Source organism: Nioella sp. MMSF_3534, from assembly GCF_030732985.1.
Lineage (GTDB): Bacteria > Pseudomonadota > Alphaproteobacteria > Rhodobacterales > Rhodobacteraceae > Nioella.
Genome location: NZ_JASHJX010000044.1, coordinates 1 through 40,547 on the forward strand (window position 1 = coordinate 1; position 40,547 = coordinate 40,547).

The 40,547-nt window shown below is 63.9% G+C and carries 32 protein-coding genes; 14 read left to right on the forward strand and 18 right to left on the reverse strand.

Features of this window, described 5'->3' with window-relative positions:
- Window positions 1-137: 137 nt before the first annotated feature.
- Entirely contained in the window at window positions 138-581 is a 444-nt protein-coding gene (locus tag RBB16_RS16505) for an Lrp/AsnC family transcriptional regulator (protein WP_306047196.1), read from the reverse strand.
- 122 nt (window positions 582-703) lie between these two features.
- Here RBB16_RS16505 and RBB16_RS16510 point away from each other — a divergent pair, with 122 nt between their 5' ends.
- The 3 genes from RBB16_RS16510 (at window position 704) to RBB16_RS16520 (ending at window position 5,706) form a co-directional block, all read left to right on the forward strand.
- Window positions 704-4,105 carry an indolepyruvate ferredoxin oxidoreductase family protein gene (locus RBB16_RS16510; protein WP_306047197.1) on the forward strand — a complete coding sequence of 1,134 codons (3,402 nt, stop codon included), beginning with the start codon at window positions 704-706 and terminating at the stop codon, window positions 4,103-4,105.
- A gap of 54 nt (window positions 4,106-4,159) precedes the next feature.
- Window positions 4,160-5,257: an FAD-dependent oxidoreductase gene (locus RBB16_RS16515; protein ID WP_306047198.1), complete on the forward strand. Its 1,098-nt coding sequence runs from the start codon at window positions 4,160-4,162 to the stop codon at window positions 5,255-5,257.
- A 110-nt stretch (window positions 5,258-5,367) separates the two neighbouring features.
- Window positions 5,368-5,706, forward strand: coding sequence for a RidA family protein (locus RBB16_RS16520; protein WP_071690090.1), 339 nt, complete (start codon window positions 5,368-5,370; stop codon window positions 5,704-5,706).
- A 111-nt stretch (window positions 5,707-5,817) separates the two neighbouring features.
- On the opposite strand, the gene RBB16_RS16525 is transcribed toward RBB16_RS16520, so the two are convergent.
- The 3 genes from RBB16_RS16525 to katG form a co-directional block, all read right to left on the reverse strand.
- Complete coding sequence (locus RBB16_RS16525; RefSeq protein WP_306047199.1) at window positions 5,818-9,039, reverse strand: translocation/assembly module TamB domain-containing protein; 3,222 nt, start codon at window positions 9,037-9,039, stop codon at window positions 5,818-5,820.
- Window positions 9,036-10,814: an autotransporter assembly complex family protein gene (locus RBB16_RS16530; RefSeq protein WP_306047200.1), complete on the reverse strand. Its 1,779-nt coding sequence runs from the start codon at window positions 10,812-10,814 to the stop codon at window positions 9,036-9,038. The genes RBB16_RS16525 and RBB16_RS16530 overlap by 4 nt, the downstream gene beginning before the upstream one ends.
- Window positions 10,815-10,960: 146 nt before the next feature.
- Window positions 10,961-13,126, reverse strand: a complete 2,166-nt coding sequence (katG, locus tag RBB16_RS16535) for a catalase/peroxidase HPI (RefSeq protein WP_306047201.1) — start codon at window positions 13,124-13,126, stop codon at window positions 10,961-10,963.
- Window positions 13,127-13,332: 206 nt separating this feature from the next.
- Between katG and RBB16_RS16540 the strand changes: the two genes are divergently transcribed.
- Both RBB16_RS16540 and RBB16_RS16545 read left to right on the forward strand, forming a co-directional pair.
- Entirely contained in the window at window positions 13,333-14,259 is a 927-nt protein-coding gene (locus RBB16_RS16540; RefSeq protein ID WP_306047202.1) for a hydrogen peroxide-inducible genes activator, read from the forward strand.
- Between the two features lie 83 nt (window positions 14,260-14,342).
- Entirely contained in the window at window positions 14,343-14,699 is a 357-nt protein-coding gene (locus RBB16_RS16545; protein WP_306047203.1) for a hypothetical protein, read from the forward strand.
- A gap of 12 nt (window positions 14,700-14,711) precedes the next feature.
- On the opposite strand, the gene RBB16_RS16550 is transcribed toward RBB16_RS16545, so the two are convergent.
- Together RBB16_RS16550 and RBB16_RS16555 are read right to left on the reverse strand one after the other, a co-directional pair.
- On the reverse strand, window positions 14,712-15,365 hold the full coding sequence (locus RBB16_RS16550; protein ID WP_306047204.1) for a L,D-transpeptidase: 654 nt from the start codon (window positions 15,363-15,365) through the stop codon (window positions 14,712-14,714).
- 130 nt (window positions 15,366-15,495) lie between these two features.
- Window positions 15,496-17,931 carry an FAD-dependent oxidoreductase gene (locus RBB16_RS16555; protein WP_306047205.1) on the reverse strand — a complete coding sequence of 812 codons (2,436 nt, stop codon included), beginning with the start codon at window positions 17,929-17,931 and terminating at the stop codon, window positions 15,496-15,498.
- A 181-nt stretch (window positions 17,932-18,112) separates the two neighbouring features.
- On the opposite strand from RBB16_RS16555, the gene RBB16_RS16560 reads away from it, so the two are divergent.
- Window positions 18,113-19,636, forward strand: coding sequence for a trimethylamine methyltransferase family protein (locus RBB16_RS16560; protein WP_306047206.1), 1,524 nt, complete (start codon window positions 18,113-18,115; stop codon window positions 19,634-19,636).
- Window position 19,637: 1 nt separating this feature from the next.
- Here RBB16_RS16560 and RBB16_RS16565 read toward each other — a convergent pair whose 3' ends face one another.
- Window positions 19,638-20,606 carry a LysR family transcriptional regulator gene (locus RBB16_RS16565; protein WP_306047207.1) on the reverse strand — a complete coding sequence of 323 codons (969 nt, stop codon included), beginning with the start codon at window positions 20,604-20,606 and terminating at the stop codon, window positions 19,638-19,640.
- 252 nt (window positions 20,607-20,858) lie between these two features.
- On the opposite strand from RBB16_RS16565, the gene RBB16_RS16570 reads away from it, so the two are divergent.
- On the forward strand, window positions 20,859-21,248 hold the full coding sequence (locus RBB16_RS16570; RefSeq protein WP_306047208.1) for a carboxymuconolactone decarboxylase family protein: 390 nt from the start codon (window positions 20,859-20,861) through the stop codon (window positions 21,246-21,248).
- On the opposite strand, the gene RBB16_RS16575 is transcribed toward RBB16_RS16570, so the two are convergent.
- The 4 genes from RBB16_RS16575 to RBB16_RS16590 are packed head-to-tail and all read right to left on the reverse strand — an operon-like array spanning window position 21,245 to window position 26,231.
- Window positions 21,245-22,168 (reverse strand): 2-dehydropantoate 2-reductase, encoded by a 924-nt coding sequence (locus RBB16_RS16575; RefSeq protein WP_306047209.1) that lies wholly within the window; start codon window positions 22,166-22,168, stop codon window positions 21,245-21,247. The two genes, RBB16_RS16570 and RBB16_RS16575, sit on opposite strands and share 4 nt — an antisense overlap.
- Window positions 22,169-22,170: 2 nt before the next feature.
- On the reverse strand, window positions 22,171-22,590 hold the full coding sequence (locus RBB16_RS16580; RefSeq protein ID WP_306047210.1) for a thioesterase family protein: 420 nt from the start codon (window positions 22,588-22,590) through the stop codon (window positions 22,171-22,173).
- A 21-nt stretch (window positions 22,591-22,611) separates the two neighbouring features.
- The gene (locus RBB16_RS16585; RefSeq protein WP_306047211.1) at window positions 22,612-24,087 is read right to left on the reverse strand and encodes an indolepyruvate oxidoreductase subunit beta family protein; all 1,476 of its coding nucleotides are present in this window, start codon (window positions 24,085-24,087) and stop codon (window positions 22,612-22,614) included.
- Window positions 24,084-26,231, reverse strand: a complete 2,148-nt coding sequence (locus RBB16_RS16590; protein WP_306047212.1) for an indolepyruvate ferredoxin oxidoreductase subunit alpha — start codon at window positions 26,229-26,231, stop codon at window positions 24,084-24,086. Before RBB16_RS16590 ends, RBB16_RS16585 begins: the two co-directional genes overlap by 4 nt.
- A gap of 80 nt (window positions 26,232-26,311) precedes the next feature.
- On the opposite strand from RBB16_RS16590, the gene RBB16_RS16595 reads away from it, so the two are divergent.
- Both RBB16_RS16595 and RBB16_RS16600 read left to right on the forward strand, forming a co-directional pair.
- Entirely contained in the window at window positions 26,312-27,220 is a 909-nt protein-coding gene (locus tag RBB16_RS16595) for a LysR family transcriptional regulator (protein ID WP_306047213.1), read from the forward strand.
- A 79-nt stretch (window positions 27,221-27,299) separates the two neighbouring features.
- Complete coding sequence (locus RBB16_RS16600) at window positions 27,300-28,136, forward strand: MaoC family dehydratase N-terminal domain-containing protein (protein ID WP_306047214.1); 837 nt, start codon at window positions 27,300-27,302, stop codon at window positions 28,134-28,136.
- Between the two features lie 44 nt (window positions 28,137-28,180).
- Here the strand turns inward: RBB16_RS16600 and RBB16_RS16605 are convergent, their stop codons facing one another.
- From RBB16_RS16605 to RBB16_RS16625, 5 genes are all read right to left on the reverse strand, one after another.
- Window positions 28,181-28,993 (reverse strand): enoyl-CoA hydratase, encoded by an 813-nt coding sequence (locus RBB16_RS16605; RefSeq protein WP_306047215.1) that lies wholly within the window; start codon window positions 28,991-28,993, stop codon window positions 28,181-28,183.
- A 21-nt stretch (window positions 28,994-29,014) separates the two neighbouring features.
- Complete coding sequence (locus tag RBB16_RS16610) at window positions 29,015-29,464, reverse strand: OsmC family protein (RefSeq protein WP_306047216.1); 450 nt, start codon at window positions 29,462-29,464, stop codon at window positions 29,015-29,017.
- 25 nt (window positions 29,465-29,489) lie between these two features.
- On the reverse strand, window positions 29,490-30,632 hold the full coding sequence (locus tag RBB16_RS16615) for a glycine cleavage T C-terminal barrel domain-containing protein (RefSeq protein ID WP_306047217.1): 1,143 nt from the start codon (window positions 30,630-30,632) through the stop codon (window positions 29,490-29,492).
- 157 nt (window positions 30,633-30,789) lie between these two features.
- On the reverse strand, window positions 30,790-31,281 hold the full coding sequence (locus tag RBB16_RS16620; protein WP_306047218.1) for an Lrp/AsnC family transcriptional regulator: 492 nt from the start codon (window positions 31,279-31,281) through the stop codon (window positions 30,790-30,792).
- 149 nt (window positions 31,282-31,430) lie between these two features.
- The gene (locus RBB16_RS16625; protein ID WP_071690070.1) at window positions 31,431-31,916 is read right to left on the reverse strand and encodes a MarR family winged helix-turn-helix transcriptional regulator; all 486 of its coding nucleotides are present in this window, start codon (window positions 31,914-31,916) and stop codon (window positions 31,431-31,433) included.
- Window positions 31,917-32,128: 212 nt separating this feature from the next.
- Between RBB16_RS16625 and ectA the strand changes: the two genes are divergently transcribed.
- From ectA to RBB16_RS16645, 4 genes are read left to right on the forward strand one after another with little or no spacing between them, the layout of a single operon-like run.
- Complete coding sequence (gene ectA, locus RBB16_RS16630; RefSeq protein WP_306047219.1) at window positions 32,129-32,659, forward strand: diaminobutyrate acetyltransferase; 531 nt, start codon at window positions 32,129-32,131, stop codon at window positions 32,657-32,659.
- Window positions 32,660-32,713: 54 nt separating this feature from the next.
- Window positions 32,714-34,003 carry a diaminobutyrate--2-oxoglutarate transaminase gene (gene ectB, locus RBB16_RS16635; protein ID WP_306047220.1) on the forward strand — a complete coding sequence of 430 codons (1,290 nt, stop codon included), beginning with the start codon at window positions 32,714-32,716 and terminating at the stop codon, window positions 34,001-34,003.
- A 3-nt stretch (window positions 34,004-34,006) separates the two neighbouring features.
- Complete coding sequence (locus tag RBB16_RS16640) at window positions 34,007-34,408, forward strand: ectoine synthase (protein WP_071690067.1); 402 nt, start codon at window positions 34,007-34,009, stop codon at window positions 34,406-34,408.
- 3 nt (window positions 34,409-34,411) lie between these two features.
- Window positions 34,412-35,839: an aspartate kinase gene (locus RBB16_RS16645; RefSeq protein WP_306047221.1), complete on the forward strand. Its 1,428-nt coding sequence runs from the start codon at window positions 34,412-34,414 to the stop codon at window positions 35,837-35,839.
- A 16-nt stretch (window positions 35,840-35,855) separates the two neighbouring features.
- Here RBB16_RS16645 and RBB16_RS16650 read toward each other — a convergent pair whose 3' ends face one another.
- The gene (locus tag RBB16_RS16650; RefSeq protein WP_306047222.1) at window positions 35,856-36,947 is read right to left on the reverse strand and encodes an aromatic ring-hydroxylating dioxygenase subunit alpha; all 1,092 of its coding nucleotides are present in this window, start codon (window positions 36,945-36,947) and stop codon (window positions 35,856-35,858) included.
- A 93-nt stretch (window positions 36,948-37,040) separates the two neighbouring features.
- Window positions 37,041-37,952 (reverse strand): MurR/RpiR family transcriptional regulator, encoded by a 912-nt coding sequence (locus RBB16_RS16655; RefSeq protein WP_306047223.1) that lies wholly within the window; start codon window positions 37,950-37,952, stop codon window positions 37,041-37,043.
- 71 nt (window positions 37,953-38,023) lie between these two features.
- Between RBB16_RS16655 and RBB16_RS16660 the strand changes: the two genes are divergently transcribed.
- Window positions 38,024-40,480, forward strand: coding sequence for an FAD-dependent oxidoreductase (locus RBB16_RS16660; RefSeq protein WP_306047224.1), 2,457 nt, complete (start codon window positions 38,024-38,026; stop codon window positions 40,478-40,480).
- The last annotated feature ends 67 nt before the right edge of the window (window positions 40,481-40,547 follow it).

The window sequence follows — 40,547 nt, forward strand, 5'->3', positions numbered from 1 at the left end:
CAAAAGTCGATAACACCCCGATCCAACCCATAACAAACGATAACACCAAAATACGTGTGAAAATCACGCTTACAGGGCGCGTGTCGTTCGGGGATTCGTGTGTGACGCCCGATCGGACGGCGGGTGATTCCCCGTGCTCACCCCTTCACGGATCGCAGAATCACATTGGTCTGCGCGGAGGCCACCGCCGGGATGCGGAACAGAAACTGTTCGAGAAAGCGGTTATAGGCGTCGATATCCGGGCATGTGACATGCAGATGGTAATCCGCCTGGCCCGTCGTGGCATGGCAGGCGCGCACCTCGTCGCGGTGTTTCACGGCGCGGATGAAGGCGCTCAGCTGTTCCGGGTCGTGGCGGGTCAGCTGCACATGGACGATGGCCTTGAACCCGAGCCCGCGCTTCGCATCATTGATGCGCACCCCGTATCCTTCGATCACACCCGCTTCTTCCAGCGCCCGCACCCGTCGCCAGCAGGACGAGGCAGACAGTCCCACTTTCTCGGCCAGATCGGCATTCGAGATGCGGCTGTCCTTTTGCAGGGCACTGAGAATCTGTTCGTCGATACCGTCCAGTTCTGACATGGTATTTCCCTTTATGTTCATATCTGGCTCAGTATTTCAAAATATAGGCAATCATCCAATATAATTGATCAATCTCGCCACTTCGACCGGGATATCCTGCCGCCACAGGACAGGAGCCCAGAATGACCGTACAGCCCCCGCATTTCGCCACCTATCCTCTGGATGACCGCTATGCCCGGACCGAGGGCCGCGTATTCCTGACCGGGACGCAGGCGCTGGTTCGGGTGATGCTGGACCAGGCGCGGCGCGACCGGACGGCGGGGCTGAAGACCGCCGGGTTCGTCTCGGGCTATCGCGGATCGCCGCTTGGCGGGCTGGATCAGGAGATGTGGCGGCAGAAGACGCGGCTTGCCGAAAACCGGATCGACGTCCTGCCCGCCGTCAATGAAGACCTCGGCGCGACGGCGGTCTTGGGCGCGCAACAGGCCTCGCTCGATCCGAATTGCGAGGTCGAGGGCGTGTTTTCCATGTGGTACGGCAAGGGGCCGGGGGTCGACCGGTCGGGCGACGCGCTGAAGCATGGCAACGCCTATGGCTCTGCCCCCAAGGGCGGCGTTCTGGTGGTGGCGGGGGATGATCATGGGTGTGTGTCGTCCTCCATGCCGCATCAGTCGGATGTGGCGTTCATGGCCTGGTTCATGCCGACTCTGAACCCTGCCAGCATCGGGGAATACCTCAGCTTCGGGGCCTATGGTCTTGCCCTGTCACGGTTTTCCGGCGCTTGGGTCGGGTTCAAGGCAATCTCGGAAACGGTTGAGGCGGGCCAATCGGTTGAGATCCCGGCAGAGCGCGCATTCGTCCAGCCCGTTTTCACACCCCCGCCGGGTGGCCTGCATGTGCGCGCGTCCGACATGCCAAGCCCCGAGATCGAAACCCGGATCGGGGCCAAACTGGGCGCGGTCGAGGCCTTCGTGGAGGCCAATCCGATTGACCGGCGGATCTATGACATTCCCGATGCGCGCTACGGGATCGTGACCACCGGCAAGGGGCATCTCGACTTGATGGAGGCGCTGCGGCTGCTCGGGCTGGATGAGACCGCCTGCCGCCGGCTCGGCATCGACATCTACAAGGTCGGCATGGTCTGGCCGCTGGCGCGCCGCGATGCGCTGGCTTTCGTGTCCGGGAAGGAAGAAGTGCTGGTCATCGAGGAAAAGCGCGGCATTATCGAAAGCCAGTTCAAGGAGTATTTCTATGACTGGCCCGGTCACAAACCGCAGCGCATGGTGGGCAAACATCGGGCGGCGGGCGATCCGCTGATCCCCTGGACGGGCGAGCTGAGCCCATTGTTGCTGGTGCCCGTGGTAGCCGAACGCCTGCACCCGTTCTTCCCGGATGAGAACCTGCCCGAGAAGGCCCGGGCGCTGACGGAGACCCCGGCCCCGGTTCTGAGCGTTCCGGGCGCAACGCGGACGCCCTATTTCTGTTCCGGGTGTCCCCACAACAGCTCCACCAAACTGCCCGAAGGCAGCGTCGCCAACTCCGGCATTGGCTGTCACGTCATGGCGGGCTGGATGGACCGCAATACGCTCGGCTATGCGCAGATGGATGGCGAGGGGGTGCCGTGGTCGGTCGCCTCCCGGTTTACCGGCGGCGGTCACCGGTTTCAGAATCTGGGCGAGGGGACATGGTATCATTCCGGGTCCCTTGCCATCCGGCAGGCGGTCGCGGCGGGGGCGGATATCACTTACAAGATCCTCTATAATGATGCCGTGGCCATGACTGGCGGGCAGCCGGTGGACGGCCCCGTCAGCCCCGCCGCGGTGGCTCAGGCCTGCCGGGCCGAAGGGGTGGACCGGATCGCGGTGGTGTCGGACGATATCGGCAAATTCCGGCGCAGCGACTTCCCCGCGCATACCAGCTTTCACGACCGGGCGGATCTGATGCCCGTGCAGCGGGAATTGCGGCAGGTGAAGGGCGTCTCGGTTCTTCTATATGAACAGGCCTGTGCGACTGAAAAGCGCCGCCGCCGCAAGCGGGGCAAGGCTGAGGACCCCAAGCGCTTTGCCTATATCAACCCGCTTGTCTGTGAGGGCTGCGGCGATTGCTCGGTTGAATCGAACTGCCTGTCGATCGAGCCGCGTGAAACGGAGTTCGGGCGCAAGCGCAGGGTGAACCTGTCCAGCTGCAACAAGGATTTCTCTTGCCTTGGTGGATTCTGCCCCAGTTTTGTAACGGTGGAAGGCGGTGCACGGCGCAAACCCGCGCCGGTGGCGTTGGAGCTTGAGGCGTTGAAGGCCGGGCTTCCGGTGCCAGACGCGCCCGACCTGTTCCGTCCCTTCGATCTGCTGGTCGCGGGCGTTGGCGGCACCGGCGTCGTGACCGTGGGCGCGCTGATCACCATGGCCGCCCATCTGGAAGGCAAGGGGGCCAGCGTGCTGGACTTCACCGGCTTCGCGCAGAAATTCGGCACGGTTCTGGGCTATGTGCGGATCGGAGCCAGCCCCGAATCCATAAACCAGATGCGCATTGAACGCGGATCGGCGGATGCGGTCATCGGCTGTGACGCGGTTGTGTGTTCGTCACCCAAGGCGTCTGTCCACTACCGGCAGGGCACGCGCGTGGTCCTGAACCGGGCCGAGATGCCAACCGGTGATCTGGTGCTGCACCGGGACGCGCAGTTGAAGATAGCCGAACGCGAGGCGCTGATCCGGGCCACCGTTGGCGCGGATGTGATGGCCTTCGGCGCCAATCAGGCGGCGGAAAAACTGATGGGGGACAGTGTCTTCGCCAATATCATGCTGCTTGGCGCGGCCTATCAGCAAGGGCTGGTGCCGGTCAGTGAGCTTGCCTTGAAACAGGCCATCCTGCTCAACGGCGTGGCGGTCGACAGGAACGCAATGGCCTTCGATCTGGGGCGGGTGATGGCAGTGCGGCCGGAGGTGCTGGAACCCTATCTGGGTGGCACAGCGCCGCGGGCCAAGACACTGGACGAGGTGATTGCCGCCCGCGCCGACTTCCTCACCGCCTATCAGAACGCCGCCTATGCCCGCCGCTTCACCGACCGGATCGCCGCCTTTCGCAAGGCCGTGCCCGAGGCCGGGGAGGAGGTTGTCGTGGCGGCTGCGAAATCGCTGTTCAAGCTGATGGCCATAAAGGATGAATACGAGGTCGCGCGGTTGTTCACCCAAACCGGTTTCGATCAGGAACTGGCCGAGCAGTTCGAGGGCGATTTCCGCGTTGTCCATCACCTTGCTCCGCCACTCCTGTCGTTTCGCCGGGATGATCGGGGGCGCCCCGTCAAGCGCGGGTTCGGTCCCTTGGTGCGGCCGGTGTTCAAAGGTCTGGCCAAGCTGAGACGGGTGCGGGGCACCTGGGCCGATCCCTTCCGCTTCAGTGCGGATCGGCGCCTGGACAGGGATTTGCTAACGTGGTTCGAACGCGTCCTGACGCATGTGGAAAGTCACCATGACCCTGAGACGGCGCTTGATCTGCTGTCCGCCCCGATGGAGATCCGCGGCTATGGCCCGGTGCGGGAGGACGCGGCCATAAAGGTGCGCGCCGGGATGCCCGAGGGCCTGCGCTGACTTGACTTCACCGGTCTGCCTGACGCTCATGGGGGGCAGAAGAAGGGGCGCGGGATGCAGGCGGAGTATGCGATCATCGGCGGCGGGGTCGTCGGGCTGTCCGTGGCCTGGGGGTTGCAACGGCGCGGCTTGCGGGTGGTCGTACTGGACGGCAGCGACGGGGATTTCCGCGCCAGCCGGGGCAATTTCGGGCTGATCTGGGTACAGGGCAAGGGCATGTATGCGCCGCGCTATGCGGAGTGGACGAGAGGCTCTGCGGCGCTGTGGGCCGCCTTCGCGTCAGAGTTGGGCGAGTGCACGGGGCGCGATCTCTGGCTCAGGCAGGATGGCGGCTACGAGGTGTTTTTCGATGATGCCGAAATGGCCCGGACCGCTGCCGCCTATGAGGGCCTGAAAGCGCGGCTTGGGGGCGACTACCCCTACGAGATCCTGGGGGGCAATGCGCTGCGCCGTGAAGAACCTGCGATCGGTCCCAGGGCGGTTGGCGCGATTCTGCATGGCGAGGATGGCCATACCAGCCCGCTGCTTCTGCTGCGCGCGCTGGCAGATGATTTCCGTCGCCTTGGCGGGCGGGTGCTGACCGGCAGGCAGGTGATTGCGGTGGACCGGCCCGACGGGTTCCGCATGACCTGCGCGGATGGCGAAACGGTGGAGGCGGGCAAGATCGTGCTGGCAGCGGGGCTTGGGGCCGCAACGCTTGGGCCGATGCTGGGGTTTCGGGCCCCCGTCCGGCCACAGCGGGGGCAGATCCTGATCACCGAGAAATTGCCGAAACTGCTTCGCCGTCCCACGGTCGATCTGCGCCAGGTGGAGGCGGGCGGGGTTCAGATTGGGGCCACGAACGAGGAGGTGGGCTTTGACGATCATTCGACGCAGCCGGCCATGGCCCGGCTGGCGGCGCGGGCGGTCGAGACGGTCCCGGCACTGGCAAAGGCCCAGATTGTGCGGTCCTGGGCGGCACTTCGGGTCATGACCCCGGACGGGCTGCCGATCTATCAGGAAAGCGCCGCAATGCCCGGTGCCTTTCTGGTCACCTGCCATAGCGGCATTACCCTTGCTGCGGCCCATGCGCTGCGCCTGCCGGACTGGTTGGAAGCCAAGCGCGGCGCGCCGGACCTTGCCGCGTTCTCCGAGGATCGCTTTTCGCGCTAGCGCTGCTTGTCGCGCGTCTGGGGCATGGCTATGCAGGCAGAACGCGTCGGCCCGCCATGGTGGCGGTGCCAACACCCAACACCCAACACCCAGCATCAAGGACACTCCCCATGATCGAACGTTTCGAAACCGGCACCCGCATGAGCCAGTTCGTCAAGCATAACGGCACCGTCTATCTGGCCGGTCAGGTCGGCGAGGGTGCCACGGTGGCCGATCAGACCCGCGATTGCCTGGCGCAGGTGGAGCGGCTGCTGGCCGAGGCAGGGTCCGGCACCGACAAGATGCTGCAAGCCATCATCTGGCTGGCGGATATGGCAGATTTCGCCGAGATGAACGAGGTCTGGGATGCGTGGGTTCCCGCGGGTCACGCCCCGGTGCGCGCCTGTGGCGAGGCCAAGCTTGCGGCGCCGAAATACCTGGTGGAAGTCATCGTTGTGGCGGCCTGCTGAAGCGCTGCGAGGCCTCCTGCCCTGATCGGGTGAAAAGGCGCTTCGAAGCGCCTTGTGACGGGCCTTCGAAGGCCCGTTTCCACCGCCCTGCGGCCGATCGCATTCCAGACCTCAGTAATCGCGCTCGAAGAACACGCCGATGCTGCTGTCGCCATCGGTGGCAAAGGCGCCACGTGCCGTGATGTTCGGGGTGAGATCGAGGTTCAGGGAAACCTCGGCCTCGCCATTCGCGCCGATCTCTGCGTCGGTATAGAGATTGTCCGAGATATAGCGCCCGACGCGCAGGCTGGCATTGCCCTCGGAATCGGTCGAAAGGTCCAGATCGTCCACGCCGAGGCTGTCACGCAGGCCCCCGATGATCCCCTGTCCGCCCGCCACCCCCGACACCGCATCGACCAGTTGCAGCGCCTGTACCGGCGACAGGCTGGTCGCGCTGCGGCCAAAGAAGAGCCGGGCGAGGATCTCGTCCTGCGGCAGATCGGGGACGGAGCTGATGGTCAGTTCGGGGGCCGAGGCCGGACCCTCGATGGTGATCAGTGCCGTGATCTCACCGGTCTGGGTGCCTGCGACCACGCGCAGGTAAGGGTCGAAACCGCCCTGGAGGCTGGCCGTCGCCTCGGAGATATCGAAGCGCTGACCAAGGAAGGACAGTCGCCCGCGGATCAGCTCGAACTGGCCCGATGGCGCGACGGCGGCGCTGGTGCCGCCAAGGCGGATGCTGCCGCCAAGTTCCGCGTCCAGACCGGACCCGCGCAGGAAGATCCGTGCGGGGGCGTTGATGGTCAGGTCCAGCGACACCGGCGCGCTGCTGCCGCCATTGCCCGATGCGATCAGACCGGCCCGGTCGCGGGTGGCATATTGCGCGCCGGACGCCCCGATATGGGCGATCTCGGGGATCGGTTCGGAGGCGCCGAAGCTGAGATCGTCCAGCAGAACATTGGTCTCACCCAGGGTGATCAGGCCAGAGACATGGGGGCCCGCGGCCAAGGCGCCATCGACGGTGATCGTGCCGGTGTCGATCGCGGTCTGGAACAGGTCTTCCTCGGTCACCTGAACGGCGGACAGTGTCACCTCGACCCGGCCGGGAAGGCCGGGGGCCGTCAGGTCCAGCGCCCCGTCGAATGTCATTCGTCCGCCCGGCTGAATGCCGCTGCTGCCCGACAGGTTCAGCCGGCTGCCTGCGATGCTTGCGGTCAGGTCCAGCCCCTCCAGCACCATGCCGAGAGAGGGAAGCGACACGCGCGCGCCGCCGGTGGACAGGGTGCCGGCAAGAGAGGAGAGCGCCGGGGCACCGTTGACCGTCAGGTCGAACCGCGCGGTGCCGCGCACGGAACGCGGGGTGATGAACGGATCGGCCAGCGCCAGCGGCAGGCTGCCCGACAGGGCAAGCTCCACCGCGCCACCGGGCAGGCCGATCCGGCCGGTCACGTCGCTTGCCAGCCCGCCTTGCCCGCTGGCCTCGCCAGACAGGGTCCAGGGCATCGTGTCATTGGCGCGCGTCAGGGTCAGGCTGGCGTCCACGGGGCCGGATATGGCCGAGGTCAGCAGCCCCGCATTGGCCAGCCGTGCGGTCGCCGCGAGCGTGCTGCTGCCCGATGAGAGCCGTCCCTCTGCACTGGCGGACAGGGCCGATCCGGTCAGTTCGAACCGGTCCAGATGCAGCCCCTCACCATCGCGGCGCATTGCGGTTTCGATCCGGGTTTCCCCCGCGATCAGGGCGGGCGGTATCGCGTCGCCCGCGCGCAAATCCTGTGCGGTCAAATCGGCGGTTGCGTCGAATGCACCCGATAACAGGTCTGCCTCTGCCAGCAGCGTCATCTGCGCGGACCCTTCCAGATCCTGCCCCGCAAGCCCCGCGAAGGCAGACAGATCGGGCATTGCTGCGCGCAGGTCCAGTTCGGCCAGAAGGGCGCTCTCCCCGGTGCGGAACCGGGCCGCCCCGAGCAGCGTGGCGGTGTCGCCGGTCATGGCGATCCGGGTCAGGTCCAGCGGCTCCCCCGTCTGCCAGTCGGCGCGCAGGGACAGGCGCGCGGCGCGGCCCATGGCGGCTTGCAGGTCGGGCTCGGAATGCGACAGCCCTTCCAAAGCAGCCAGCAGATCGGCGGTGACGGCGAAGTCCCCCGCATCTGGCGGGGTGATGCTGCCAGACAGGGTCAGCTCGGCGCGGTCAACGCCGATGTCACCGGCGCGCAGGTCGGAAATCGCGGCCTCGCCGGTCCAGCCATTACCGGCAGCGCGGTCATAGCCGAGCGTCAGGTTTGCCTCGGTCAGGGTGACGGGCGGACCGGCAATCGGCAGGCGCACGGGGCCGCCGCTGGCATCCGAGATGAGACCGGCCACCTGAAATCGCAGGGGCGTGTTGTCGGCGGCGAGTGCGGCAGAGCCTTCCAGCGACAGCGAATGACTGGTCAGGGCAAAGCTTTCCAGCACGGTGCCGCCAGCCGTGGGGCGGGTCAGAACCGCCTCCAGCCCTGTGCGCGATCCGAAGAAGGCCTGATATTCGGGCAGCACCAGATGCGCCAGATCACCGGTCAGTGCGGCGCTGATCTGCGCGGTTCCGTCCTCTGACCGGGCGGATATCAGCGTTCCGCTGACCCTTGGTTCACCGTCGGTGGCCAGGGTCAGGTCAATCGCCAGATCGTCCAGCGGCCCGGCCCCGGCAATGTCCATCGCGACCGAGGGGGCGTCGGGGATGCCCAGAAGCGTGACCGCGATGCCTCCGGGGTCTTCCGCCAGCTCCAGCGACAGGTCCAGTTGCCGGGTCTGGTTCTGAAAGCCCGCCCGGAGGGCAAAGCGCCCCTCTGGTCCGTCCAGCCGGGCAAGCGTCAGCTCCGCCGCGCCGGTGCCTTCGGCAAGGCTGGCCGCGCCGGAAAGGGTCGCGGTGACGGGGAACCCCACAAGCGATGCGCCAAGCTCTATCCTGTCAATGGCAAGCGCCCCGAGGGCAATGGACACCGGCAGGTCCGGCAGCTCGAATGGCGTTGCTTCCGGTGCGGCGGGGTCGGTCTCGCCCGTGGGCAGACGGTCCAGCACGATGCGCGCGGCGGCCAGCCGGTCCACTTCCAGCGCGCCCCGCAGAAGGGCCGAGCGGGTCCATGTCAGCTCTGCGTCCTCGATGGTCAGCCAGACGCCGTCCGCATCCGAGATCGTCAGCAGATCCAGCGTTGCGGTAGAGCTGAGTGCACCCTGAAAGCCTTCGATCCGCACCTGACGGGCATTGCCATCGGACAGCGCCCCCTCGATCAGCTGCACCAGCCGCCCGCGGTCATCCTCTTGCGCGTGGAGCGGCAAGGCGATCAGCAGCGCCAGCGATATGATCAGCGCCCGGATCAAAACGCCTGTCCGATGCCGATGTAGAAATACAGGTCTTCACCCACTCCATCGCCGCTCACCGGTGTCGCCAGATCCAGCCGGATCGGCCCCACCGGGGTGTCATAGCGCACCCCGATCCCGGCGCCCGAATGCCAACTGCCGCCCGCGTCCCAGTACGGGCCGGAGGAGACATAGCCGGTATCTGCGAACAGCACCGCGCCGAAATTGCCGAACAGATCCTGCCTGATTTCCAGCGATGAGCCGAAGAAACTGCGCCCGCCGGTCAGCACGCCGCCCTGCATCGCACCGAGCGACTGGTAACCTTGGCCGCGCACGGTATCGGCCCCGCCGGAAAAGAACAGCCAGTCGGGGGGAAGGGTATTGATCGCACCGCCATCCAGTGTGCCCAGTTGCAGGCGCGCGGCCAGACGGGTGCCGCTGGTCTGCCCAAACGCCCAATAAGCCCGCGCATCGGCCGTGAACCGCGCGCCGCCCGACCCTTCGGCCATGGCAAAGGGGGTCAGGGTTGCGTCGACATACCAGCCGCTGCGCGCGTCGAAAGCGTTGTCGCGGCTGTCCCATGTCAGGCCCACGGGCAGCGACAGCATGGTCACATCGCGGGCCGAAAAGGCGTCGGTGATCTGCCCATAGCTGAGTTCCGCGAAAACCGACCCGCTGAGGGTATCGGAAAACCGGTGTTCCAGCCCGGCCTCCAGGTCGATCCTGTCGAGCGTGTAGGTCACCTCGTCGAGATGTTCCACGCTCACGCCGAAGCTGAGCCTTGTGTCGGGGGTCAATACAGCCGGAATGGAGTAAACGGACGAGGCAAGCGCGTCGAAGCCGCCGTTTTCGCCGCCAAGCCCGCTGATTTCTCCATCCAGCCGCAGCCGCTCGGCCCCGCCAAAGAGGTTGCGATGCAGCCAGTAGGTGGACAGCGTCACGCCCTCGGTCGAGGACAGTTCCGCGCCGAAGCCAAGCCTGCGCAGGGGGGCCTCGACCAGATCGGCCTCGATGGGCAGGCTGTTGTCGGGGGCAAGATTGCCTTCCGTTAGGGCCACAGAGGTAAAGGCCCCGGTGTCGCGCAGCCGCCCGGCCACGCGGTCCAGCGTTTCGGGGTCGAAGCGATTGCCAGTGGGAAGCCCTGCGATGCGGGCGATGGCCTCTGGCCGCATCCGTTCCTGCCCTTGCGGGATCAGTTGGCCAAAGAGCGCGACGGGGCCGGGATCGAGCGTGATCTGCGCGTCAAGTTCCGCCTGTGCGTGGCGCGCGGTGATCTGTTGGCTCGCGATGGCGGCGGTTGCATGCCCTTCGGCCCGCCAGCCATTGATGCCCGCCTCGGCGGCCTGCCGTAGAACGCGGGTGCCTGCGGTTGCGCCGGGGGCGAACCCCTCAGGCAGGTCCGTGCCGGGGGCCAGTGGCCCGATTTCGGTCCGGCCAAGGCGGAAGGCGGCGCCGGGGGTGACGGTGATCACCACGTCCTGAATGGGGGCAGGGGCGCGGAACGGGGAAATGTCGGCGGCCTCGCGCCGGTCAAGTCGAATGGAAATCTCGGGTCCGAAATAACCGCGTTCATAAAGCGCCGCGAGCAGACGGGAATAGTCGGACCGGGCGCTGGCAATCACGTCCTGCGCGGGCAGCGCGGCAGGGTCTTCGATGGCCATCAGGCGCGAGGCGGCGGTCAGATCGTCCTGCAATGCGCTGTCCGCGCCGATCACCTGAAGCGATACATCCGCGCGGGCCGGACCGGTCATGGTCAGGGCGGCAGCGGATAGCAGGAGAATCGGCAGGCAGCGCATGTCTGTTAACTTATAGGGCCGCCCGGCAAAGCTGAATGGAAACAACGCGGGCCGTGCGCCTGACGGGCAACATTTCGCCCGCGCCCATGAAAAAGGCCGCGCGTCGCGGGAAACGACGCGCGGCCCATTCGTGTCAGCCGGTCAGATCAGGCCAGATCGTAGCGATCCGCGGTCATGACCTTGGTCCAGGCGGCAACGAAGTCGTTCACGAACTTCTCTTTGTTGTCGTCCTGTGCATAGACTTCGGCATAGGCGCGCAGGATCGAGTTCGAGCCGAAGACCAGGTCCACACGGGTGGCGGTGAACTTGGTGTCGCCCGAGGCACGGTCCTGGATTTCATAGGTGCCATTGCCCGACGGAACCCATTTGAAGCCCATATCGGTCAGGTTGACGAAGAAATCCGTGCTGAGTGCGCCGACAGTGTCGGTGAAGACACCGTGGGCAGAGCCGCCATGGTTGGTGCCCATGACCCGCATGCCGCCAATCAGCGCCGTCATCTCATGGGCGCTGAGCCCCATCAGCTGCGCGCGGTCGAGCAGCAGCTCTTCCGGCGTCACCGCATAGTCCTTCTTCACCCAGTTGCGGAAGCCATCGGCCAGCGGTTCCAGAACGTCGAAGGACGCGGCATCGGTCATTTCGTCCGTTGCATCGCCCCGACCCGGCGCGAAGGGCACCGAGACGTCAACGCCAGCGGCCTTGGCGGCCTGTTCCACACCGACATTGCCGGCCAGAACGATGACATCCGCAACGCTTGCGCCATGCTTGGCCGCAATCGGTTCCAGCGCGGCCAGAACGCTTGCCAGACGGGCAGGCTCGTTGCCTTCCCAATCCTTCTGCGGGGCCAGGCGAATGCGCGCACCATTTGCGCCGCCGCGATAGTCGGACTGGCGGAAGGTGCGGGCGCTGTCCCATGCGGTGGCGACCATGTCGGCCACGGACAGACCAGCCGCCGCGATATCGGCCTTCACGGCATCCACGTCGTAGCCGGTGTTGCCAGCGGGAACCGGGTCTTGCCAGATCAGCTCTTCCGCCGGGGCGTCGGGGCCGACATAGCGGGTTTTGGGGCCAAGATCCCGGTGGGTCAGCTTGAACCAGGCGCGGGCGAAGCAATCGTCGAAATAGGCCGGGTCGGCCATGAATTTCTGGCAGATCGCGTTATAGGCCGGGTCGACCTTCATCGCCATATCCGCGTCAGTCATGACCAGGATACCCTTGTTCGACGGGTCGGTTGGATCGGCGGGCAGATGCTCTTCCTTGACGTTGACCGGCTTCCACTGGTTGGCCCCGGCGGGCGATTTGGTCAGTTCCCAGTCATAGCCGAACAGCAGCTCCAGATAGCCCATGTCCCACTTGGTGGGGTGGGTCGTCCATGCGCCTTCCACGCCCGAGGTCACCGCATTGGTGGCCTTGCCGCCCATGTTGGGGTTGATCCAGCCAAAGCCCTGGTTCTCGATCGGCGCACCTTCCGGCTCGGCCCCCAAAGCGCCTGCATCGCCGTTGCCATGGGCCTTGCCGACAGTGTGGCCACCAACGGTCAGAGCCGCGGTTTCCTCATCATTCATGGCCATCCGGGCGAAGGTTTCACGCACCTGCGCGGCGGTCTTCATCGGGTCGGGCTGACCGTTCACGCCCTCGGGGTTCACATAGATCAGGCCCATGTGCACGGCAGCCAGCGGGTTTTCCAGCGTCGAGGGATCGTCGAGGTTTTCGTAGCGGTTCTCGCTCGGTGCCAGCCATTCCTTTTCCGCACCCCAGTAAACGTCTTTTTCCGGGTGCCAGATGTCTTCGCGCCCATAGGCAAAGCCGAAGGTCTTCAGGCCCATGTCCTCATAGGCCATGGTGCCCGCCAGCAGGATCAGGTCGGCCCAGGAGATCTTGTTGCCGTATTTCTTCTTGACCGGCCACAGCAGGCGGCGGGCCTTGTCGAGGTTGCCGTTGTCGGGCCAGCTGTTCAGGGGCGCGAAGCGGATATTGCCGCAGCCGCCGCCGCCGCGCCCGTCGGCCAGACGATAGGAGCCAGCGGAGTGCCACGCCAGACGGATCATCAACCCGCCATAATGGCCCCAGTCTGCCGGCCACCAGTCCTGGCTGTCGTGCAGCAGCGCTTTCACATCGGCTTTGACGGCGTCGAAATCCAGCCCCTTGACCGCGTCGCGATAGTTGAAATCAGCCCCCATCGGGTTGGTCTTGCTGTCATGCTGGTGCAGAATGTCGAGGTTCAGTGTGCTCGGCCACCAATCGGTGACGCCGGTTTCCACCTTGGTGTTGGCACCGTGCATTACCGGGCATTTGCCCATGTCATTTCCGTCCATCTCTTCCTCCGATTCTGGAATCGCTCGTGTGTTCCGGGGCTGCGCGCCATCCTGGAAAACGCCTGTAGATCAAGACGGCCAGACGTTTCCGGCGTCCTTGAAGGGCAGGGCGTCTTCCTCCCGATGCGCATATTCTGGAATGGTTCTAACAAATGCAATCCATTTGTTTAAGTTGCATTTTCTGATTGTTGCAATAACTTAAAACTATGGACAACTTCACTCTCCGCCAACTTCGCTATTTCGAGGCGCTTGCGCAGCATGGTCACTTCGGTCGCGCGGCAGAGGCTTGCGCCATCTCTCAACCCGCCTTGTCCGTGCAGATCAGAGAACTGGAAGAAACGCTTGGCGCGGCGCTTTTCGAACGCAACGCAAGGCAGGTGCGGCTCACTGGCTTTGGCGAGGATGTTGCGGCGAAGGTGCGGGACATCCTGCTTAGTGCGGATGAGCTGGCCGATTTTGCCCGTCTGTCGCGCGACCGGTTGACCGGGCGTCTGCGCATCGGGGTCATTCCGACCATAGCACCCTATCTGTTGCCCACCATCATCGGCGACCTGACGCGTCGCTACCCCGGTCTCGACATGCGGCTGCGCGAAACGCTGACACCGCGCCTGATACAGGAACTTGCCGAGGGGCGGCTTGATACCGCCATCGTGGCGCTGCCAGTGTCCGAACCCTCCTTCACCGAGGTGCCGCTGTTTTCGGAAGAGTTCGTTCTGGTCCGCCCAAGCGCCGATGCGGACAAACCCGTGCCCAATGCGGAAACCCTGCGCGAGATGCGGCTGCTGCTGTTGGAAGAAGGACACTGTTTTCGCGATCAGGCGCTGTCCTTTTGCAACATGAACTCCTCGCTGCCGCGTGAATTGCTCGATGGCAGTTCCCTGTCCACGCTGGTGCAGATGGTGGGGGCAGGGATCGGGGTGACGCTGATCCCGGAAATGGCGGTGCCGGTGGAAACCCGTTCGGCATCGGTGTCGCTGGCCCGGTTCGACGCGCCGCGCCCGTCCCGGCGGATCGGCATGATCTGGCGCAACACGACGCCGCTGGCCGATCAGTTGCAGGAGGTGGCGGAGGTGGTGCGCCAATCGGCGGAAACCCTGGCCGGACGGGCAGCCGGCGCAACAGCGCGTACCTAGACCCTGCCGGAGGAGCATTGCCGTGGGCCGGTGGTTCGTGCAAAACTCCGCCAACAGACAGCTATTCTTTCGGAGACCTTAACGTGAAGATTTCAAAGCTCATTCCGGTCGCGCCCGCCTTGCTCTTCCTGACCGCCTGCGCCGAGCCGGTGCCGGAAGACGATGGCCTGCCGGGACTGCCGGTCGAGGTGACCGAGGAACTGATCGCGATGGTGGAGCCGACGCAGAGCCTGTCTTCCGTCCGCATCCTGCCCGAGGATGGCTGCTACTGGTATCGCTATTCCGGTCCCGTTGAGACGACCTACCTGCCGCTGCGCACCACGGAAGGGCGCCGCATTTGCAGCGAACAGGCGGCAGAGATCGCCGCCGCCGCAGAAGCCGAACGGCTGGCAGCAGAGGCCGCCGCCGCGGATGCAGAGGCGGCGGGTCTGGGAACCTGATGTCGGACAGGCTCAGCTTTCGGCGGTGACCCAGTCATCGGCGGGGTAGAGCGTCGCGGTCACGCCCACATCGACATTGTCGTAAAGTCCGATGATATGGGCCATCACCATCCGCACACAGCCGGAACTGGCGCGGCGGCCGATCGACCAGGGCTGCGGTGTGCCGTGAATGCGCAGATAGGTGTCGCGGTTGCCCACATAGAGATAAAGCGCCCGCGCGCCGAGCGGGTTTTCCGGCCCGCCGGGCATGCCATCGGCATATTGCTCATACACGCCCGGTTCCCGCGCGATCATGTTCGCGGTCGGCGTCCACGAGGGCCAGCGCGCCTTGCGCCCGACCGTGTAGGTGCCGGGCTCATAAAGATCGTTGCGGCCAATGGCGACGCCATAGCGCATCGCGGTGCCGTCATCCTGAATGTGGTAGAGATAGCGCGCCACGGCATCCACATGGATATCGCCCGGCGTCAGGCCGGCATTCGCCTCCACCCGCGTGGGCAGAAATCGCGGCTCGATCCCCCAGGGGTTACTGACGGCGGGATCGTAATTGGCGGGTGTAACCAGCGCATCCCATCCATCCCAATTGGCCGGCGTTGCCAGGGCCGGTCCGGCAATGGGGGCCGAAAACAGGGCGGCAGTCGTCATGATGAAATGGCGCCTGCTGAGCATGTCGCGTCTCCGATTCGAAATAGTCCGGGTTTCAGCCCGTTAATTTGGGTGTCATCGGTCCAATAGGCAAGCATTGCAAGAGCTTCACAGCCTCACATCTGCGTGTGGCATGTCTTCGCCGATGTGCGGATCAGCCGCTGACGCGATGATTTTGCGGATCATATGGGCAGGGGGCGATGACCTCTGCCGCGATCCGGTCGCCGATCAGGTCAAGATGCAGGTTTGTGCCGGGTGCGGCAAGTGCGGGCTCTACGAAGGCATAGGCGAGATTCATCCCGACCCGGTGGCCCCAATCGCCGGAGGTGACAGTGCCTGCCACCCGGTCACCCGCCAAGACCGAGGAACCGGGCGTTGCCGGGCGGTCGGTGGCATCAATCCGCAAGGTGACCAGCCTGCGGGCAGGCCCCTTTGCAACGCGCGCCTCCAACGCTGATTTGCCAATGAAATCAGCTTTGTCGAGCTTAACAAACCGCTCCAGCCCGGTTTCGAACGGGTCGAATTCGGTCAGCAGATCGGCCTTCCAGTGCAGGTATCCCTTTTCCATCCGCATGGACTCGATGGCGCGCGCGCCGAAAAGGTGCAGGCCATGCGCCTTGCCCGCCTTTCGCAGTGCCAGATAGGCGGCGTAGAGCTGGTTGTTTGGCACATGGATTTCATAGGCGAGTTCGCCCGAGAAGCTGACGGACATGACCGTGGCGGGGGCGATGCCGACAAGGCCTTCCCGCACCGAAAGCCACGGGAAGGCATCCGCCGACCAGTCGCCACGGGACACGGCGGACAGCACGTCGCGCGCTTTGGGGCCTGCAAGGACCAGGATCGTCATGTCATTGGTGAGTGAGCGGATCTGCACGTCCTCGCCAGGTCGCAGATGGTGCGTCAGCCAGTCCATATCATGTTGTTCCGCCGCCGCCGCAGACCCGTACCAGATGCGATCCGGGCCACGGTGGGAGGCGGGCAGGTTGGCGATGGTGGCCTCTGACTTGATCATACCGTGGTGGTTCAGCAGATAGCCAAGCCCCACCTTTCCGGGCTTGCGCGTCACCCGCCCGCAGATCATCCGGTCGAGGAAACCATGGGCATCCGCGCCGGTGATCTCATAGCGATTGAAGCCGTTCACCTCCGCCAGCCCCACGCCCTCGCTGACCGCTTTCACGTCCCGCGCGACAATGTCGAAGACCTCGTTGAAGCGGAAGCCGAGCGTTTCGTGGAAATCGGGCGCGGGTTTGAGGAACTCCATCCGTTCCCATCCATTCACGACCGTGAACTCCGCGCCTTCCGCCGCCAGAACCGGCGTCAGCGGCGTCGTCTTGGCGGGGCGGCCAGCGGGGCGGTGTTCATGGGGGAAGTGAAAGCGGAACTCGTTCTGGTAATCCTCGATCGCCTTCAGCGCGCATAGTTCCACGTTGCCGTGCCCGGTGAACCGGCGCGGGTCCAGCACCCAGGTGTCGTAGCAGGCCTCGCCATGGACGATCTGCTGCGCCAGCAACCAGCCATGCCCGCCGCCTTCGCCAAGACCGGCCCGCAAGCCTATGATGCAAAACGCATTTCTCTTGCCGGGGATGGGGCCGACCAGTGGCGCGCCATCAATCGTATAGGTGATGGGACCATTGACCACGGTCTTGATCCCCACCTCTGTCAGCGCGGGCATCCGCTCGAACGCGCCTTCCAACACGTCGGTGATGCGGTCGAGATCGTCGGGGCAGAGATCCATGGTGAAATTGGGGTCGATCCCGTCCATGCCCCATGTCTTGCAATCCTGTTCATAGAACCCGATCAGCAACCCGGTCTTTTCCTGTCGGCAATAATAGTCGCTGATCGGGCAGCGCAGCAGGGGCATCCGGTGGCCCGCCTGAACGATGCCGGGGATTTCCTCGGTGATGAAATACTGATGCTCCATCGACATGACGGGGTGATGCACCCCCATCATCGCGCCCACCTCATTCACCCGGTAGCCGCAGGCGTTGATCACAACATCGGTGTGAATCTCGCCCTTGGACGTTTCCACGATCCAGGTGTCATCCTGAAGCTGCCGCAGCCCCGTGACCGGGGTAAACCGATGCACCTCGGCCCCCGCCCTCCGCGCCCGCCGCGCCAGTGCCTGACACAGCTGCGCGGGGTCGATATCGCCATCCATCGGATCCCAGAGCCCGCCAATCAAATTGTCAGTCGAAATCAACGGATGCCGCCGCGCACATTCCTCTGCGTCGATCACCTCGAAATGCACCCCCATTCCCCGCGCCATCGAGGCGAAATGGCGGTAGCCGTCCATCTGCGCCTCGGTGTTGGCCAGCCGGATGCCGCCATCGCCGTGGTGGTAGTTGATGGGATAGTCCGGGTCTTCGGCCAGTTCCTTGTAAAGCGCGATGGAATGGCTTTTCAGCCCCACCATCGTCTGGTTCATCCCGAAATTCGTGACCTGCGCCGCCGAATGCCATGTGGTGCCAGAGGTCAGCTCGTCCCGTTCCAGCAGCATGACATCGGTCCAGCCCTCCTGCGTCAGGTGGTAGAGCGTGGAGCATCCGGCGATGCCGCCGCCGATCACGACGGCCTTGGTGCGGGTTTTCATGGGGCTGTGTCCTTAGGCTTTTGCGGAACTGTCAGTGCAGATGCGCCATGCGGCAAGGGCCGTGTCGTGGTTTCGAGAAAGTCGAAACTGATCTGAGAAATCCTCCAGCCCATGCGGTTTGAGTTGCCAGACCGTCCGCAACGAGGCTTTGCTCGTGTCAGGCGGGACAGGAGCGGATGACATGCAGCCAGCGGGCAGGCGATCAGGCGGGCGGCGCGACCGGTTGGCGGCGCGGGCGAGGGGCCCTGTGAACCCCTGTCCTCCGGGGCAGCGCGGCGGGCAATATGCGCCGCTGACGGGGCAGGAGTTGCGGGCGATCCATGACACCGCCCTGCGCCTGCTGGCAGAGCTCGGCATGGGCGAGGTGCCCGACCGTCTGCGCCGCGATCTGCTGACAGCGGGCGCGGTCGAGGCTTCAAACGGCCGCGTTCTGATACCCCGTTCGCTGACGGAGGACGCCATTGCCCGCGCCGCCAAACGCTTTGTCCTGCACGGTCAGGACGAGGCGCGATCCATCGAGGTGGGGGGCGATGCCGTCCATTTCGGAACCGGCGGCGCGGCGGTTCAGACGCTGGATTTGGAGACCGGGCTCTATCGTCCCTCCACCTTGCAGGACCTGCGCGATTTCACCCGTTTGCAGGACACCCTGCCCAATGTCAGCTGGTTCACCCGCTGCTGCATCGCGACCGATATGCCCGACGAGTTTTCGCTCGATGTGAACACGGTGCATGCGTTGGTCAGCAATACCACGAAACCGGTGGCAACCGCGTTCACGCTGGCCCATCACGTGGCCCCGATCGTGCAGATGCTGGATGTGGTGGCAGGCGGGGAGGGCGCATTCAGCAAGCGACCTTTCGTCAAGGCGCATATCAGCCCGGTGATTTCGCCCATGCGGTTCGGCGAGGACGCGGTGGATGTGGTCTATGAGTGTATCGCCCATAACATCCCCATGTCCTGCATCACCGCCGCGCAATCGGGGGCGACAGCCCCGGCGACGCTGGCGGGGTTTCTGGCGCAGTCGCTGGCCGAAACGCTGGCGAGCCTCGTCATGGTTCACGCGCTGAAACCCGGTCATCCCATGGTGTTTTCCAACTGGCCACTGGTCATCGACCTGCGCACCGGGGCGTTTGCGGGCGGCGGCGGAGAGATTGCGGTGATGAACGCGGCCTCGGCGCAGTTGTCGAACTGGCTTGGCTTGCCGTCGGGCGTGGCGGCCTCGATGACAGACGCCAAGGCCATCGACGCGCAATATGGGGTGGAAAAGGGGCTGACGGCGCTGGCGGCGGGGCTGGCGGGGGGCAACCTGATCTACGAAAGCTCGGGCATGACGGCCTCGCTGCTTGGCGCAAGTTTCGAGGCGTTCGTGATCGACAATGAAATGCACGCCGCCATCTACCGGATGCTGCGCGGGGTGGAGGTCAGCGAAGAGACGCTCGGCTTTGACACGATCTGCGACGTGGTGTTGGGCGAGGGGCATTTTCTGGGTGCCGACCAGACCCATGCGGCGATGGAACGGGACTATTTCTACCCAAAGCTTGCCGACCGCGATGCGCCGATGACCTGGGCGGACAAGGGCGCGCCGGATATGTGGGCGCGGGCCAGGGCCCGTGTTAGGACGATCCTTTCCGACCACGATCCGCAATACCTTTCGCCCGCATGCGACGCAGAGATCAGGGCGCTGTTTCCCGGCGTCATCCGCAACTGACCTATTGGTTCAGAATCCTGAATTCATCTGCCAGCCAGGGATGCGCGGCCACCATCGGCGCGATGATCCGGTCTTGGAGCAAGGGGCGAAGCGTGCGATCCAGTGTCTCGAACAGGCTTTGGGGCAGATCCTCGGCCCGAAAGATCGACAGCCGCCGAGCAAAGCCCGGACCCGGCAGCGGCATGATGGCGATCCGGTCGTGATGGCGGTCGGAACTGGCCACGTTCAGGGCTGTGGTGACGGTCCAGGCCTCGCCTTCGGCGATCAGCGACAGGATGGCCGGTGTGCTTTCAAACTCCAGCCGCGAGGGCAGGTCGATCCTTTGCCGCCGCAACTGTGCCTCGATCCGGCGGCCCATGAGCTGTTTGCGCGAATAGCGCAGGAAGGGCAGATCGACCCGCGCCCCCAGATATTCCCCGGCCGAGTCCTTGCGCCCCTTGGGCACGACCAGCACATAGGGGTCGCGCAACAGCGGCGCTTCGGTCAGGCGCATCACGCGGAATTCGGCGGCGGAGGCAATGCCAAGGTCGATTTCGTCGCTTTGCAGAAGCGTCAGGATGTCATGGCTGGGGCGCGACAGGAACGAGAAGGAACAGGCGGGCAGGGCGGCAGACAGGCTGGCGGCAAGCGCGGGGGTGACCTCGGTGTCCAGATCCTCGATCATCGCGATGCGCAGCGACCGGATCAGCGCGGCGGGGTCCTTGGACCAGACCTCGGAAATCCCCTTGCGCAGCAGCATCAGCGAGTCATCGACACGGGCCAGCAGGATGTCGCCCTCTTGCGTCAGTTTCATCGGGCGCTTGCCATGGTCGATCAGGGCAACACCTACGGCGTCCTCAAGGCAGGCCAGGTGGTGCGACACGGTGCTGATCGAGATTTCCAGCCGCCGCGCCGCCGCCTGAACAGAGCCGCTGCGAGCCACCGCCTGAAAGACCTCCAGCCATTTGAGGCTGAGCTTGCTACGTTCCATTCGCGGTCCCCGACATTCGAATATGTCGAAGCTAGAGAGGCATTGCGCATTCGGCAATGGCAGAGTTTCACCAGTGATCGGGGTCGGGTCCATTTCCGTCTGATCTCGGACGCCGACTGCGCGGGAAGGCGGGCACAATACAGTCGACGCGGTTCGGGACATGGGGGAGATGAAGGATATTCGCCTTGTGGAATCGCCGTTCTGCGGGCTGAAGTGGCCGGATCCAAAGTGCCTCAAAACAAGGACGAGAGAATGAGCGTTTTTGACGAAGACCTGTTCCTGAAAGGACTGGAACAGCGCAAGGCCACGGTCGGGGCGGAGTATGTGGACAGGAACCTTGCCGCTGCCGACGATTTCACCCGGCCCTTTCAGGAGGCGATGACCGCGTGGTGTTGGGGTTTTGGCTGGGGCGATGATGCGATCGACCCCAAGACGCGCAGCATGATGAACCTCGCCATGATCGGGGCGCTCGGCAAGATGCATGAATGGGAACTGCACTGCCGGGGGGCGCTGAACAACGGTGTCTCGAAAGAAGAGATCCGCGCCATCATCCACGTGGTCGCGATCTATTGCGGCGTGCCGCAGGCGCTGGAATGCTTCCGCGCTGCCCGCAAGGTTCTGGAAGAGGCGGGCGAGCTTTAGGCGCGGTATCGGGTGGAGTCTTCGGTCAGGCGGATCAGGTCGGCGACGATCCGGTTGGCCGGAGTCGGGACGCCAAGACGGTCGCCGATGCGCACCACCGCACCGTTCAGCGCGTCGATCTCGGTGCGCCGCCCGGCCATGCGGTCCTGCAACATCGACGGTTCATGATGCAGATGGTGGGCGAAAGCGTGCTCCATCATCGCGGTGACCTTGTCCAGCGAGGCATTGACGCCAGAGGCTTTCGCCACCGCAATCGCCTCTGCCGCCACCGACGCGGCCAGCCCGCGCCCCGCCTCTGACGCACCGACCGATCCGGGGGTGCCGCCGGACAGGGCACAGATCGGGTTGAGAGCACAGTTGAACGTGGCCTTTTCCCAGATCGCAACGTCGATATCGGGTTCCAGCCGCGCGGTGATGCCGCCCCTGTCCATCAGCGCCGCAATCTTGTACAAGATCGGCAGATCCTGCCCGCTGGCACTGTAAAGGTCGGTCGTGGCCGCGCCATGGGACGCCACCCGACCGGGGCCAAGGTATTCGGCTGGTGTCATCGTCATGCCGACCAGAATGCGATCACGGGTCACATGCGCGGCGATCCGGTCCACATTGCCGACGCCGTTTTGCAGGCTCAGAACATGGGCATCGGCCAGCAGAGGCTTGACCGAGGCCAGCGCATCATCCGTGTGAAAGACCTTGGTGAACAGAAGTACCAGATCGGCGGGGCCTCGAAAGGCTTCGGGCCGCATCGCGGGCAGGTGGTGGATGCTTTCTCCCTCATCCAGCGCCACATGCAACCCGCCCGCGTTGATGGCTGCGATATGGGCGTCGTTCACGTCGAGCAACGTCACATCCGCCCCGGCCCGCGCCAGCCGCGCACCATAGACGGACCCCATGGCGCCCGCACCAAGAACCGCGATCCGCATCGTCATCCTCCTGCGGCACCAAAGAGCGCCCGAACCTCGTCCGGCACCGGGCAGGAGGTGATCCCGCCCTCTTCTTTCCGGCGCACCAGAACCCGTTTTTCAAACCCTTCCACGGCCAGCACATCCCCCCGCATCAGCCGGTGTGATACGTCGAAACTGGACCGGCCAAAGCCGGTGATGGTGGTCTCGATCACCACCTCGTCGCCATAGCTGGACGGAACGTGGAATGTCGCGCGTGTATCGACCATCGGAAAGCCAACCACCTGAAAGCGGCGTAGAAGGTCCGGTTTGGGCAGCCCGGCGGCCTTGAAGTGATGCGCGGTCGAGGCGTCGAACCAGGCGAAATAGCGCGGGTAGAAGACGATATCGGCGGGGTCGCAATCGCCCCACTCGATCTGAACGGTCCGGCGGCTGGTCAGCATCGGGTTGGTCCTTTCCTCGGGTCAGGCGCTGCGCAGGTTGGGGATGGCGGGCTGTGTCCCCAGGGTCTCGTCCAGCCTGGCATGGCTGTCATCGGCAAGTGCCGCCGCGATGGCGCGACGTAAGGTGGGGGCCGCGTCTGACATCTGACCGCTGGCAAGCGCCGGGCGCACAACGCCCGCCATGATCCGCGCATAGGCCGTTTTGCCCCGCATCAGCGTATCGGAATAGCCTTTCAGAACGCGGGGCAGTTCGGCCAGCGCCTCTGCGAAGTCAGGCGCGTGGGGCAGGGCTTTGTCCATCGCCGCCAACCACTCGGCAATTGCCGCCTGTTCCTGCGCGAACCGGTAGGACCGGCGGCGGATACGGCGAAACCCCGCCATCAGGCGCAACATCCAGTAGCCTGCAACACCGTTGGACCGGACATGGATGCCGCGCCCCATGAAGGGCAGACCCTTGCCCGCCTCCACCCGCACCATGATGCGCGCGCCAAGGCGGACAGGCAGGATATCGGCGATCTCCTCGGCGCGGGGTTTGAGGTATTCCGTCACCGTCATCACCTGTCCGGGCTGCATTTGCGCCTCGGCCCGGATGCGCGCGAAACGCTCTGGCCTTGTTTTCAGATCGGCCACTCGGGCAATGTCCTCATAAGCCATCCACAGCGCCAGACGACGGCAGGCTTCCTTCACCGCATGGGCGGCGCTTGGGATGGACAGGTCCGCCGCCGCGATCAGCCTGTCGGCATGGGCGCGGAAGGTCTGGCCATAGGCCGCGTCCTGGTAGTCGGTGCAGCGCTCCACCCCGAGGCGGATCACCTCGGCGATATCAGCGGGAATGTCGGATGCCGGGGGCGCGGCGACCGGCGCAGGCGTGTCGCGCAAGTCCTGCACCGCTTGCGCGGCGGCGTCGAACCCGGCGCGGCTGGCGGTTGCGGACCGGCCTTCCCCCAGAACCGCGCGAGACCCCGCAATGTCCCATGGCAACACACCACTTCCCGCCAGCGCCCCGAACATGGTGGCGCTGACGAAAGTGGCGCTGTCTTCGGCGATCTGGCCCAGATCCAGCAGGTAGGCATCCCGCGCCAGCGCCTCGGCTGTGCGCCGCACGTTGTCCTCGCTATAGCGCCCGTCACCCAACTGGATCTTTTCCGCCGTCGAATAGGTGCGCGCGGTCGAGGATATGAGCGTCGTCAGCTTGGGCGAGACGAAGCCCGCCGCCATCACCCGCGCCGTTTCTAGCAGTTCGGATGACACCACCACATCGACCCGCCCCGGCATCGGCACGAGGCTGAGGACGGAGCCAACCGCATCCTTGCCCGCGATCTCGATATAGTAGCTGGTCGATCCGGTGCGCTGCGCCACGCCGGGCACCGAAGTGGCCTGCGCGACGAAGCCGGCGTCCCGCGCGGCCTGCACGATCCAGTTCATCAGAACGCCGCCGCCTTCACCGCCAAGCGCCGCCAGCAGAATGCGCAGGGGGGGATTTCCCGCGCGTGTCATGCCACCGCCCCCAACGTGAATATCCGGCGCAACCGGCTGCGTGTTCTGTCCCACCAGCCGGGATTGCTGATCACTTCGGCCCGCCAGAAGGAGGGACAGAGCGTCGCCGCATGGGCGACCTCGCCGCACAGGCCGCAGCCGACGCAGCCATTGGTGACATGGGCGACGGGATCGGTTTTCAGGGGATCGGTTGCGGTTTTCACGGTCAGGGTCGGGCAGCCGGACAGGCGAATGCAGGAATGATCGCCGGTGCAGGTGTCTTCATCGACGCCAAAGCGGGTGCGCACGACGCGCTCCCCTTCGGCCAGAGCCTTGGCGCGGATCGGTTTCACGCGCCGCTGCCGTTCCAGCTGGCATTCGCCCTCGGCCACGATCACCTTCAACCCGCTGAACTTGGTCGAGAACGCCTCGCGCAGCGTGTCGCGCATTTGCGAGACCTTATAAGTATGCACCGTGCGCAGCCATTTGACACCGACGCCCTTCAGCGCATCCTCGATCGTGGTCTCGCCATGGGTCGCGCTTTTCTCGGCCGCCGCCAGTTTCAGCGCCGGATCGGGCGAGGAGATGACCTCCTGCGTTCCGGTGGCCGAGGTGTAGCCGTTCTTCATGATCACCAGCACCCCGTCGCCGCCGTTCAACAGCCGAGAGGTGACGCCGGACAGCAAGCCATTGTGCCAGAAGCCGCCATCGCCCATCACGGCGAGCGGGCGCTTTTGCTGAAAACTGGCGACCGAGGCGTTGGAGGCAAGGCTCATCCCATAGCCAAGAATGGAGTTGCCGAAGTTGAATGGCGCGAAGGTTGCGAAGGCGTGGCAGCCGATATCGGCAGAGTAGTGAACCGGCCCGATCTCCTGCTGGGTCAGCTTCAGCGCGGCGAAGAAGGGGCGTTCCGGGCAGCCAGTGCAAAAGCTTGGCGGGCGTGGGGGGACAGGGGCGGCCAGCAACCGCTGCGCCTCTGCCCGGAGCGCCTCGCTCTCCTCGGCATAGGCGGTGTCGCCCAATTGGTTGCCGATGCCCGGCAGATGGTCGCGCAGGAAGGTGCCGACGCCCTTGGCCATGACCTCGGACGTGTATTCACCCGCCATTGGCAGGATGTCCTTGCCCGCCAGCACCACCGGCGATTTCGCGCGGCGCAGGATCGTTCCGATCTCATTCTCGATATATTCCGGCTGGCCTTCCTCCAGCACCAGAACCGCACGTTTGCCTTCCGCAAAACCCAGGATCTCTTCCGGTACCAGAGGATAGACGACGTTCAGCGCCATGATCGGCAGGTCACAGTTGCCTTCCGCATCGGCCAGCCCCAGTTCCGCCAAGGCCCGGATCAGCGCGTTATACAGCCCGCCCTGAACGACGATCCCCACATCGCCCTGCGCGCCGTCGAAGACCTCATTCAGACGGTGCTCGCGAATGAATGCCCGCGCGGCGGTCATGCGCTCGCTGCTCTTCTTGCGCTCATGTCCGAAGGTCACGGGCGGATGCGCCAGTTGTTCATATTGGTGAGGCGCAGGCTCCGCCAGCAACCGCCGCCCCGAAATCGCGGGCGCGATATTGTCCTTGGCCTCGAACGCCCCCTGCACATGGCAGGCGCGGATGCGCAGTTCCATGATCACCGGCGTGTTCGATGCCTCTGACAGCTCGAACGCCCGTTCCACGCATGTCACGATAGAGGGCAGGTTCGGGCGCGGGTCCATCAGCCACAGGGTCGATTTCATCGCATAGGCATGGGTGCGTTCCTGGATGACGCTGGACCCTTCACCGTAGTCCTCGCCCACGATGATCAGCGCGCCGCCCATGACGCCGGGCGAGGCGAGGTTCGACAGCGCGTCCGCCGCCACATTGGTGCCGACGATGGATTTCCATGTTACCGCGCCGCGCACCGGATACATGATCGACGCCCCCAGCATTGCCGCGGCAGAGGCCTCGTTCGTACAGGGTTCCACATGGACGCCAAGTTTGGCCATGTCAGGTGCGGCTTGCACCATGACGTCAATCAGGTGCGAGACCGGTGCGCCCTGATAGCCGCCCACATAGGACACGCCCGATTGCAGCAGCGCCTTGGTGACGGCCAGAATACCTTCGCCATGAAAGGTCTCACCTGCACCGAGCTTCAGCTTTTCGATTTCCCTGGCGAATGAGACTTCCATCTGTGGCCCCTCCCTGTGCGTCCTGAACATCCGGTGCGAAAACCCTTTCGTCAAACGGATAGGCGCAATAATCTTCATTCATGAGATCAATAAAGCTACGCAATCTCGATCTGAACCTGCTGCGAATGCTGGTGACGCTGGATGACACGCGCTCGGTGTCGCTTGCGGGCGAGAGGCTGGGACTCAGCCAGCCTGCCGCTTCCAATGCGTTGGCCCGATTGCGGCAGGCGCTGAACGACCCGCTGTTCCTGCGTACACGGGATGGGATGGTGCCCACGGGCTATTGCGAAACCATCCTTCCCGACATTCGCGCCCATCTTGGGGGGCTCTTTTCCGCCCTCGAACAGGGCACGCGTTTCGATCCGGGCCGCAGCACGCGGGTTTTTCGCCTGTCGCTGTCCGGTCTGGGTGAGGCGGTGTTTCTGCCCCGCCTTGCGGTGCGGGTGTTTCAGGCGGGGCCGGGGCTGCGATTGATCAACACGGCAACGCCCACTGCGGCGCTTGGCCAGGCGCTGGAACTGGGGGAGGTAGACCTGGCCATCGGGATGCTGGGTCTGTCGGGGCGCGGTGTCCGCTCTGCCAGTCTCTTCGATGAGGACTATGTCGCGATCGCAGGGGCCGGGCTGAGCGACCCGCCGCAAGACCTCGCGACCTTGTTCCGGGCAAAGATCATGGTGCCCGCCCCGGCCACGACCTTTGGCGGGGCGGTGGACAGGGCGTTGGAGGCGAGGGGGCTGGCCGGGCAGGTGGTGCTGCGGCTTGGTCATTTCGGTGCCTTGCCGCAGCTCTTGGCGGATCTCGATCTGGTGGCCGTGGTGCCGCGGCAGTTGGCCGACCAACTGGTCGCGGCGGGGCAGGCGCGGCTGCTGCCGGTAAGGATTTCTGAAAGTGCCAGTCCGATCCGCATGATCTGGCACAGCCGATCCGACAGCGATCCCGCCTGCATCTGGCTTCGAGAACTGGTTCAGTCGCTTTTCGCAGGTTGCTAGCCTCGCGTGCGCCTTGCGCCTTGCACCTTGCGGCGGGGCCGGGGATATGATTGCGGCGACCATAGCGAGGCGAGGAACGATGCAGGACGCTGTGACAGTTCAGGATTGGATCGGCCGCAGCGAAACGGCAACGGATGTGTTGCGCGCGCAACCGGCCCGTTTCATGCAGGCCACGCTGGACCGTGATCCCGGTCTGGTCGACGGGGACGCCCTGCCGCCGCTCTGGCATTGGCTCTATTTCCTCGATGCGCGCCGCGCCAGCGAGCTTGGCCGCGATGCCCATCCCCGCAAGGGCGGGTTCCTGCCCCCCGTCGATCTGCCACGCCGCATGTGGGCCGGGGGCCGTGTCCGTTTCCATGCGCCCCTGATCCTCGGGCAGGAGGCCAGCAAACGGTCCACTATTCTTTCGGTCAGGGAAAAACAGGGGCGCAGCGGCAGGCTTTGTTTCGTGACAGTGGAACATGCGCTGTTTCAGAACGGGGAACCGGCCCTGACCGAGGAACATGACATCGTCTACCGGGAAGATCCCGCGCCGGACGCGCCCCTGCCGACGCCGGTCATGGCCCCGGTCGATGCCGAGATTTCTGAACCTGTGACGCCGACCGAGGTCATGCTGTTCCGCTATTCGGCGCTGACCTTCAATGGCCACCGTATCCATTACGATGTGGATTACGCCCGCGAGGTGGAGGGATATGAGGGCCTCGTTTTTCACGGACCGCTGACCGCGACCCTGCTGATCGACCTTGCCTGTCGCCATCGCCGCCAGCCCCCAAAGACGCTGTCCTATCGCGGTGTCGCGCCGCTGGCGGGGCTGGCGCCGTTCCGCATCGAGGCGGCGACCGAGGGCGAGGTCAGCTCGGTCTGGGCGAAACGGCAGGACGGCTCGCTCGCCATGAGCGCGGAAGTGACGTTCTGAACCTGCCCCGGAGGCCCCGTGCACGGGCATCCGGTGGCGATGGGTCAGGCATCCTGCCAGGCGGGCTGCCGTTTCTCGATGAAGGCGCCAATGCCTTCCTGCGCGTCCAGGGCCATCATGTTGTCGACCATCACCCGAGAGGCGTAGTCGTAGGCCTCGGCCAGCGGCATCCCGCGTTGCGCATAGAAGGCACGCTTTCCGGTGGCGAGCGTCAGGCTGGATTTGGAGGCGATTTTTCTGGCCACGTCCATGGTGACGGCCTGTAGCTCGTCAGAGGCGACCACCTGATTGACAAGCCCGATCTCCATGGCGCGGGTTGCGGGCGTCATGTCTCCGGTCAGAAGCATCTCCATCGCGTGCTTGTCGGCGACATTGCGCGACAGGGCCACCATGGGCGTGGAACAGAACAGGCCGATATGCACACCGGGTGTGCTGAACCGGGCGCTGTCCGCCGCATAGGCCAGATCGCAGCTTGCGACCAGCTGACAGCCCGCTGCCGTGGCCGTTTCCGCCACCTCTGCGATCACCGGTTTGGGACAATTGACAATCGCCTGCATGACCCCGGAACACATGGCCATGACCTTGGAAAAATAGGCGCGTCCGTTGTCTTCGGCGTCCCGCCCCGCGGTCATTTCCTTCAGGTCGTGCCCCGCACAGAAGGCCGGCCCGTGAGCCGCCAGAACAATCACCCGAACCTGTGGATTGGCACCCGCCTCGGCGAAGGCGGTTCCCAGTTGGGTCAGCATCGCTTCGGACAGGGCATTGCGACGGTGGACGTCATTCAGGGTCAGTCGCAGGATGCCATCATGGTCAAGCACATGATCCAACAGGTCGGTTGATTGCTCGGGTTGCTGCACGGGTTCAGTCCTTCGGAGACGTCAGAGAATGTTGATTTCCACGCTGTCGGCCAGCGAGTTGGCAATGAAGCAGTAGCGATGCGCGCGGTGCTGCATCTGCTCCAGTTCGGCGTCCGACACAGAGAAACCGGTGTCGAACCGCACCACCGGATGCAGGTCGATCCGGGTGACCGACATCTGCCCCTTCGGGTTCTTGCCCAGATGCGCCACCGCGTAGTCGTGGTAGCTGGCCACCGGCCAGTCGGCCTTGGCGCAGAGCGCCAGGAAGGTCATCATATGGCAACTGGACAGGGCCGAGGCGAGCGCCTGTTCGGGGTTGGTGTTGGCGGGATCTCCGCCCCAGTCGGGGGCGGAGTCGACGTCAACCTCGTAGCTGTTGTTGAACTGAACGCGATGCGCGTTCGAGTATTTCCCGGTTTGCAGTACGGGCTCGGCACGATGCCAGTGCAACTGGATCGAAAGATCGGACATGGATCAGGTCTCTCAGAAAGGGCGCTCAGGCGGCGGCGATGGACTTCTTGGGGTCGTAGAAAGGGAATTCGACCATGGTGGCGCGGGTCGGGCCCGACTTGGTCACCACTTCGACGTCCGATCCTAGAACGGCGTGCTCCACCGACACCATCGCCAGCGCGATATTCTGTTTCAGGCGCGGCGAATAGACGGCCGAGGTCACCTTGCCGATGGTCTCGCCACCCTGGTTGATCGGCCAGAAGGTGGTGTTCGGCCCCTGCAGCGGGTCGCAGTCGATGACCAGACCGATCTGCTTGCGGGTGATGCCCTCTTCCTTGATGCGCTTCAGCGCGGCCTTGCCGATGAACTCCGCCTCCATGTCGAGATTGACCAGACGGTCGAAACCAAGCTCGAACGGGTTGGTGTGAATGTCGGCGTCGGCGTGATAGCTCAGCATCCCGCCTTCGATCCGGCGGATCGACGAAGTGTGGCCCGGCTTCAGACCGTGCTCCATGCCGGCGGCCATGATCCGTTCCCACAGCGCATCGCCCTGAGTGCCGTCACGCAGGTAGAGTTCATATCCCAGTTCGCTGGACCAACCGGTGCGCGACACGATCAGCGGGATGCCGTCGAGATCGACTTCACGCAGCCAGTAGTATTTCAGGTCCATGATCTCTTCGCCGAACAGCGCCTGCATGATCAGCCCCGATGTCGGACCCTGAAGCTGCAGCGGCGACACGTCGGGTTCGCAGATCGTCACGTCCATCCCCGAATGAACCGCCACACCCTGCGCCCAAAGCAGGATGTCGCTGTCAGCCAGCGAGATCCAGAAGTGGTTTTCCGCCAGGCGCAGCAGGATCGGATCATTCAGAATGCCGCCATCGGCATTGGTGATCAGGATGTATTTGCACTGGCCCACGGCCATCTTGGACAGATCGCGCGGGGTCAGCATCTGAACGAAGCGCGCCGCATCCGGTCCGGTGATCTCGACCTGACGTTCAACAGCCACGTCACACAGGATCGCGTCGTTCACGAGGTTCCAGAAATTCTGTTCCGGATCGCCGAAATCACGAGGGATATACATATGATTGTAAACGGAAAAACCCTTTGCACCCCACCGGACGGTGGCATCGAAATAGGGAGATTTGCGGATCTGGGTGCCAAACCCGAAGTCGTCTGCTTGTGTCATGTGTTCGCCCTCATAACTACTGACCTTTCGGGTCAGGGCATCGTTGAAGCTGGCGATCTTTTAGGGCCGATTCCCACGAAGATGCGGTCCGAAAACGCGGGGTTTTCAGCCCGTTCCGTCCGAAAAAATTTCCAAAACAGACCGTTCGGTCGCGATGCTACCTATTGGCCTGTGCAATCAGTTTGGCAAGGTTCGGGCGGCTGACCTTGACCTGCCGGGTGGCGATATAGGTCATGTATCGATTGATCTCGACTTCGGAGGAGAGCAGCACCTCGATCACCGCCTGGAATGCCGCCAGATTCGGGGTGGCGGTCTTGATCACGTAATCCATCCCGCCCCCGGTCGCGATGCATTCGGTGATCTCGTCCAGCGAGTTGATCAGCGCTTCGAAGCGTTCGAAATCGGCCTTGCGGTGATTGGTCAGCGATATGGTCACCACGACCTGGGTGAAATCTACGATCCGCTCCAGCGCAATGTCCGCGTGATAGCCCCTGATATATCCAGCCGCCTTCAGCCGGTCGAGGCGGGCCCAACACGGGGTAGGGGACAGGTGCACAAGCTCGGCAAGGCGGGTCTTGCTCAGTTGCCCATGCTGCTGAACCGCGCTGAGAATACGGATATCCGTGATGTCGAGTCCGGTCTTTTTCATGGTGAGCTCTTGCGGCGTTTCTGATTCGCGCACGAAGCAGCAATTTCAAGCGTGCGCACCGCAGGATAGGCGAAGAAGCCGCCTCGATCTCGGGGGATTCCGACCCCTGCCGCTATCGCTGCGTCACTTCGGGCGCAGGCGGGGTCGTATCACTCGCCGGAGCCGGTCTTCTGGAACTCGCCGCTTTCCAGGACCGGCGAGGCATCAATGTCTTCGGCGTCCAGCATCGACGCGACACGCTCCAGCGCCGCGATCAGGGCGGCCTGTTCCCAATCTTCCATGGCCGAGAACTTGCGCACGAAACGCTGTTGCAGCGGGTCGGGGGCGTCGGCAAGGGCGCGAATGCCTTTTTCGGTGATCACGATATTGGTTTGCCGCCGGTCGGTCTGGGACCTCTCCCGGACCACCATTTCCTGTCGCACGAGCTTGTCTACCAGTGACGTCACCGTGGCCTGCGAAATCCGCATCTGCTGTGAAATGGCCGTCGCGGTGCACTGACCTTTCTCCGACACGATCTGCAAGACCCGCAACTGCGCCGCCGTCAGGCCGACGGATTGTGCGAGGTTGCGGCTGAACTGGTTCGTGGCCAGCAAAATGCGGCGCAGGGCGATTAGACTGGTATCGACGCGATCCATGCCCGGATGCTGGCACAGGCGATTTCATGAATCAATGTGCTGGGAGAGGCGGTAAGCTTTGGTATGCAAAGTATTAACGGCGGGTTGATCACGGTATATAGGCCGCTTCATGCCAGGTATCGGCCAATATGTCGCGGAATATCCTCAAAGCTTGAAAACGCGGCCCAGACTTGATACTTAGCCAATCAAAGCAATCATGAGGTAAAAAGCAAATGCGACATGCGCTCGAGTTTTTTCGCAAGAACACACCCACGCTGCGGGAACCCGCCGCCGAGGATGGTGCGGAGATCTGGGACCTGGTGCGCGCGTGCAAGCCGCTGGACGAGAACTCCATGTATTGCAACCTGATCCAGTGCGATCACTTCCGCGATACCTGCGTCGTGGCCGAGCTTGACGGCAAGGTTGTCGGCTGGGTGTCGGCCTATGTGCTGCCCTATGACCCGGAAACCCTGTTCGTCTGGCAGGTGGCCGTGTCCGAGACGGCGCGCGGTACCGGCTTGGGCTCGCTCATGCTGTCGAGCCTGCTGGAACGTCCGGCCTGTGCCGATGTCCATCGCCTTCAAACCACGATCACGGCCGATAACGAGCCGTCCTGGGCGCTGTTCCGCAAATTCGCCGGGCATCGCGACTCCAAGCTCGACGTGCAGGCGCATTACACGCAGGCGCTGCATTTCCGGGACCGCCACAGCACCGAGCACATGGTCACAATCGACCTGCAGGAGCGGTTGCGCAACGCGGCCTGAGCCCCGCGTCGCGACCGCCTGCACCTTCCCCATAAAAACCCAAAAGGACCCATTATGCCGACTGCCAAGTCAGCCGAAATTTCCGTATTCAAACGCCGCGAGTCCGAGGCGCGCAGCTATTGCCGCAGCTTCGACAAGCTGTTCACCAGTGCCGCGGGATCGGAACTCACCGATTCCAAGGGGCGCAGCTATATCGACTTTCTGGCCGGGTGCTCGTCGCTGAACTACGGCCACAACGACCCTGACATGAAACAGGCCCTGATCGACCATATCGCGTCGGACGGTCTGGCGCATGGGCTCGACCTGCATACCGATACCAAGGCCGCGTTCCTGGAGGCCTTCGATACCCATATCCTCAATCCGCGCGGCATGGATCACAAGGTGATGTTCACCGGTCCGACCGGGGCCAACGCGGTCGAGGCGGCGATGAAACTGGCCCGCAAGGTGACCGGGCGCACCAATATCATTGCCTTCACCAACGGCTTTCATGGCGTGACACTCGGGGCGCTCGCGGCGACCGGCAATGGCTATCACCGCGGTGGCGCGGGCATGACGCTGCACGGCGTCACGCGCATGCCCTATGACGGCTATTTCGGCGCGGCGACGGATTCCGCCGATTTCCTGGAGGCGATGCTGACCGACAGCTCCAGCGGCATTGACGCGCCTGCGGCGATCCTGCTGGAAACGGTGCAGGGCGAGGGCGGCCTGAACGCGGCCAGCCCGGAATGGCTGCGGCGCGTGGCGGATCTTGCCCGCGAGCATGGTGCGTTGCTGATCGTTGACGATATCCAGGCCGGCTGCGGCCGGACCGGCACCTTCTTCTCCTTCGAGAATATGGATGTCATGCCGGATATCGTGACCATGGCAAAATCCGTGTCAGGCTTTGGCCTGCCAATGTCATTGCTTCTGGTGCGTCCCGAATACGACGTGTTCGGCCCGGCCGAACATAACGGCACCTTCCGTGGCAACACCCATGCCTTCGTGACCGCCCGCATCTCGATCGAGAAGTTCTGGAGCGATCCGGGCTTCGCGAACGACATCTCGCACAAGGCACGCCTGCTGACCGACGCGCTGCAAGGCGTGGCCGATCTGGTGCCCGGCGCGACGCTGAAAGGCCGTGGCATGATGCAGGGTTTGGATGTGGGGTCTGGCGACCTCGCCGCCGATATCTGCGCGCGCGCCTTCCAGAAGGGCCTGATCATCGAAACCTCGGGCAACGAGGATCAGGTGGTCAAGGTTCTGGCCCCGCTGACCACGCCCGAGACGCTGTTCCGCAAGGGGTTGAACATCCTTCTCGACGCGTCGCGCGATGCGACGCTCGGCACCAAGATAGCGGCGGAGTAAGCCATGATTGTCAGGGATTTCAACAAGATCATCGAAGAAGAGCGCGACCGCGTCGTTTCGGATGCCGAATGGTCCTCGGTGCGCATGCTGCTGGCGGGTGACGGGATGGGGTTTTCCTTTCATATCACCTTTCTCAATGCCGGTTCCGAGCATGTGTTCGAGTACAAGAACCATTTCGAAAGCGTCTATTGCATGCAAGGCAAGGGCTCGATCACCGATCTCGCCACCGGCGAAACGCACGAGATCAGGCCCGGTGTCATGTACGCGCTGAACGAACATGACCGTCACGTGCTGCGTGCCGAGGAAGAACTGGCGATGGCCTGCGTGTTCAATCCGCCGGTGACCGGCAAGGAAGTGCATCGCGAAGACGGCTCCTACGCTGCTGCGGAAGAATTGGCTGACTGACCCATGACCCATACTGTCGAGAAAATCGGCGGCACGTCCATGTCGAGACTGGACGCGCTGCGCGATACCCTGTTCATCGGTGACCGGAACGGTGCCGACCTCTATGGTCGCATGTTCGTGGTTTCGGCCTTCGGGGGCGTGACCGACCTGCTCCTGGAGCACAAGAAATCCGGCGATCCCGGCGTCTACGCCCGCTTTGCCGGGGCAGAGTCCGATCATGGCTGGCACGGCGCACTGGACCGCGTCGCAGACGCGATGACAGACGCGCATGGCGCGGTGCTGGATCATCCCGCCGACCGGGAGCAGGCGGATGCCTTCGTTCTTGAACGGATCGAGGGCACCCGCAATTGCCTTGTGGATCTGCGCAGGCTTTGTTCCTACGGCCATTTCCGCCTGTCCGAGCATCTGTTACAGGTGCGCGAATTGCTGTCGGGCCTTGGCGAAGCGCATTCGGCCTTCACCGCGACCCTGTTGTTGCAACGCGCCGGGGTGAATGCCCGGCTGGTGGACCTGACCGGCTGGCGCGATGAGCAGACGGTCGATCTTGAAAGTCGCATCAAGGGCGGCATTGAAGGGATTGATATTAATTCGGAAATGCCGATTGTCACCGGCTATGCGCAATGCGCCGAGGGTTTGATGCGCGAATTCGATCGCGGCTATTCCGAGATCACCTTTTCGCGCCTCGCGGCCCTTTCCGGCGCGCGGGAGGCGATCATTCACAAGGAATTCCACCTGTCATCTGCCGACCCGCGCCTTGTCGGGGCGGACAAGGCGCAGAAGATCGGCCACACCAACTATGACGTGGCCGACCAGCTGTCGAACATGGGGATGGAGGCGATCCACCCGAAGGCGGCCAAGACCCTGCGGCAGGCGGATGTTCCGCTGCGCGTCACCAATGCGTTCGAACCGGGCGATCCCGGCACGCTGATCGACGACCGTCCGGCGGAAACGCCCGAGGCCGAGATCGTGACCGGTCTCGATATCATCGCGCTGGAAGTGTTCGAACAGGACATGGTCGGGGTGAAGGGCTATGATGCCGCGATCCTCGACGTGCTGACGCGTCACAACGTGCGGATCGTGTCGAAGCTGTCCAATGCCAACACGATCACCCATTACGTGGACGCCTCGCTGAAGATCATGCGGCGCGTGGAGAAGGACCTTGAACGGCTCTATCCGGCGGCGCGCATCACCTCGCGAAAACTGGCCATCGCCTCGGTCATCGGCCGGGATCTGAGCGGGCTGTCCATCCTGAGCCGCGGCTTGCAGGTCATTGCCGAAGCCGGGCTTGAGGCCGTGGGCGCCTTGCAGGGACCGCGCAGCGTCGATGTTCAGTTCGTCATGGAATGCGGCGATCTGGACAAGACGATCGGCGTCCTGCACGCGTCCCTGATCCCGGCGGCAGGCGACGGCACCCTGTCAAGGGCCGCCTGACAGGGGTGGGGGCGGGCTACGGCGTCTTGCCGTCGCTGGCCGCCTCGCGCATCCAGCGTTGCAGATGCAGGATGGAATGCTCGGAATTCACGCCGCAGGCGGGATCGACGACAAGCGGCCCCGGAACATAGCCGCGCGATTTCAGGCCGCGCTGGACGCTTTCGACAAGGTGAATGTCTTCCTCCACCGTGGTGGCGCGGTCCTGCTGTGCCATGCGGCGGACGGTTTCGTCGTCGAAGCCGCCAACCGAATACCAGCCGCGCCAGACAACCACGTGATCGGCATCCACCGCGCGCCAGTGATAGGTGTTCAGCAGGTTTCCGGGATAGACCTGAAAGCTGAACATCGGCCACAGGAACCAGCTTGAATACCTGTCGTTATTCGCGAACCCGCTGTCGATGTCATAAGTCATCTGGCTGAGATCGTTGCATTCTGTCGTGTGACGCAGGCAATAGCCCTGGGGCTGGATATCGTAGGTTTCGGGCCGGATCACGCCGGTGGAGAAGGTGGGGTGGTTCAGACTGCAATGATAGCATTCGGAATAGTTCTCCACCGAAACCTTCCAGTTGCAGTTTTCCGGGATTTCCACCCATTCCAGCGGTTTGAGTTCCGCCCAGTTGGGCACGAAGGTCTCCAACTCGGCGCGGGCATTCGGAAACCACTCCTCCATCGGTTTGGCCTGCGGGTGGAGATTGACGAAGACGAAGCCCAGGAACACCTCGGTGCGCACTTCCGTCAGGCAGATTTTCGACGCGTCGAATCCGGGCACCGATTTCGCGTTCGGCGCGGCGCGCAACCCGCCGGTCAGTTCATAGGTCCAGGCGTGGTAAGGGCAGACGATGACGCGGGTCGAGCCCGCACCGCTGACAAGCTGATGCGCCCGGTGCTGGCAGACATTGTAGAAACTGCGAATTTCCCCGTCGCGCCCCTTGATCGCGAACAGGCTTTCATCGCCCAGATCGAAGGCGACGTAATCGCCGGGGTTTTCCAACTGGCTGGCATGGCAGGCGAATTGCCAGGTGCGGGCAAGCAGCCCGGTCTTTTCCACTTCGAAGACCTGCGGGTCGGTGTAGAATTTCGCATCGAGCGAACGGGTGGGATCGGTCATGTGATCAGTCCACTGAGAAGTTGAAACGATGATGCCAGCAGGGCAGGGTGGAAGGCCTGCGCGCCAAAGCGGATTGTTCGATGGGCGTCAGGGTCATTCGTTGCCTTCGGTGTAGATGCCAAGCTGGTGGCGCCGGTCATGGAATCTTTCGACCCGATCCACGATCTCCTCGGAGGCAACCGCGATGACGAAGCTCAGCAGGGTTTCCAGAAGCGCGATGGTCGGCACCGACGAGGGGAAGAATTGCGGCGTGTCGACGGCGACGACAAAGCCGTGATCGGCAGCGCGGATGATCGGGCTGGCGGGGCTGTCGGACAGGCCGATGATCGTCATGCCCTGTTCGCGGGCGACCTCGATGGCGGCCACCACCTCGCTGCGGTAGGGGCGCATCGACATGGCGATCAGCACGTCGCGGCTGTCGGCCCAGGCCAGATCGTCGACGGCGGTCGATCCGGGGCGGGGTATGGCGTGGAACTGCGTCATTCCGGTGGAGGCCAGATAGGTGAAGTTGCGCGCATTGGCATTGTTCACGCCGACGCCAAGGGTAAAGACCTGACGGCTGGCCCAGATCGCGTCTGCCGCCGCTTTCATCGCCTCGGCACTGGTGGCGGCAAAGCTTTCCTCGACATTGCGGATCGCGGCCTCGGCCATGTCGGCATACAGCCCGCCAAGATCGCCGGATTTGCGGATATCCTGCAACCAGCGGGCCCGGTCGGGAAAGCTGATCGCCCCCTTGCGGATCGCCTCGCGGAAGGGGGCGCGGAAATCCTCGTAGCCCTCGAATCCGGCTTGCCGGGCCATGCGCACAACGGTGTTGGGCTTGACCTTGGCGGCCTCGGCAATCTCGCGCACGGTCGAGACGCCGACATCCTGCGGGTTTTCCAGAACGTAGCGCGCGGCTTTCTGCGCCTCTGGCGTCAGGGCGTCCCATTCCTCGGTCAGCCGGTCGAGGATGGCATGGGTCGAGGCCGTGTTTGCGGAGTTTGGTATGTTTGTATCATTCATGATTGACGATGGTATATTTGTGCGATTAGCCTGTCTACAGGAAAAGTGACTCGCCAACAGGATTGCCCCAAATGTCGCAAAAGGAATTCCCGACCCACGCCCGCGTTGTCATCGTCGGCGGCGGCGTCATGGGATGTGGCCTCGCCTATCACCTTGGCCATGAAGGATGGGGGCCGGACACGGTTCTGCTGGAAAAGGCCGAACTGACCAGCGGCAGCACCTGGCATGCGGCGGGGCAGATCACCCACTCGACCAGCTCTTACGGGCTGGGGCGGATGGTCGATTACAATATCGGGCTTTATTCCAGGGTGCTGGAGGAGGAAACCGGCCAGGCCGTCACCTGGCATGGCTGTGGGTCGTTCCGGCTGGCCTATACGGAAGACGAGATGGACTGGCTGCGCCACACCCTGTCCGTCGGGCGCGCGCTTGGCTTTAACATTGAACTGGTAGATACTGATTTCATAGCAAAAAAACATCCTTTCTACAATCTCGACGGGGTTTTGGGCGCGCTCTACACCCCCGATGACGGCCATGTGGACCCGTCGAACGTGACCATGGCCATGGCCACCGGTGCCCGCCAGAACGGCGTGCGCATCATCCGCCGTTGCCGGGCCACGAACATCACTCAATTGCCCTCCGGCGAATGGCTGGTCGAGACGGAGCAGGGCGCGATCACCTGCGAACATGTGGTCAATGCAGGCGGCACCTATGCGCGGCAGATGGGCGAATGGTCGGGCTTGCAACTGCCCATGACCTCGATGACCCACCACTATCTTGTGACCGAAGATGTGCCTGAATTCAAAGATTTGGAAGCCGAACTTCCCGTGGTCCGCGATGACAGGATGGTGTCTGGCTATATCCGAATGGAGCAGAAGAAGGGCCTTATCGGCATCTATGAGAAGGAGAACTCCAACTCCGTCTGGGAAGATCATTGCCCTTGGGAGGCGGAGAATGAGCTCTTCCAGGCCGATTACGACCGCATCATGCCCTGGCTGGAAAACGCGATGGAGCGGATGCCGATCTTCGCGGAACTGGGCATCACCCGAGAGGTCCATGGCGCGATCAGCCATCCACCCGACGGCAACCCGATGGTCGGCCCCGCCCCGGGCGTGACAAACTACTGGTGCTGCTGCGGCACCCAGATCGGCATTGGCTGGGGGCCGGGCCTGACCCGCGAATTGGCGAAATGGATGGTGCATGGCGCGGCGGACATCAACATGCGCGACTACGATCCGCGCCGGTTCGGCAGCTACGCCACCAAGGATTGGCAGGTGATCAAGGCGCATGAGGATTACAAGCTGCGCCACGAAATTCCCTTCCCCCATTTCAACCGGCTGGAAGGTCGCCCGATCAAGCCCTCGCCGCTCTATGACCTTCTGAAGGGCAAGGGCGCGGTTTATGAGGAGGTCTACGGGTTTGAACGCCCCCGCTGGTTCGCCCGCGACGGTGTGGAGCAACGCGACCACTATTCCTTCCGCCGCACACCTGTCTTCGAGATGGTGGCCGAGGAATGCCAAGCGGTGCGCGAACGGGTGGGCATCATGGATGTGACCGCCTTCGCAAAGGTCGAGGTCGCGGGCCCCGATGCCTATGTGCTGCTCGACAGGCTGGTCGCCAACCGGATGCCGCAAAAGGATGGCGGCATCATCCTGACCCATATGCTGAACCGCCGAGGCCGGATCGAGCTGGAATGCACCATCGTGCGAATGGCGGCTGATCGCTACTACCTCGTCTGTGCCGCCTTCTTCGAACAGCGCCTGCTGGATCACCTGGCCCAGAACAAGGGCAGTGAAAACGCGACCATCACCGCCCTGTCTTCCACTTGGTCCGCCCTGTCATTGAACGGCCCTAGATCGCGCGACGTGCTGGCCGCCTGCACCGATGCCGATCTCTCCAACGCGGGCTTCCGCTGGCTCAGCGCGCAGGAAATCGCCGTTGCAGGCCACAAGGTCTGGGCCTTCCGCATGTCCTATGCGGGCGAGCTGGGGTGGGAGCTGCACATGCCCGATGCCGCCTGCCTCGACGTCTACACCGCGCTTTGGGCAGCGGGCGAGGCCCATGGCATCGCTGATTACGGCAGCTTCGCCATGAACGCGCTTCGGATGGAAAAGGCCTTCCCCGGCGCGGGTGAACTGACCAACGAAGTCACCTTGCCCGAGGCCAATGTCATGCGCTTCGTCAGGCTCGACAAGGACTACCTGGGGGCCGAGGCCACACGCGTGAGCGCGGAGAGCGGCGAACAGCCCTGGATCTGCACCTATCTGGAGATCGCGCCCGACGGCATCGAAGACGGGCATGGTGGCGAAGCGGTCCGGCTGGATGGCAAAGTCGTGGGCGCCACCGCCTCCGTCGCCTATGGCCATACGGTCGGAAAAATCCTCGCCTTCGCCTATCTCAAACCCCTTGCCACCGCCCCCGGCACCGCGCTGGAGGTGCTGATTGCCGGCAAACCCCGTGCGGCCCGCGTTCTGGGTGCCCCGGCCCATGACCCCGACAACCTGCGTCCTAGAACAGACAGCGCCGCATGATCGGTCTTCTTGGTCCAAATATTCCGGGGGAGTCGGCGTCAGCCGACGGGGGCAGAGCCCCCACCCG

Coding starts and splice junctions, on each gene's coding strand:
- RBB16_RS16570 (WP_306047208.1), top strand. CDS start 20,859: ATGAGCGTTTTTGACGAAGACCTGTTCCTGAAAGGACTGGAACAGCGC.
- RBB16_RS16510 (WP_306047197.1), top strand. CDS start 704: ATGACCGTACAGCCCCCGCATTTCGCCACCTATCCTCTGGATGACCGC.
- RBB16_RS16615 (WP_306047217.1), bottom strand. CDS start 30,632: ATGACACAAGCAGACGACTTCGGGTTTGGCACCCAGATCCGCAAATCT.
- katG (WP_306047201.1), bottom strand. CDS start 13,126: ATGGACGGAAATGACATGGGCAAATGCCCGGTAATGCACGGTGCCAAC.
- RBB16_RS16600 (WP_306047214.1), top strand. CDS start 27,300: ATGCAGGACGCTGTGACAGTTCAGGATTGGATCGGCCGCAGCGAAACG.
- RBB16_RS16520 (WP_071690090.1), top strand. CDS start 5,368: ATGATCGAACGTTTCGAAACCGGCACCCGCATGAGCCAGTTCGTCAAG.
- RBB16_RS16625 (WP_071690070.1), bottom strand. CDS start 31,916: ATGGATCGCGTCGATACCAGTCTAATCGCCCTGCGCCGCATTTTGCTG.
- RBB16_RS16550 (WP_306047204.1), bottom strand. CDS start 15,365: ATGCTCAGCAGGCGCCATTTCATCATGACGACTGCCGCCCTGTTTTCG.
- RBB16_RS16595 (WP_306047213.1), top strand. CDS start 26,312: ATGAGATCAATAAAGCTACGCAATCTCGATCTGAACCTGCTGCGAATG.
- RBB16_RS16575 (WP_306047209.1), bottom strand. CDS start 22,168: ATGCGGATCGCGGTTCTTGGTGCGGGCGCCATGGGGTCCGTCTATGGT.
- RBB16_RS16585 (WP_306047211.1), bottom strand. CDS start 24,087: ATGACACGCGCGGGAAATCCCCCCCTGCGCATTCTGCTGGCGGCGCTT.
- RBB16_RS16555 (WP_306047205.1), bottom strand. CDS start 17,931: ATGAAAACCCGCACCAAGGCCGTCGTGATCGGCGGCGGCATCGCCGGA.
- ectA (WP_306047219.1), top strand. CDS start 32,129: ATGCGACATGCGCTCGAGTTTTTTCGCAAGAACACACCCACGCTGCGG.
- RBB16_RS16640 (WP_071690067.1), top strand. CDS start 34,007: ATGATTGTCAGGGATTTCAACAAGATCATCGAAGAAGAGCGCGACCGC.
- RBB16_RS16565 (WP_306047207.1), bottom strand. CDS start 20,606: ATGGAACGTAGCAAGCTCAGCCTCAAATGGCTGGAGGTCTTTCAGGCG.
- ectB (WP_306047220.1), top strand. CDS start 32,714: ATGCCGACTGCCAAGTCAGCCGAAATTTCCGTATTCAAACGCCGCGAG.
- RBB16_RS16620 (WP_306047218.1), bottom strand. CDS start 31,281: ATGAAAAAGACCGGACTCGACATCACGGATATCCGTATTCTCAGCGCG.
- RBB16_RS16655 (WP_306047223.1), bottom strand. CDS start 37,952: ATGAATGATACAAACATACCAAACTCCGCAAACACGGCCTCGACCCAT.
- RBB16_RS16660 (WP_306047224.1), top strand. CDS start 38,024: ATGTCGCAAAAGGAATTCCCGACCCACGCCCGCGTTGTCATCGTCGGC.
- RBB16_RS16610 (WP_306047216.1), bottom strand. CDS start 29,464: ATGTCCGATCTTTCGATCCAGTTGCACTGGCATCGTGCCGAGCCCGTA.
- RBB16_RS16645 (WP_306047221.1), top strand. CDS start 34,412: ATGACCCATACTGTCGAGAAAATCGGCGGCACGTCCATGTCGAGACTG.
- RBB16_RS16530 (WP_306047200.1), bottom strand. CDS start 10,814: ATGCGCTGCCTGCCGATTCTCCTGCTATCCGCTGCCGCCCTGACCATG.
- RBB16_RS16560 (WP_306047206.1), top strand. CDS start 18,113: ATGCAGCCAGCGGGCAGGCGATCAGGCGGGCGGCGCGACCGGTTGGCG.
- RBB16_RS16580 (WP_306047210.1), bottom strand. CDS start 22,590: ATGCTGACCAGCCGCCGGACCGTTCAGATCGAGTGGGGCGATTGCGAC.
- RBB16_RS16650 (WP_306047222.1), bottom strand. CDS start 36,947: ATGACCGATCCCACCCGTTCGCTCGATGCGAAATTCTACACCGACCCG.
- RBB16_RS16540 (WP_306047202.1), top strand. CDS start 13,333: ATGGACAACTTCACTCTCCGCCAACTTCGCTATTTCGAGGCGCTTGCG.
- RBB16_RS16590 (WP_306047212.1), bottom strand. CDS start 26,231: ATGGAAGTCTCATTCGCCAGGGAAATCGAAAAGCTGAAGCTCGGTGCA.
- RBB16_RS16515 (WP_306047198.1), top strand. CDS start 4,160: ATGCAGGCGGAGTATGCGATCATCGGCGGCGGGGTCGTCGGGCTGTCC.
- RBB16_RS16505 (WP_306047196.1), bottom strand. CDS start 581: ATGTCAGAACTGGACGGTATCGACGAACAGATTCTCAGTGCCCTGCAA.